Here is a 57,671-nt window from a genome sequence, read left to right as displayed (position 1 = left end):
CTTTATAGTTTTTATAGTGCCGGTTACCCAGGGAACCAGTCAATATCAGGCGCGTACGCTCAGACAAAATGGGAATAATGGCCCCGGCCCGCAGATCAGTACCGGTCACGCTATCGCGATTGCGGAACTGTTGAGTGGGTGATGCTTCAGTTTGATCCGGCTGATCTGCTTTTGAAGTTTGCTCGTAAAAGCGAAAAGGGTTGCTGTCACTGGTCAGCGAAGTTTCCAGTTGCAGGACCAACTCAACAGTATCAGCGGCTCTGGCTGTACCCCCCAGGAGAGATAACAAGCCAAGCACTAACCAGCCACCAGGTTTGGTAGGAAAATGAGCTAGGGGAAACGTGCTGTGCCGTCTCCTGATATTCATTTTGCTGGTCTTTTGCATGCCATTTCTTACTGTTGTTGCAAACCTTGATCAGTTAAACGGAAAACGCGGTCACAGCGACCGGCCAATTCTGCATCATGAGTGACAATAACAAATGCTGTACCAAGCGTGCGCGACAATTCCAGCATCAGGGCAAATACCTGTTGCGCAGTACTGCCATCCAGATTACCGGTAGGTTCATCTGCCAATACGCAAGCAGGCTGGGTCACCAGGGCACGCGCCAAAGCTACTCGCTGCCGCTCCCCCCCAGATAATTCGCCAGGCACATGCTTGAGTCTATGCCCCAAACCCACTTTTTCCAATATGGCTTGCGCAATTTTTTGAGCTTCAGTCCGTGCCATGCGACGAATGATGAGGGGCATGGCGACATTATCCAGTGCTGAAAATTCAGGCAAAAGATGGTGAAACTGGTACACAAAACCCAGGGCATGGTTACGCAAAGTACCGCGCGCGGTCTCATTCAAGCTGGCAAAATCCTTGCCCTGCAGGGTCACCGTTCCTTTACTCGGTGTATCCAGGCCACCCAGCAAATGCAGCAAAGTAGACTTGCCGCAACCAGAAGCACCGATGATAGCCACCCTCTCGCCACGGAATATGCTGAGGTTGATTTCTTTCAGAACATTGACCGAGTCCTGTCCCTGAGAAAATGTCTTAGCCAAATTACTGCAGGATAAAACCGCAGCTTTATTCTCTTCTTTGTTCAATACTTGATCATTCATAACGCAATGCCTCCGCAGGTTTCACGCGTGAAGCACGCCAACTAGGGTAAATGGTGGCCGCCATGGCCAGGACCAAAGCAACACCGCCTATGGTCAGCACATCAAACAATTGCACATCGGATGGCAATTTGCTGATGACATATACTTCTTTGGATAGTAGCTGAATACCCAGTAAATTTTCTATAAAAGGCACGAGCACATCAATATTGAGGGAAATTAATAGCCCCAGGCCTACGCCCAAGAGCGTCCCCAGGCAACCAACTATCGTTCCCTGTATGACGAATATTTTCATGATGGACGAGGGTGCTGCCCCCAGAGTACGCAAAATGGCAATATCCGCCTGCTTGTCAGTCACGGTCATGACCAACGTGGAAACCAGATTGAAGGCCGCCACTGCGATAATCAGTGTCAGGATGATGAACATCATGGTTTTTTCTGCTTTTACAGCAGCAAAATACACTTTATTTTGTTGCGACCAGTCGCGGATTAGCAGGTCACCCGACAAGGTGCGCGACAACTCTTGCGCAATTTGAGGTGCCTTGAGCATTTCCTTGATACGCAAACGCAGACCGGACGGAGAATTCAGGCGGAAAAATTTTTGCGCATCTTCTATATGCATGAAAGCCATGCCTGAGTCATATTCATAATGACCAGCTTCAAATATGCCGACTACGGTAAACGCTTTCAGTCTTGGTACCATCCCGGCTGGCGTCATTTGCCCTTCAGGCGCGGCCAGCGTAATTTTTTCCCCTACCCGCACACGCAAACTGTTTGCCAGTGCTGAACCAAGGATGATATTAAATTCGCCTGCGCGCAAGTCTGCCCATTTACCATCCTTGATCTTGCTGGCCACATCCGACACCTTGGGCTCTTCTTCTGGCAAGATACCGCGCAGGATAACGCCGCGCATGACATCTTCGCGTATGATCATGGCCTGTCCATCTACATAAGGGGCAGTGCCCTTGACGGCTGGATTTTTTTGCACTTCCAGTGCTGTAGCGCGCCAGTCAGGCAAAGCACCACTGGCATCGAACACTTCCACATGGGCCAGCACGGACAACATGCGGTCCCGCACTTCTTTCTGGAAACCGTTCATGACTGAAATAACAACAATCATGGCTGCTACACCCAAGCCTATGCCCGCCATGGAGATCAGCGAGATAAAGGAAATAAAACCATTACGGCCACTACGCCGACCCGCCCGCGTATAACGCAGGCCAACCAGCCATTCAAAAGAGAGATTTTTCACTGCATTTACACTTCAAGTAATAAGGCAGCCAGCAGTTTGCCATACGTTTGCCATACAATACAGCACTATGAGCCATTTAGAATTGATAATCCCGTTTGGGATTCCCCCAGCAAGCCTAGCCAAAGACCTGTTAAAAGAAATGCGTACCCCTGGTTTGGCCAGGCTGATCGCTTGCGCAGGCAAAGCCAGCCTGCAAACCATAGACGATTTCTCGCGTGCACTAAGCTATGAATACTGGCTTGCGGACCAGTTCCCCCCTGCAGACAATGCGAATAGCCCGGAAATTGCCTGGAACCGCATGCAAAGCCTGGGTTTGACACCTGAAGCTGGTCATTGGTTCATCTTGCAACCCGTACATATTCACATTGCCCGCGACCATCTGGTGCTGACCGATCAGCGACGCCTGGACATTAGCCTGGCCGAATCCCGTGCCTTGTTTGAGTTGGCAAAGGCAAGCTGCGAAGAAATGGGTTTTCAGCTCTTATTTGGTGATGCGCAGACCTGGTTTCTACGTGCTGATGCATGGGCTGGCTTGCAAACAGCAACCGTAGACGCCGCCAGCGGCCACAATATTGACATCTGGATGCCCAAAGGCGAATTTGAACGCCCCTGGCGCAAACTGCAAAATGAAATTCAAATGCAGTGGTTCACTCACGATCTCAATACACAGCGTGAAATGCGCGGCGCCAAAGTCATTAACTCTGTCTGGATATCTGGCGGGGCGCAAGCTGTCAACCCCAAGCTTAAGCAATATACTACACAGACTTACCAGCAACACCATATGCATTCAAATGCCGGGGCCAAGCTCCAGACCGTCTTATTGGACAAGCTATGCGAGCCAGCGATCAGCAATGACTGGGCATTATGGCTGGACGGTATGCAAGAGCTGGAAACAAACTGGTTCTCGCCTTTGGTGGCCGGCTTGAAAGGCAAACAGCCGGACAGCCTTAAGCTGATATTCAGTAATGCGCACAGCTTGGCCAGCTTTGATCTGACACCCTGGTCGCTGCGAAAATTCTGGGTCAAACCCTCATTACATCATTTATTTACGATTTCATGACACGCATTACTGTACGTCCCTGCCCTTTCCGTGAATCTGAAATGCTGCGTCAGAATGGCCTGCATCCCGTCCTGGCACGTCTGTATGCATCGCGAGGAGCAACGGACGAAAAAGAACTCAGCACTGAACTCAATGCCATGTTACCGCCAGCTGGGCTGTTACATATAGGGCAGGCAGCACAATTCCTGGCTGATGCCATAGCGCAGAAGAAGAAACTGGTCATCGTTGCCGATTATGACTGTGATGGCGCTACGGCCTGCGCAGTAGGTTTGCGCGGCTTGCGCATGCTGGGTGCGAATGTCGACTACATCGTCCCGAATCGTTTTGAATATGGCTATGGCCTGACGCCAGAAATCGTCGCGCTGACGCAAAAAGAGAAGTCGCCGGACGTCATCGTCACTGTCGACAATGGTATCGCCAGTGTCGATGGTGTGGCAGCGGCCAATGCTCAGGGTATAGCCGTCGTCGTCACCGATCACCATTTACCGGGCGATCATTTGCCAGACGCAGCCGTCATCGTCAACCCCAACCAGCCTGAATGCGGCTTTCCCAGCAAGAATCTGGCTGGCGTTGGTGTCATGTTTTATGTATTACTGGCGTTGCGGGCAGAATTGCGTCAGCGTGGCGTATTTGATCAGCAAAACCAGCCCAAGCTGGATACTTTACTGGATTTAGTCGCACTAGGCACAGTCGCCGACGTCGTGAAACTGGATGCCAATAACCGTATTCTGGTGGCACAAGGCTTGAAGCGCATGCGTGCTGGCCGTATGTGTGCCGGGATCGCAGCTTTATTTCGCATCGCTGGCCGCGAACCAGGCAATGCCAGTCCCTTTGACCTGGGCTTTGCCTTGGGCCCCAGGTTGAATGCTGCTGGCCGCCTGGCAGATATGGCGCTAGGCATAGAGTGCCTGACGACGGATGACGAAGGCCGTGCCTGGCAAATTGCCCAGGAATTGAACAGCATCAATGCTGACCGCAAAGATATAGAGCGCGAAATGCAGGATGTTGCACTGCTCCATCTTGATGATTTCCAGCCACAGGACAGCAATACCATCACCGTATTCGATGAAAGCTGGCATCAGGGTGTCATCGGTATCGTTGCATCCCGCCTCAAGGATAAATTCTACCGGCCAACAATTACCTTTGCCCCTGGCGGCGAAGGCTTGATCAAAGGGTCGGGGCGCTCCATCCCCGGGTTTCATCTGCGGGATGCGCTGGATCTGGTGTCCAAACATGCTCCCAGCCTGATACAAAAATTTGGCGGGCATGCGATGGCAGCCGGCCTGACTTTACGCACAGAAGATTTTTCTGCATTTCAGCAGGCTTTTGAAGCGGTAGGTAAAAACTGGTTGCAGGCACACCAGCTTGAACGCGTCGTGGAAACCGATGGCCCCCTGGAAGATGCGTATTACACGACAGATTTCATACGACTACTTGATACCCAGGTCTGGGGACAGGGCTTCCCTCCCCCCATATTTTGCGATGACTTCAAACTGATCTCGCAAAGAATATTAAAAGAGCGCCACCTAAAACTCGTGCTGGAAAAAAATAAGCTACGCTATGATGCGATATGGTTTGGTCATACCGATACTTTACCCGAGCATGTGCATGTCGCTTTCAGGCTCGATGCCAATGAGTACAATGGCGTGACCAGAGTGCAGCTCCTGGTGGAGCATATAGAATAAATTATTCGAACCAGCACTCTCGAACTATACCAATAAAAAATTCTTCACGTGGCAGGCCAGCAAACACATATTACGCTCGAACAGGTTTGCTGCCTCCACTACATTTTCTATTGGTATTTCCAAATATGATGACCAACTAGCACGAGAACATGTCTGTTCTCAGTTTCGACATCAGGATAATTCTGACTGAGCAGTCTCAATTCATCACCGCCGCCCTGGCTTAGAAATGTATGGATTTCGATTATTGCTTATGCGCAGATCGCATATGGCATTTGGATATCATTGCCTATTTTTTCTTCCATAACTCTGCACCGCAATAGTCATGCATGGGAATTCATCATATTTGCAACACAGGGCAAATCTTCTATGCAGGAGGATTTACCCAATAGCAGTATTTATGTTTGTCAGTTCTATTTTCAAAATTTTCTTCGGGCTTGTAACAAAATAATACAAAACCTATCGAATTACTGCACAATATAAAAGTCTATGCAAGTCGGCCATGACACAATCGACTTGTTGCTTTTTTACTGGCACTTATTCACTGTGGAGAGTCTGGATGAAAAAAGGTAATTGGCTGTTGAAGACTGGCGCTTTGGCTGTATTGGGCACCTTTGTTAGTTTGCATACTGGCAGTGCGATGGCGGCAAAGACTTTGGTATTTTGCTCGGAAGGTAGCCCGGAAGGTTTCAATCCGCAGTTTTTTACGACTGGCACCACCGCTGATGCTGGTTCGGTACCGATGTATAACCGCCTGGTGGAAATGGAAACCGGCACCACCAATATCACCCCCGCCCTGGCAGAATCCTGGGATATTTCTGCAGATGGCCTGACCTATACCTTCAAGTTGCGCAAGGGTGTCAAGTTTCATAGCAATGCCAAATTCAAACCCAGCCGCGACCTGAATGCTGACGATATCCTGTTCAGCTACTATCGCATGGCAGATGAAAACCATCCCTTCAATAAAAATACGCCAGGCCAGACATATGCCTATTTCCAGGATCTGGGCATAGCCAAGATCGTTGACAAGCTGGAGAAAGTCGATGATTTGACTGTGCGCTTCAAACTAAAGCGCCAGGAAGCCCCCTTTCTTGCAACGCTGACGATGGACTTCATGTCTGTTCATTCTGCTGAGTATGCGCAGAAAATGAAGGCAGCAGGGACACCAGAGCTAATCGACAAGGAAATCATAGGCACAGGCGCTTTCCAGTTTGTATCCTACCAAAAAGACGCCATCATCCGCTACAAGGCGCACGATGGCTATTGGGATGGTCGCCCAAAAATCGACAATCTGATCTATGCGATTACCCCGGACGCATCTGTGCGCTACGCCAAGCTCAAGGCAGGTGAATGCCATGTCATGTCCCTGCCCAAACCGGCAGATGTAGAATTGATGAAGAGCGATGCCAATATCAAACTATTGTCTCAACAGGGTTTGAATATTGGTTATGTCGGTTTCAATGTAGAGAAAAAACCTTTTGATAACAAGCTGGTACGTCAGGCTTTGAATCTTGCTGTTGATCGCGCATCGATACTCAAATCCGTGTATGCGGGCACAGGGCAAATCGCCAAGAATGTCATACCACCCACCATGTGGTCGTATAACGACAAGATCAAGGAATATCCTTACGATGTCGCCCAGGCCAAAGAATTACTGGCCAAGGCAGGCTATGCCAATGGGTTTGAAATGGAACTTTGGTATTTGCCAGTGTCGCGCCCTTACAATCCTGATGGCAAGCGCATGGCTGAACTGATACAGGCCGACTGGGCAAAAATCGGTGTCAAGACCAAGCTGACGACCTATGAATGGACAGAGTATAAGAAACGCAGTAAAACGGGGGAGCATCATTCCATGATGTTTGGCTGGTCTGGTGATAATGGCGATCCAGATAATTTCTTTGAACCAATTTTGGGCTGTGAAGCTGTCAAAGGTGGCGGCAATATCCCAAGGTGGTGCAACAAGGATTATGAAGAGTTGATACAAAAAGCCAAATCGACACCCAAACAAGCCGAAAGAACCAAACTTTACGAAAAAGCCCAGGAAATAGTTCGCGAAGAAGCCCCCTTACTGCTGCTGGCACACTCTTTGCGTTACACACCTGTACGTAAGAATGTGATTGGTTTCAAAATGGACTCCACTGCACATCATTACTTTAAAAAAGTAGATTTGGATAAATAAGCAATATACAAATGTGGCGCCAATTTTGCTCTATGCAAATTGGTGCCATGATTTTATTTGCCTCGCTGCTTCCAATAAACTGAAAAGTCAATTGCACCGCTTTCCAAAGGTTTTTAGATGCTGGGTTTTATTTTTCGACGCCTGGGGGTAGTCATCCCTACCTTCCTCGGTATTACGCTACTCGTCTTCTCATTAATACATCTGATACCTGGCAATGTCGTAGAAGCCATGACGGGCGAGCGTGGCATGGACGCCGAGCGCTATGCCAGTCTCATGCATTTGTATGGACTGGATCAGCCTCTATATCAACAGTATTTTTCTTATCTGGGCAAAGTCCTCCAGGGCGACCTGGGGCGTTCCATCATCACGCAAGAACTTGTCAGCAAAGAATTTTTCACCTTATTCCCGGCGACACTGGAATTATCACTATGCGCGATTATTTTCGCCGTTGCGCTTGGCTTGCCAGCAGGCATCTTGGCGGCCTTGAAGCGCAATACTTTTCTTGACTACTCCGTTATGGGTGCATCCCTGACTGGCTATTCCATGCCCATCTTTTGGTGGGCACTCTTGCTTATCCTGATGTTTTCGGTGACCCTGGGCTGGACACCTGTATCTGGCCGCATTGATATCGTGTTTGATTTGCCGCCCGTGACAGGATTGATGCTGGTTGACAGCTTGCTATCAGGTGAAGAAGGTGCTTTCAAATCCGCAGTCATGCATCTGATCCTGCCTGCGATAGCCTTAGGCACGATACCCTTGGCTGTAATTGCCCGCATGACCCGCTCTGCCATGCTGGAAGTGCTCAAAGAAGATTATGTTCGTACTGCACGCGCCAAAGGCATGTCATGGATGCGGGTAGTCTGGGTGCATGCCTTGCGCAACGCGCTGATACCTGTCATCACCGTGATTGGTATGCAAGTAGGTACGCTACTGGCTGGAGCCATCCTGACTGAAACCATCTTTTCCTGGCCGGGTATAGGTAAGTGGCTCATCGAAGCGATACAAAGGCGTGATTACCCGACCGTTCAAGGTGGGATATTACTGATCGCCACCATCGTCATTACCGTCAACCTGATTGTTGATGTGCTGTATGGCGTGATTAATCCGCGCATACGCCATTGATGCCATGCTCAATACTCGTCATCATACAAAAGACTTCATCGCAGAATTATGAGTAATACTAATTTACCGGCTGCAGCAGGCATTGTCACCAACTTGTCACCACCTCATCCCTTGATTGAGTTCTGGCACTACTTCAAGCAAAACCGCGGTGCCGTCATCGGCCTGGTGCTGGTTAGCATACTGAGTTTGTGTGCCCTGTTTGCTGAATGGATAGCGCCACACTCAGCCATAGAACAATTCCGAGAATCCACGTTGACACCTCCCGCATGGACGGCAACTGGCAGCAGCAAATTTATACTCGGCACCGATCCGGTTGGTCGCGACATTTTATCCCGTCTCATTCATGGCTCACGTTTGTCATTGTTCATAGGCCTGGTCTCCGTCACCCTGTCCATGGGTGTGGGTGTGACCCTGGGTTTGATTGCCGGTTTTTCCCGCAGCTGGGCCGGCCGTTTTGCGCGCATGCTGGAAACCATTATCGTGCGCTTTATGGATATCCTGCAAGCCTTACCCAGCCTGCTGCTGGCAATCGCCGTCGTGGCCATACTCGGCCCCGGCCTGATGAATGCCATGTATGCCATTGCCATTGTCCTCATGCCTTCATATGCCAGGTTAACGCGTGCAGCAGTCAGCGGTGAGCTGAACAAAGACTACGTGAATGCTTCACGCATAGCTGGCGCTGGCAATTTACGCCTGATGTTCAATTGTGTTTTGCCCAACTGCGCTGCCCCCATCATCGTCCAGGCTACTCTGGGGTTTTCCACAGCAATACTGGATGCTGCTGCCTTAGGCTTTTTGGGCCTGGGTGCGCAACCACCGACCCCTGAATGGGGCTCAATGCTCGCTAGCGCAATGGAATTCATACAAAGCGCCTGGTGGGTCGTTACCTTCCCCGGACTGGCCATCCTGATTTCCGTATTGGCCTTTAACCTCATGGGTGATGGCTTGCGCGATGCACTCGACCCCAAGTTAAAACGCTAAACAACACTTCCACATGAAACCATTATTGGATATTAAAAATTTAAGCGTTGAATTTGGCTCGGAAGCTCAGCCATTCAAGGCAGTTGACGGTCTTGATCTGCTCATAGAACAAGGTGAGGTGGTCGGCATCGTCGGCGAATCAGGTTCTGGCAAAAGTGTGACTTCGCTAGCCTTGATGGGCCTCATCGACTTCCCTGGGCGTGTGCGAGCAGATCAGATGGAATTCGATGGCCGTGACTTGCTGAAGATGAAGGATAAGGAAAGACGGCAATTGCTGGGCAAGGATATTGCCATGATCTTCCAGGATCCCATGACCAGTTTGAATCCCTGCTATACCGTGGCTTTTCAGTTGATGGAAACCCTGCGCCTTCATCAGGGTGGCAAGGAAAAAGACTTGCGCGCCAAGGCCCTGGCTTTATTGAAGCAAGTGGATATCCCGGACCCGGAAAGACGCATGAATGCCTACCCGCACCAGCTTTCAGGCGGCATGAGTCAGCGTGTCATGGTTGCTATCGCTATCGCCTGCAACCCACGTCTGCTGATTGCGGATGAACCTACTACGGCACTGGATGTGACTGTGCAAGCGCAAATGCTGGAACTATTGCTGCAATTGCAGCGCGAACGTGGCATGGCCCTGATGTTGATTACCCATGACCTGGCCGTAGTTGCCCAGACTGCCAAACGTGTAGTGGTGATGTATGCTGGCCAAGTACTGGAAACTGGCACCGTGCCAGAAATATTTGACACCCCCAGGCATCCTTATACCCAGGCTTTACTGGCAGCTTTGCCAGAACATAATATTGGCAAAGCGCGCCTGCAAACCATACCTGGCGTTGTACCTGGCCTGTATGACAGGCCAACAGGCTGCCTGCTCTCACCACGCTGCAGCTATGCGACCGAACGCTGTCAGACTGAAAGGCCACAATTGCAGGGACAACCCAATGCCCAGGTGCGCTGCCATTTCCCACTGGATGCACAAGGCGTGCCGGGTAATGAATGGCAAGCATCACAAATTAATCGGGCGGCATGATGCAAAATACCATTACTACTCCTGTCTTACTGGAAGCAAAAAACCTGGCCAAGCATTACGCTGTATCACAAGGCTTTTTCAAACCCAAAGCGCTGGCCAAAGCGCTGGACGGTGTCTCATTCCAGCTGACTGCAGGTAAAACCCTGGCCGTGGTTGGTGAGTCCGGCTGCGGTAAATCCACTCTCGCCCGCCAGATCACGATGATAGAAACGCCTAGCAGCGGCGAACTCTGGATGGGTGGTAAAAACATCGCACACGCAGATAAAATTACACTTAAACAAGTGCGGCCTTTGGTGCAAATGGTATTCCAGAATCCCTATGCCAGTCTGAATCCGCGTAAAAAAGTGGGGGCCATGCTGGAAGAACCACTGATCATCAACACTCGTCTGCTATCTGCAGAACGAGAAGAAAAAGCGCGTGCCATGATGGCAAAAGTAGGCTTGCGGCCTGAGCATTATGGACGTTACCCCCATATGTTTTCAGGCGGACAAAGGCAACGGATCGCCATCGCCCGCGCACTCATGTTAGACCCCGAAGTAATCGTCGCCGATGAACCAGTCTCTGCACTGGATGTATCAATACAAGCACAAGTCTTGAATTTATTAATGGATTTGCAACAACAGAACGGTGTTGCCTATCTGTTCATCTCGCATAATTTATCGGTGGTTGAGCATATAGCCGACGATGTTCTGGTCATGTATCTCGGAAAGACCGTAGAACATGCTGATAAACAAAGTATTTTCCAGCGTCCTCTGCATCCTTACACCAGGGCATTACTGGCATCAACCCCACGCATCAATCCGGCGCAGCGCCAGCAGAAAATGATGTTGGACGGTGAATTGCCCTCACCATTGGCACCACCGCCTGGCTGCGCCTTCAATAATCGCTGTCCACACACCATTGAAAGATGCCGTCAAGAAATACCAATATTGAGACCGTTTGATAACAGGCTCGTCGCCTGCCATAGAGTGGAAGAAATTAACTAAAACTTTTACTAAATCTGGCGAACTTCGTTAAACTCTCGCAGTCTTATTCAGACTCAGGGAGAGCTGCAAGTATCATATTTGTTTTTGCAGCAATATCCAGGGCAAGCTTGAGGCTTGCCTTATTTTTAACCCAACCTTCACTCTCAGGAGACCCCCCAAGTGAAAGCACAAGTACTTAGCGCCATAGCGCTGATGATTGCCGGTACAGTTGGCAGTCAACTCGCGACAGCCGCAGAACCAGCGAAACCAGTATCTGCAACATCCGTTTTGTTGTCCGGTATAGAGTCCAAACATAATGATGGCGCAGTCCGCGCCCAGGACGATTTTTTTCGCCATGTGAATGGTAGCTGGTTAAAAAATACAGAAATTCCTTCTGACAGATCGTCAGCCGGTGCCTTCATGGATTTGCGCGAAGCAGTTGTTCCGCGCCTGCATGGCATCATTGAAGGCTTGGCCAAAGCGAAAAACAAGCCTGGTACAGATGCGCAAAAAATTGCAGATATGTATGCCAGCTATATGGATACAGCCCATATAGACTCACTGGGTTTAAAACCTTTGCAAAATGAATTTGCCAAAGTGGATAGCTTATCTGACAAAAAACAAATCCCGGGCTTGATAGCATGGTTGAACCGCGCCAGCATAGGCGCACCTTATGAGTTCCAGATCCACCAGGATAATAAGGATTCCACCAAATACGTTCTGGATCTTGGCCAATCCGGCCTCGGCTTGCCTGATCGTGATTATTATCTCAATAGCGATGACGCAAAATTAAAAGAATTCCGTACTAAATACCATGCGCACATAGAAAAAATGCTGAGCTTGGCGGGCGATAAGGATGCAGCTAAACATGCTGCAGACATCCTGGCCCTGGAAACAGAACTCGCCAAAGTGCAATGGACCAAGGTTGAGTTGCGTGATCCGGTCAAGGCCTATAACAAAATTGAAGTCAGCAAACTGGATGCGTTGACGCCAGGCTATGACTGGAACGCTTATCTGAGCGATCTGGGTGTCAAGGGCAAGATTGATTATGTCATCGTCAGCCAGCCTAGCTACCTGACAGGTTTGAACAAAATCCTGCAAGAAACCTCGTTGGACAATCTGAAGACTTATTTCAAATGGCATATCCTGCGCTCTGCTGCTGGTCAATTGCCGACCCAGTTCAGCGACGAGAGTTTTGCCTTTAACTCCACCACTTTACGTGGCATCCCTGTCCAGGAACCACGCTGGAAACGCGGCGTACGCCTGGCTGACTCTGCACTTGGTGAAAGTCTGGGCAAAATGTATGTAGCCAAGCATTTCCCGGCTGAGAGCAAGGCCAAAATGGAAAAACTGGTAGGTAATTTGCTGCTGGCCTACAAGCAAAGCATAGATACCCTGGACTGGATGAGCCCGGAAACCAAGAAAGAAGCCCAGGCCAAACTGTCAACCTTCATGCCCAAGATTGGCTACCCTAACAAATGGCGCGATTATTCTGGCCTGACGATTACCAAAGGTGATGCCATTGCCAATTTGCGCAATTCCCGCATCTTTGCAGCACAGTTTGAACTCGACAAATTGGGCAAGCCAGTAGACCGCGATGAATGGGGCATGACACCGCAAACCGTCAACGCTTACTACAATCCAGAGTTGAATGAGATAGTTTTCCCGGCAGCGATTTTGCAGCCACCATTCTTCAATGCCAAAGCTGATGATGCAGTCAACTATGGTGGCATTGGTGCGGTGATCGGCCATGAAATCAGCCATGGCTTTGATGACCAGGGTGCACAATATGATGGCCTGGGTAATTTACGCGACTGGTGGACCAAAGAAGATCATGCTAAATTCGCCGCTAAAACTGCTGTCCTGGTCAAACAATATAGTGCATTCAGCCCTATTCCTGGCTACAACGTCAATGGCGAATTGACACTGGGTGAAAACATTGCCGATAACTCAGGCCTGGCAATTGCGTACAAAGCGTATAAATTGTCCCTGGGTGGCAAGCCTGCGCCTGTAATTGGCGGCTTGACAGGTGACCAGCGTTTCTTCATGGGCTTTGCCCAGGTATGGCGCGGCAAAATGCGTGAAGCTTCTACCATAGTCCAATTGAAGACAGATCCACATTCGCCTGCAGAAATCCGTGCCAATGGCACTCTGCGCAATATGGCTGGCTTCTATGACGCTTACAAACTCAAAGAAGGTGACAAGATGTATTTGACACCGACAGAACGTGTAAGCATCTGGTAATTCTACTACTGCCCTATTTGGGCAGTGCAAGTAAAAAGGCAGCACTGAAAACAGTGCTGCCTTTTTTATTGGCAAATACAGGGGGCTACCAACAAACCATTAAGCTGGATTTTTTATTTTCTTAAAAAATGCCTGCACATCTGCCAGTTCCCGCGTGCGAGAAAAACTCGGCAAACTTTGCCAGATACGCTTGCCATAAGGTTTCGAGATCAGCCTGGGATCGCAAATCATCAAGACCCCTTTGTCACCTTCATCGCGAATCAGGCGACCAGCCCCCTGTTTGAGGTTGATAATCGCTTCGGGCAATTGATGATGGACAAAGCCATTCAAGCCTTTTTTCTCCATCGCCGCTATACGGGCAGACAATACCGGGTCATCAGGTGGCGCGAAGGGCAGCTTATCGATAATCACTAGAGACAGCGCATCGCCACGCACATCCACGCCCTCCCAAAAACTTTGACTACCGATGAGGACGCCGTTACCAGCAGCGCGGAACCTGTCAAGCAACTCGGTCCTGCCCGCATCCCCGTGAATAAACAAAGGGAAATCCAGGCCGCGCTTCTGGAATTCATCGCGCAAACGCTCGGCACTATGTTTGACAGCTTTCAAGGTCGTGCACAGCAGGAAAGTCTTGCCTCCCGCCGCCTCAATGACGGGCAAGGCAGCATCAATTACCGCGTCCATGTATTCATATGAATTTGGCTGCGGCATGCCATTGGGCACGTATAAGTAGCCTTGCTCCTGGTAATTGAAGGGGCTGGGCCAGGTGCGCGCTGGCTGATCCCATAGACCCATTTGCGACACATAATGGCTGAAATCATTCTTCACCGCCATGGTAGCGGAGGTAAATATCCAGGTACGCGGGACGCCTTCACGCTGTTTGTTGAAGATGGGAGCGATCGACAAAGGGGTGCGGTGCAATTGCAGGGAGGTGGAAAAGGCCTCTACCCACAGGACATAGTCACCGGACTTGCCATCATCGGCAGCATTCCATTTTTCATATTGCTCAGCCAGCAATATCGACCGTGCCCGGCATTGTTCCAGGGTTTCTGCACGCTCTGCCTGCTTTTCCAGCACAGTGATCATGTCATCCATGCTGGATTTCAAAGTTTCCAGCGCTTCAAAGAAAGGGCTGGAGGGCGCAATCTGATCTATGGAATAACGGACGATGTCTTGCGGAAAAGCCAGGCGTAAATCACGTGCAGCACGCTCGACGGGTGCCACCAGCTTGGACCACTCTGCTCCATCACGTGCATGCGACAAGCCTTCTGCCTGCACATCACGACAAAGCTCCAATACTTGCGAGGTTGAAACGGTATCACCAAAAAATAAGGTGGCAGTCTCGGGCAATTGATGTGCTTCATCAAAGATGACTGTATTCGCCGAGGGCAACAGTTCGGCAATGCCAGTATCTTTCAAGGCCACATCCGCAAAAAACAAATGGTGATTGACCACCACCACATCTGCCTGCTGTGCTTCCTTGCGCGCCTTCATGACAAAGCAATCCTGATAGTACTGGCATTCCGACCCCATGCAAGTATCTTTGGTTGACGTCACCAGACTCCAGACCGAGGCGTTTTCTGGTACACGTGCCAGTTCTGCCTTGTCACCCGTCATTGTGGTTTTAATGAAACGCCCTATATCACGTAAATAACCTACATCCTCACGGGAACTGAGGCGACCATTTTGTATGGTTCTTTCCAGGTGATAGTGACACAGGTAATTAGCCCTCCCCTTCAGCAGGGCAATTGATACAGGGGCTTTCAATACCTTGCGGATAGTGGGTATATCGCGCAAAAACAATTGATCTTGCAGATTTTTGGTGCCGGTAGAGACGATGACCTTGCCCCCCCACAGCAAGGCAGGAGTAAGATAGGCGTAGGTCTTGCCTGTACCCGTACCTGCTTCAGCCAACAAGGTTTTTTGTCCGGCGATGGCATCAGCAATGGCTTTTGCCATTTCTGTCTGCGCCTGACGTGGGCGATAACCTTTTATCGACGCACTTAAAGGTCCGGTCAGGCCAAAAATATGTTCTACTTCTGCATCATGAATGCCAGTTGCATTCGGCGTGGCGAGTGGTTCAGTCAAAATGAGGCAATCAGAAACTAACTATAAAGCTAAGGAAAAGTGGATAATCATGCAGGGACATCAGGTGTCAGTTGCATTTTTAATAAAGTAACATGATCTTTTAACTGTAATTTTCGCTTTTTGAGGCGACGCAGTTGTAGTTCATCGTGGCAAGGATCCTTAATCAAGGTCTCGATTACCACATCCAGGTCTCTATGTTCAACCTCAAGTTCAATAATCCGTTGTTGTATTTGTTCCGGGTGGCTCATAGTCTTCTGGTTGCAGTAAAATAAAGTTTAATTAAGGAAAGACCATTTTTGGGTTTATCCCGTTAGTTTAATCTACCAAGACGTATGAGCCAATATAAGATCGAAGCTGGAACCGGACAACATATCGGCGACAGGCAGGAACAACAAGACCGCACAGCACTTTTTGCGGCACCACATGCGCCAGGCTATGTCATGGCCATCGTGGCAGATGGCATGGGTGGTAAAAGTGGCGGCGCACTTGCCGCAGAGCAAGTTGTGCGCACAGCAAAACAATTATTTGATGAATTTTATCCCGGAAATGATGTTCGCAATCTTTTAGAAAATATCGTCAACGAAGCACACACCGTCATTAAATTGTCTGGTGTCTCCTCAGAAAAAGAGCCTCACAGTACTTTTGTGGCCTTAGTCATTACCCCAAAGCAAGAAGCTATCTGGGCACACGTGGGCGATTCACGCCTATATCGGTTTGATGGCCCCAATTATGCAGAAAAAACCAAAGACCACTCCTATGTAGAAAAATTAGTGGATGAAGGCAAGATCTCGGCAGAAGAAGCAAAAACCCACAGGCTCTCGAATATTCTGGTCAATGTACTTGGTTCCAGCACAACTGCACCCTATATTACCTTTGGAGAACATAACGCGCTTAAAGCACATGACAGTTTTCTGTTATGTTCTGATGGCCTCTGGCATTATTTTGAAGATGCCGAATTATCTGCCGCAGTTGCTGCCAACAGCCCGCGACAGGCTTCAGAATTTTTAATCAGAAAAGCCAGGGACAGGGCTAGTGGTCGCGGTGACAATTGCACTTTCGCGATAGTCAAACTGGTTGAACCACCTGCGCAAGCCAAAACCTATACGGTGCAAAAAATGCGCCGGGCAGTATAAGTAATATTGGCTGACGCCTGACCTTTACCGCCAACGTCAGCCAAGCTGCTTATTTTCCGCGATTTGCCATCAATTCCTGATTTGCTTTGCGATCGGCGTTGACCTTTTGCATGGTCGGTCTGTCTCCAATGTGCTTCACATACTCACGTGTCGGTAAATCTGCCAAAAAATCCCTGCCATAAATGATCTTGGTTGCCATCGACACCAGTGGGAAATGTACAACGGCAGCGCAATCCGCCAAGGTAAATTGGGTGCCGCCTACAAAGGGCTCAAACTTGGCCAAAGTCGCAAAGGCCGCAATATTACGACTTAGGAGTTTTTCTGCTTTGGCCTTTACTTCATCCGTCACCTTGCCTCCAAAAAAAGCTTCCGCATACAACTCGCGCGCGGGCAATTCCATATGCAATTCAATGAAGGTAATCAATTCCCGCAATTTGGCCGCTGCAAATGGGTCTGATGGCATCAGGGGCTTATCAGGGAAGCGCTGCTCGAGATACTCGACGATGACTTGGGACTCACAAAGTGAACCATGTTCAGTCTCTATATAAGGTATCTTGCCCAAAGGAGAATGGACTAGCGATTCAGCAGACTTTCCAGTCCAGATCAATTGCTCTTCAAAGGGTATGGCTTTTTCCAAAAGAGCCAATTTCACTTTATTGTAGTAATTACTGATAGCAAAACCGTAAAGCTTGATCATATGTCCCCGTTTTATTTTTTTAAATCCTGGTTTCGAATTATTCCGCTTGCGACAGCAAGCGCACTCATCAATGTCTTATTTCCCTCTGGGAAAATCTATAGTCTCGAAATTAATCAAATTCGAATCTGTCGCAACTTCTTTTGATGAAACTTCATCGTCATCCAATGGCAAGTCCGGCACATTGGTCCAGGCACGCTTTCTGTCAGTTCCACTAAAAGCATGCGATTTTTCCAGCTCGTTTGCCACTGAAATCAATAACAATATGTCGCGATACACTGGTAACTCGAAACCCATGCGCTTACCATCCCTGTCATCAACCAGCAGACTTTCGAGGAAAGGCAAAATATCGTTGGTACTCCACATACGGCATATGCGATTCATCAAATGCTCGAAGTCTTCCAGTTGCCTGCTAGGCAATGTCGCCGGGTCAACTTCAAACTCAGGAATATTGGCATTGAAAAATACGATAAACCTGTCTCGCAATGCATCGTATTTTTCCTTGTTCGCTGTGACACGGTACAAGTCGAGCAAATACAACCAGGGTACTGGCGATTCAGGTTGCTCTGCATTGGCCTGAGGTTCAAGAATTTCTATCGCTCTCTGCGGATCGTTCACGGAAATCCAGAATTCCGCTTCTTGCGTTACATCCGATATTTCCTCTACATTGACTGACTGACCTTTGGTAGAGAAGAAATTAAAGGTGCTGCTATTACTATCTTCCAGCGTAGGCACGTAGGCTTTGTTAAATGCAGAAGGTGCATCCAACTTACCAAGATTGGTATCTGTTGCAATTTTTTTGGACGTGGCGACCACCGGACGACTCACGCCAGCACGCTCATCCTCATCATCGTGAACCTGGTACAAGGCGCTGGTCGTTGTTGGTCCATACGAAGCTTGTATACTATTGACGATTTCTTCTATATTCTTTTTGGATTCCGGCTCTGACACAGGTTCTTTTTGCTGCCACCAGGTCGAATGCATTTTTTTACGCATACGACTGACATAGTACAAAAGCAAACCAATAATGACTAATCCGGCAAAAATGAAGACGCTCAGGCCCATGACCCAATTGCGCGAAAAACTGCCTTCTTTAGCTTCTTCCAGGGCTGCCTTGTCAAGCTGACTTTGTCGCTTGAGTTGCTGTGCCTCTTGCTGCAGGCTAAGAATTTTCTGCTGCTCGCTCTGTAGTTTTTCCTGCGAGATTTGATTTGGTTTTTCATCACGCAACATGGCCGCAAGCTGCGCCTGCGCAGCGCGCAATTCTTCTATATTGGATTGCGGGCCTCTGACAGACAATTGATCACTGAGACGTAAGCCTTGCGGCAAAATCGGCAAATCATCGGAAAGCCTTAGTGTGTCTTTTGGTACCGTGGCCAGCTTATCTGAATTGGCTTTAAGGTCTGGTGGCCTGGACGGCTTTTTTTTTGATATTGCTGTTTCAGCAGGAGTGGCAACAATTTCCGATGCTGCTGGATTGAGCTTCTCTTTCCGGCGACTGCTTTTTTGCACAACAGGCCCTGCAGACGCAATTTGCTGCTCCACTACCAGATTTGGCCTATTGCCTGCACCATTTTTTGCAGCACTGGCGAGCGTCGCTGACAGTGCCGGGTTAGAAAACGGTGGATCAAGCAAAATCAGAAATTCACGATGAAGCTGAATTTCACACCCCATGTCTACCATGATCTTCACTGCTGGTTCCAGGATGTCTTTCCTGGTTACCAGAGTGAGGTAGCGTGCACTTCCTTTTTGTACGAGATTGACATTGATTTGTGCGAGCGGATTGCCATCCGGGCTTTCTACCTTGGCCTTGAAACAAGATTGCTCTATCTCCGTCGCATCATTACCGGTCAATTCCAGTTGCGCACGCAGTTGCTGTCCCAGACCGGATTGAACAGTCAAATTACTAAAGCCCAGAGCATGAACCTTCCCTGTTGCGCCGGATGCAAGTGCACCAAGGCAAAGCAGATATAGCGTAGATCGGCGGAATGGAACCAATATGATAATGACCTCAGAAAGAAAATGCGTTACTTCAGAAAATCAATTGCTATTCCTGAATGTATATTAACTGCAATCTTACTGGCTTTATAACAATCCTTGAAGACGTTACCAAATGTAAAACGCAAACAAAGGTTAGAATGTTTGTCGATTTCAACATATTTATCAATTGTAACAACAATTGCAAATCACCGTTTCATTCGGCACAAATAAATTATGCGTTACTTTTCCCTTCAATTTGAAGGAAAACTACCGAAAAAAATCTATTCTGCTTTTTAACATTACTATTTAGTTCAATTTGCTAAAAAGACACAGGCAGCAACATTCTCATCGCCCAGACTCACCTGCAGATGCAGTTATTTCTTGCTGACCTCAACAATTTTTCTTGCTATTCCCCTCAAGATATTCACTTCTTCTACTTCTAGTTGCGTACGAGATAACATACGTTTTAAGCGAGGCATCAGTTTTTTGGGATTGTCTGGATTCAAGAATTCAATCGCAACCAGGGCTTCTTCCAGATGTTTGTACATGCCATCTATTTCATCTACTGCCGCCAATTGCCCCTGGAAACCGATATTTCCGGCAATCGACAAGCCCGCGTCCTCGGCCATGCGGCATTCATAAGAAAGTAATTGTATTGCCTGAGCCAGATTCAATGAAGAATAAGCAGGATTGGCAGGAATATTGATCAAAGCATGGCAGTTCATGACGATCTCATTCGGCAGGCCGAAACGCTCATTGCCGAAAATCAGTCCTATGTTGGCATGCTGACTTTGCGCCATTGCTTCAGAAAATACTCTGGGACTGAGAATGGGCGGAGAAAATTCACGCAACCTGGCGCTGACGGCAGCGACATATTCACAACCCTGCAAAGCCTCATCAATATGATCCACGATACGGGCGTTGTCGAGCACGTCTTGCGCGCCACTGGCAAGGGCGATTGCGTCCGGGTGCTGTAAAGCGTCAGCAAAGCGCGGTTTCACCAGGATTAGCTCACTAAAACCCATGGTTTTAATCGCTCTGGCGGCCGAACCTATATTGCCAGGATGGCTGGTCTCCACCAGGATAAAGCGCATGCGCTGAAAAAGAGATGTGTCGGTTTTGGGCAAGTTCATTTAAAATAGCGGTATCACGCGTTAATTTTTGTTCGGTTGTGCGTCTTGCTAGTGCAGATATTTGCCAGACGAATGACAGATGAATGTCAATTACGCACGCTCTTTATCATTTTTGTCTAGCATAGCAAGGACATCCTTTTTTGGGGATAGTCGTTTGCATGCTGTCATTTTATCGGAAACCTTATGCACCCAATGCTGAATACGGCAGTAAAAGCCGCTCGTCGTGGCGCGACTATTATTAATCGCGCATCTTTTGACCTTGACCGTGTCCAAGTCACAGAAAAACAATTCAATGATTTCGTGACCGAAGTCGATCACGCTGCTGAAGCTGCCATCATAGAAGTATTGACTTCTGCCTACCCCGACCATGCCATCCTGGCTGAAGAATCGGGTGCATCCGCTAATTTGCATGATGAAAATGATAATGTCTGGATCATTGATCCTCTGGATGGTACCACCAACTTCATCCACGGCTTCCCACAGTATTGTGTTTCCATCGCCCTGCAACAGCGTGGCGTGATCACACAAGCTGTTATCTATGACCCTACCCGCAATGAAATGTTCACTGCCAGCAAAGGTGGCGGTGCTTTCCTCAATGATAAGCGCATACGCGTTACCCGTTGCGACAAACTGGCTGACGCACTGATAGGTACGGGCTTTCCTTCGCGCGACCTGTCCGGCCTGGATGAATACCTGGCCATGTTCAAGGTCATGACCAGCAAGTGCCAGGGCCTGAGAAGACCAGGCTCTGCTGCATTGGACCTGGCCTATGTTGCAACTGGCCGCCTGGATGGCTTCTTTGAAAAAGGTCTGGCCCCCTGGGATATCGCTGCTGGTTCACTCGTCATTACCGAAGCTGGCGGCATCGTCGGCAACTTCTCTGGTGACTCGGATTATCTGCATAAAGGCGATGTTCTGGCTGGCACTCCAAAAGTATTCGCCCAGATGGTCAATGCATTGCAACCGTTTTCCGCTAAAAAGTAAATTCTCACGCTTCTGTCATTTGACGGGAGCGCCTCTCTCTTCGGGCTGGTGCAAATCAGTCCGATCATAAAGAAACACAGTAAAACCACATGGCATCATTCAACGAACTCGGCTTATCCGAGAACATTGTCCGCGCAGTCAGCGAACAAGGCTATACCTCTCCAACCCCGATACAGCAGCAAGCAATTCCTGCTGTCATCAAAGGCGGCGACTTGCTGGCTGGCGCACAAACTGGCACCGGCAAAACCGCTGGCTTTACCCTGCCTATCTTGCAGCGCCTGTCCACCTCAGCCAACGCACCAAAAGACAAAACCAGCAGGCGCCCCATCCGCGCCCTGGTGCTGACGCCTACGCGCGAACTGGCAGCCCAGGTAGAAGAAAGCGTCAATACTTACGGCAAATATGTACCGCTGAATTCTGGCGTGATTTTTGGTGGCGTGGGCATCAACCCGCAAATCAAATTATTGAAGCAAGGTGTAGATATTCTGGTAGCGACGCCTGGCCGTCTGCTGGACCATCATCAGCAAGGCACGATAGACCTGCGCCATATTGAAATTCTGGTTCTGGATGAAGCTGACCGCATGCTGGACATGGGCTTTATCCATGACATCAAAAAAGTGCTGGCGATCTTGCCTGCCAAACGTCAGAATTTGCTGTTCTCGGCTACTTTCTCTGATGAGATCAAGGCTTTGGCTGACCGCTTGCTGGACAATCCGGCGATGATAGAAGTGGCACGCCGCAACTCTACGGTAGAAGTCATTGCACAAAAAGTGCATCCGGTGGACCGCGACAAAAAGCACCCTTTGCTGGCGCATCTGATCAAGACGCATCAATGGTCACAAGTTCTGGTATTTACCCGCACCAAACACGGCGCCAACAAGCTGGTGGAGCAATTAGGTAAAGATGGCATAGCCGCCATGGCTATCCACGGCAACAAGAGCCAGTCTGCCCGTACTAAAGCACTGGCTGAATTCAAGGATGCCAGTCTGACTGTACTGGTTGCAACCGACATCGCAGCCCGCGGTATTGATATTGACCAGTTACCCCACGTTGTCAATTATGATTTGCCGAATGTGCCAGAAGATTATGTGCATCGCATAGGTCGTACGGGCCGCGCTGGTGCCACTGGCGAAGCCGTGTCCCTGGTGTGCGTCGATGAATTCAAATTGCTGGCAGACATAGAAAAACTCATCAAGCGCCAGATACCGCAAGAAATCATAGACGGCTTCATTCCCGATCCACATGCCAAGGCAGAGCCCATACAATTGCGCAGCTTTGACCATCGCGGTGGCGGTGGTGGCAGAGGCCAGCCATCGGGTCGTGGACAACCAGCACGCACCCCCGGCAAAGCGGCTGCACCACAAGGCGGCAAACCCCGCCCAGCAGGCGGCCCGAGGCCAGCGGTAAAGCAATCTGCTCCGCGCAGGTCCGGTAGTCGTGGTAATGGCTAATACCCAGCACAGCTATGCATGAAAATATAAAGGGCCGTCAGGCCCTTTATATTTTCTACAAACACGCATATTTATTTCATCCCTTAGCCACAGCAAACCCTGCCTGTAACAAGTCCGCTCGAGAGTAAAATATGCTGAGACAATCTATTTATACTCAGATTTTTCAAGCTTAGTGATCGCATTCACCTGTATCAGCAATGGCAGAGACGAAGTTTCCATGCCGTGTACCCGCGCTAGATGATCCAGTTGTGACCTTAGCTCTTTGTCCTGTACGGTAATACGACGACCTGATTGTTCGCAGACCAGGCATATCTCTTCGGCAGCCTTGCTGGCATGTGTCAATCGATACTTTGCCTTGCCATCAACATCAAAAGAGCGCTGCAGGAAATGAATGGAAGTCAGGTCTGCCAACACTCTATAGATGGTGGTGATGCTACCCAGCCTGCCCTGCCTGAGCAGTTCTCTCAGAATATCCTCAGGGTAATGATAACCTTCTCCAATTTGAATAAGCGCCGCTAACATACCTATGCGGCCTACCGTCGGACGTAGCCCTGCACGCTGCAATTGCTCTGCCAGCCGCGGAGTCTCATCGGAATTCATCGAATTAAGTCTAGTTTTCTTTTCCATTTTTATATTCTAAGCAAGCCTGGCTATCTACATAGCTGGCTATGGTGAGTGAACTAGTGCTGGAGCCTGCGAATGTTTAGCGAAGCTCAAGGCATGAATGATAATAGTTCTCATTACTATTTACAAGAAAATATTTCCACTATGCTATTAAAAATATAAATTATTGAAATATGCGCGCAGTCCCATTTGGGCCAACGATGATCTGGAATGGATGTGCAGAGCAAACAGTAAACGCAAAAAGCCCGGTAACCATAGACCAAGGCAATCGTCTATGATATGGTGCGCACCAAATTTGAGCTGACTGGATATCAAGGCCAGATCATCAACAAGCATAATCAAGAAAATAAAACGAATAAAATCAAAGCCTTATGACAGCAAAAGAAACTCAGCACACTCCCATGATGACCCAGTATCTGCGAATAAAAGCAGACTATCCAGAAACCCTGGTGTTTTATCGCATGGGCGATTTTTATGAACTGTTTTTTGGCGATGCTGAAAAAGTCTCGCGTCTGTTAGGCATCACCCTGACCCAGCGCGGCAGTTCTGGTGGTGAACCCATCAAGATGGCAGGCGTGCCGTTTCATTCACTAGAACCCTATCTGGCCAAGCTGGTCAAGATAGGTGAATCAGCAGCCATCTGCGAACAGATAGGCGACCCGGCCACCAGCAAAGGCCCGGTAGAACGTAAAGTCATGCGCGTGATCACGCCAGGCACGCTGACTGACACTGACTTGCTGCCAGAAAAATCTGACCGACCATTGCTGTCACTGTGCATGCTGCAGCAAAGAAAAACTGTCAGCATAGGTCTGGCATGGTTGTCACTGGCTAGTGGCGCGCTAAAGCTGATGGAAGTATCCACGGATGAGAAATCCCTGCCGCAACGCCTGCAACAAGAGCTGGAGCGCATCAGCCCGGCTGAAGTACTGCTGTCTGCTGGCACGCTTTTGCTGGATGAGCATTATGCTCAACTCCCTGGTAAATTCTCTGAGTTGCCCGACTGGCATTTTGATGTCAAGCAAGGGCAAAAAGCTTTGCAGGATCAACTGGGCACAGCTTCATTGACAGGCTTTGGGGTAGAGAACCTGAGTGCTGCGCTAGGCGCAGCTGGCGCTTTGCTGCGCTATGCCGAAAGCACGCAAGGCCGCGGTCTCAAGCACGTCAATACCCTCAATGTCGAGAGCGAACATGAGTTCATAGGCCTGGACACTGCTACACGTCGAAATCTGGAATTGACCGAGACCTTGCGCGGGCAAGAATCCCCCACCCTGTTTTCTTTGCTTGATCATTGTCGCACCGCCATGGGTTCACGCCTGCTGCGTCACTGGCTGCACCATGCGCGCCGCGATCAGGCGGTTGCCAGGGCGCGCCATGATGCTATCAAGGCGCTGATACAGGCTGATTCCACCGATGGCCTGGCGACCACTTTAAAGGCCATCCCTGACATAGAACGCATCACTACACGTATCGCACTGCAATCGGCGCGCCCGCGTGATTTGTCTGCGCTGCGTGATGGCATGCAAAACCTGCCTGGCCTGCGCAATTATGTCAGCCTGTGTATCGCTGATAATCAAACCAGCCTGCTAACCAAGGTCTTGTCTGATCTGGATACACCTACTGAATGCCTGGATTTACTGGAACGTGGCCTGATGTTGCAACCAGCGACCATGGTACGTGACGGCGGCGTGATTGCGACTGGTTTTGATGCCGAATTAGATGAGTTGCGTGCCTTGTCAGAAAACGCCGGGCAGTTCCTGATCGATCTGGAAGTATCTGAACGTGAACGCACTGGCATTGCCAATCTGCGGGTTGAATATAACCGTGTGCATGGTTTTTATATTGAAGTCACGAACGGGCAAAGCGATAAAGTGCCGGACAATTATCGCCGTCGCCAGACCCTGAAAAATGCTGAGCGCTATATCACGCCAGAATTGAAAGCTTTTGAAGACAAGGCCTTGTCAGCCCAGGAACGCGCCCTGGTACGCGAAAAAATGCTGTATGAGCGCCTGCTGCAAGACTTGCTACCACAAGTGCCATTGCTGCAAAGAGTAGCAAATGCGATTGCCCAGCTTGATACCCTGGTCAGCCTGGCCGAGCATGCCACCAAGAATAGCTGGTGCGCGCCGCAATTGGTGGATGAACCTACCCTGCATATCGTCCAGGGTCGCCACCCTGTAGTCGAAAACCAGATAGAACGCTTTATCGCCAATGATTGCGATTTTTCTGCCGAGCGTAAGTTATTGCTGATCACCGGCCCTAACATGGGTGGTAAATCGACCTTCATGCGCCAGGTTGCCCTGATCACCCTGCTGGCTTATGTGGGAAGTTATGTACCTGCCACCGAAGTGACAATAGGCCCGATAGACCGCATCTTCACGCGCATAGGTGCGGCAGATGACCTGGCAGGTGGGCGTTCTACCTTCATGGTCGAAATGACAGAATCTGCCGCTATCTTGAATGGGGCTACTGAACACTCGCTGGTATTGATGGATGAAGTGGGCCGCGGCACATCGACCTTTGATGGCCTGGCCCTGGCCTGGGCAATTGCCAAGCACCTGATACAGGTATCCAAGAGCTACACCCTGTTTGCCACGCATTATTTTGAACTGACACAGTTGCCGGATGTCCATCCATCGGCAGAAAACGTGCACTTGTCAGCAGTGGAACATAAGGAAAACATTGTCTTCCTGCATGCGGTACAGGCTGGCCCGGCTTCACAGAGTTATGGTTTGCAGGTGGCACAACTGGCGGGTATACCGCAGGCCGTTATCCGCTCCGCCCGCAAGCACCTGGCCGATCTGGAAGCGCAGTCGCTGCAATCGACGCCGCAGTTTGATTTATTCTCTTCCCCGGCTGGTGCGCCTGAAGTAGAGGTTGTAGAGTCAGCCCCCTTCAATGCTGAGCTGATGGATACGCTTGACACCATGGATCCTGACAGCATGACGCCAAGAGAGGCACTGGCTGCCTTGTATGAATTAAAGAACCTGGCAAAGCAGGTCTGATACAAACAAGTCCCTTCAAATGAAAAATGCCGCTGAAAATATTCAGCGGCATTTTTTTTAATTTAGTGCAAAGGATGGCTGCGATATTCGTCGCCCATGCCTTCATCGTCCTCATCATCTTCGTCATGCTGGTGGCCATGCGCACCGTGCACATGACCATGAGCGATTTCTTCATCAGACGCTGCGCGTACATCTTCTACCGTCAGGCTAAAGCGCAAGGCTATACCTGCCAGAGGGTGATTACCGTCAAGCACGACTTTATCGTCGGCGATGTCTGTGACGGTAAAAATATGGGCATTGTCTTCATCCGCATCTTCATCGGATTCTTCTGGCATGCCTTCAAATTGCATGCCGACCTCCAACGGTGAAGGGAAACGCTCACGTGGCTCCACTTTCACCAGCTCGGCATTGTAATCACCGAAGGCATCTTCTGGATTGAGGTGGATGACGGTACTAAACCCCTTTTCCTTGCCTTCCAGTGTTTCTTCTATTTTAGGAAACACATTGTCGTACCCGCCATGCAGGTAAACCATAGGCTCCTGACCTTCTTCTATCAGATTGTCTTGTGCGTCTTTCAAGGTATAGACTGCAGTAACAACTGAATTTTTGCCTATCTTCATAGCAATTCCTTAAAAATTTATTTGCCCTGAGATTATACCCGTCTAGTCGAGTCCTTTAGCTCGGCCTATAATGCGGGCATGAAAAAAAATACTACTCCCCTGCCCCTGCTGGGCGGCATTACAGCAGACGAATTTCTCAGCGAATACTGGCACAAGAAGCCTTTATTGATACGCCAGGCCATCACTGACTTCCAGCCACTTATCCCCAAAGCTGATCTGTTTGACATGGCTGCCCGTGAAGATGTCGAATCCAGGCTCATCAGCTTCTTCAATAAGCACTGGGAAATGAAGGCAGGGCCGCAAGCCAGCCTGCCAGTCAAAGAAAAGAAAGATTGGACCTTGCTGGTGCAAGGCGTTAATTTGCATGATGACAAGGCCGACGCCCTGCTGAGGCAATTCCGCTTTATACCTGACAGTCGCCTCGATGATCTGATGATCAGCTTTGCAGCCGATGGTGGCGGTGTTGGCCCCCATTTTGATTCCTATGATGTATTCCTGCTGCAGGCACATGGCCAGCGCAAGTGGCGTATAGGTGCGCAAAAAGACTTGACGCTGATTGATGGCATGCCACTCAAGATTTTGAGCAACTTCAAGGCTGAGCAAGAATTCGTCCTGGAACCCGGTGATATGCTCTACTTGCCCCCAAAATATGCCCATGATGGCGTCGCCATAGGCGAATGCATGACCTATTCCATTGGTTTCCGTGCACCGTCGTATCAAGAACTGGGGGAATCCTTCCTGCATTTCATGTCGGACTCAATAGACTTGCCAGGAAGATATGCAGATCCTGATTTAAAACTCAGTACGAAACCAGCAGAGATAGGCGACGACATGCTGGATCAGGTTGCAGCAGAGATTGCCAAGATTCAGTTCACGGATGATGATGTACTCATCTTTTTGGGCGAGCACCTGACTGAACCCAAGCCCAGCGTCTTTTTCAATGGACCAGAAAAACCGCTGACGCCCAAACGCTTCCATCAAACAGCCCTAAAGAATGGCTTAAAACTGTCACGTAAATCCGTAATGTTGTATAAAGGAAAACATGTATTCATCAACGGCGAATCATTCGCAGTTGGCAAAGAAGACAAGATTTGCCTGAATAAATTGGCAAATCAAAGAGAACTGGGCGGTGAGGATCTGGGAAAAATTTCCGCAGATGCGTTAGAAACTTTTTGCCTTTGGTATGAAGACGGCTGGCTGGAAATACGCTGAACGATGCTGCAATGCGTCATCATTCTGGAATATGAAAGGAAATTTTCTTTCAGCGAACAGGTCATTTTCAATAAAAAGCCGGAAATACCTATTAAATATAGCGTCTTACCTCTAAATAATGACTGATTTGAGTGCAAAAATGCATCTATGCCTATTCCAATAATGGAAAAATCATTATAATCCCGGGTTAGGAAACTTTCGTAGGGGCCGAATGTCGTTTTGGCGAGAAGCTCGCGAATTAACCTATAGAGCGATAATTACCGGTAATTATTCATCGCAAAGTTTTGATCTTCTTTTTTGATCTATTTATTGAAAGTACAAACATGAAAAAATCACTCTTGCTCGTTTCCCTGTTGGCATTGACTCTGGCTGCTTGCGGCGAGAAAAAAGCTCCAGAAGCATCCGCATCTGCAGCAGCATCCGTAGCAGCTCCAGCTCCAGCATCTGCTCCAGCAGTAGAAGCTCCAGCAGCAGCTCCTGCACCAGCAGCAGCATCTGACGCAGCAGCAGCATCTGGCGCAGCTCCTGCAGCATCTGCAGCAGCTTCCGCTCCAGCAGCAGCTTCCGCATCTGCTTCCAAGTAATTTTTAATTACTTAAGAAAAACCGACCTTGAGGTCGGTTTTTTTTCGCCCATTGCATTCGGTTACATCGAGCTCCAAGCAGATCAGTGGAGTATAGACAAAAACACCACCAATGCAAAGAGTGAAAAGATGATTGGGTGACAAGATGTAAAAAAGCCACGAATCATCGTGGCTTTGCGAATAAATAATAGTGCTACTAAGAGTACTACTTATTTTTTCAGTGTCAGCTCGCTAGGCAAACTATGCAAATACGCAGCAATGTTTTGTATATCCTTATTTGACAAAGCTTTGGCTTGAGTTGCCATGGTTGGGTTGGAGCGCCCATTTGCTGCATCGCCACCGCGCTGGTAAGCACGCAAAGCCTGCGCAAGATAATCAGCATGCTGACCCGCCAGTTTAGGATAACTTGGATCGATAGGCTTGGAGTAGCTTTCGCCATGACAAGACGCGCAATTGAATTTTTTTGCAGCTTCTTTGCCTGCTTCAATATCGCCGCCAGCGTAGGCAGCAAAAGACAGGGTAGACAACAAAGTTGCCATCAACAGGGTTTTCTTCATGATCCTATCCTATTCTTATTTTTGTTGAGAGTAATATGCTGCCAGATCTGCAATGTCTTGCTCAGTCAGGCTACCGGCTATACCACGCATGGATGGATGCTTGCGATCACCTTTTTGATAGGCTTTCAGTGCATTTTCTATATATTTTGCTGACTGCCCGCCTATCATAGGCACTTGGTACACTTCAGGAAAAGTCGCCTTGTAGCCAGGGATACCATGGCAACCGATACACATGGCTATTTTCTTATCTGCGGCATCTTTAGGATTGCCAACCGGATCTGCTGCCGTAGCAGCTTGAGCGAGACTCGCCATAGCGAGTAGTGCAAACAATTTTTTCATATTAGCGATTATTAATTAGCAGGCAGATCAATAAATACAGTGTTTTGATATAACTCAGCATTTTAGCTGATTACAATCAAATTTGCGTAAAAAACCTGGGGTTAGCCTCTGCGAACAAGACAAAAAAGCTGCACTTTCGCAATTGTAAAAGAAAAATTTATCAGTCATCTTCACTAGCTGCGTAGAAAAAAGAACAGCCGTTCACAAGAGGGCAAATTCTCGCTTATACTCCTTACATCCTCAAGCAACCTACCATGTCGAGTTTATATCCATGACACAAGCTCCAAGCACCTTACGTTTTGATGGCGCTGACAATTATGTCGCCACCGATGATTTGAAACTGGCAGTTAACGCCGCCCTGAGTTTGCAACGCCCCTTATTGATCAAAGGTGAGCCAGGCACAGGAAAAACCATGCTGGCAGAAGAAGTCGCCGCTGCCCTGAACATGCCTTTGATGCAATGGCATATCAAGTCCACGACCAAGGCACAGCAAGGCTTGTATGAATATGATGCAGTATCGCGCCTGCGCGACTCCCAGCTAGGAGATGAGCGGGTTAAAGACATTCATAACTACATCATCAAAGGTGTATTGTGGCAAGCCTTTACCGCAGATGAACCAGTGGTTTTACTCATCGATGAAATCGATAAGGCCGACATAGAATTCCCTAATGATTTGCTGCGAGAACTTGATCGCATGGAATTCTATGTCTATGAAACCCGTGAAATGGTACGCGCCATACACAGGCCCCTGGTGATCATCACTTCAAACAATGAAAAAGAGTTACCTGATGCTTTCCTGCGTCGCTGTTTTTTTCATTACATCAAATTCCCTGACAAGGAAACGATGCAAAAGATCGTGGATGTGCATTTTCCCAAGCTAAAGTCCGATCTATTGGCACAGGCTTTGCAAACCTTTTATGAAATCCGCGACGTCGCCGGCCTCAAGAAAAAACCTTCCACCTCAGAATTCATAGACTGGCTGAAACTCTTGCTGGCAGAAGACATACCTGTTGAAGCCATGCGCAGCAAGGATAATAAGGCTATCGTCCCTCCCCTGCATGGTGCCTTGCTAAAGAACGAGCAAGACGTGCATTTGTTTGAACGCCTGGTGCACATGTCGCGCACCAACCGCTAACAAAACACGATAACAAAAATGGCGCTGCAAATTTGCAGCGCCATTTTTGTTTATGACAAGATGATGTTGAGCCAGCTTACTGGGCTTACTGGGCTTGTTTCAGTTGCTCCAGGATAGCTGGATTTTCCAGCGTAGAAACGTCCTGGGTGATTTCTTCACCTTTTGCCAATACGCGCAACAAACGGCGCATGATTTTACCTGAGCGCGTTTTCGGCAAATTGTCACCGAAACGGATTTCTTTTGGCTTGGCAATGGGTCCAATTTCTTTGGCAACCCAGTTACGCAATTCAGTCGCGATTTTTTTGGCATCATCACCAGTCGGGCGCGCGCCTTTCAGCACAACAAAAGCACAAATTGCCTCACCCGTGGTCTCGTCCGGCTTGCCAACTACAGCAGCCTCCGCCACCAACGGGTTGGCAACCAAAGCTGATTCAATTTCCATGGTACCCATACGATGACCAGACACGTTCAATACGTCATCGATACGACCAGTAATCGTGAAATAGCCGGTGTCCTTGTTGCGGATTGCACCGTCACCTGCCAAATAGACTCTACCGCCAAACTCATCCGGGAAATAACTCTTCTTGAAACGCTCAGGATCACCCCAGATAGTGCGTATCATGGAAGGCCATGGGCGCTTCACTACCAGAATACCGCCCTGACCATTTGGCAAATCATGTCCAGTCTCATCTACTATGGCCGCCATAATACCTGGCAGAGGGAGAGTGCAAGAGCCCGGTACCAGTGGTGTCGCTCCTGGCAAAGGCGTCATCATATGACCGCCAGTTTCTGTCTGCCAGAAAGTATCTACCACTGGGCAATTGCCACGGCCGATATTATTGTAGTACCACATCCAGGCTTCAGGATTGATAGGCTCACCCACAGAACCCAGCAGGCGCAATGAGGATAAATCAAATTTATTGGGATGAATATTGGCATCACCATCTGCCGCCTTGATGAGCGAACGTATCGCTGTTGGCGCAGTATAGAAAATAGTAGCCTTGTGTTTTTCTATCATGCTCCAGAAACGTCCCGCATTCGGGAAAGTTGGCACACCTTCAAAGACAATCTCTGTTGCACCAACTGCTAATGGACCGTAAGTAATATAAGTGTGGCCAGTCACCCAGCCTATGTCAGCGGTACACCAGAACACGTCTGCCGGTTTAATATCAAACGTCCATTTCATCGTCAAAATGGCCCACAACAAATAACCACCCGAGGAATGCTGCACGCCTTTTGGTTTGCCGGTAGAGCCAGACGTATACAGGATAAATAAAGGATGTTCAGCACTAACCCACTCAGGCTCACACTCTGCCGACTGTGTCGCAACCAGCTCATGCAGCCAGATATCACGACCGACTGTGAGATTGATATTGCCGCCAGTGCGTTTATAGATAATGACACTTTTTACTTTGTCACAATCCCCCAGGGCCAGGGCTTCATCCACGATATTTTTCAAAGGCAGATGCTTGCCACCACGGACCTGCTCGTCTGCAGTGATGACGGCTACCGCGCCCACATCAACAATACGTTCCTGCAAAGATTTTGCCGAGAAACCACCGAACACCACAGAATGTGTTGCGCCTATACGTGCGCAAGCCTGCATGGCCACTACACCCTCAACCGACATGGGCATGTAAATAACTACGCGATCCCCTTTGCTGATGCCGAGAGATTTCAGACCATTGGCAAACTGACAGACTTTTGCATGCAATTCCTGATAAGTCACTTTGGTGACTTCACCACCGTCTGCCTCAAATATCACGGCGACTTTATCACCATTGCCTTTTTGCAGATTTACATCCAGACAGTTGTAAGAGACATTTAGCAAACCATCTTCAAACCATTTATATAGAGGAGCAGTAGACTCATCCAGCGCCGTGCTGAAATCTTTATGCCAATGCAGGTTTTCACGGGCCAGGCGCGCCCAAAAACCTTCATAGTCCTGCTCTGCCTCATTGCACAAGGCTTGGTAGGCCTCCATGCTGGGGATGGCAGCATTGGCAGCAAATGCGGCAGGAGGATAAAAAATGCGGGATTCTGTTTTGGCTTCTGTTTGCGCAGTATTGTGGTCAGACATGTTATCTCCAGCTTGTTATCGTTTGATTGAAATCGTCGCTTCTGTCGTACATGGACAAAGTACCTGGCCTTCACCATGTCTCTTACAGTCCCATCAAAAACCAGCATCATGCCTGTCTCTGACAGTCAAACTCAGGGCAAACCTTAAACTTGGAGACTTACTCAAGCCTTACGGTTGCACTTTGATAAAATGATACCACAAAGATACCATTGCATCACCACTACATACCTAGGTATCTGTCTCACCTACACGAGCAGGCCTCGCCCATGTAAAATATGGGCTTGCGTTAAAAACCACCCTTTCATCAACGATTGCCGACATGACCAAACCCGTTTCTTCAGCCAAACTATCACCCCTTGCCAGCCTGATCTTCTTTAGCCGCTGGCTGCAATTACCACTTTATCTCGGTTTAATACTTGCGCAATGCGTTTATGTATTTCACTTCTGGGTGGAGCTGACAGATTTGATAGGTGCGGCAATGGGCAACGAAGCAGCCCTGAAGCACATCATTGATGCAGTTTCTACAGGTGCCGTCAGACCAACAAAACTGACGGAAACCACCATCATGCTGGTTGTGCTGGGCCTGATAGACGTCGTCATGATTTCCAACCTGCTCATCATGGTCATCATTGGCGGTTACGAAACTTTTGTGTCACGCCTCGGGCTTGATGGCCACCCTGACCAGCCTGAATGGCTCTCGCATGTCAATGCATCAGTCCTCAAGGTCAAGCTGGCTATGGCGATCATCGGCATTTCATCGATACATTTGCTCAAGACCTTCATCAACGCAGGTAACTATGATGCAGGTACCATCATTGCACAGACTTGCATACATATCGTCTTTTTAGCGTCCGCCTTGGCGATTGCCTATTGCGATCAAATCATGACCAAGACTGCACAATCTGCCAACGACCATTAATTTGAACAGACCATTTATCTTTTTACCATTTAGTTTTATTACCTAGCCAAGAGCCAAATCATGACAGTCATCAAGCAAGACGATCTGATCGAGTCAGTAGCCGCCGCACTGCAATACATCAGTTACTATCATCCAGCCGACTATATCGCCCATCTGGCACGCGCTTATGAAACCGAGCAAAGCCCGGCAGCAAAAGATGCGATTGCACAAATCCTGACCAACTCGCGCATGTGCGCCGAAGGCCGCCGTCCGATTTGCCAGGACACAGGTATCGTCAATGTATTCCTGAAGATAGGCATGGGCGTGCGCTTTGAAGGCTTTAGCGGCTCGATCATTGATGCAGTCAATGAAGGTGTGCGTCGCGGCTATAACGACCCCGACAATAAACTGCGCGCTTCTATCGTTGCCGACCCTCACTTCGAGCGTAAAAACACCAAGGACAACACTCCTGCTGTAGTGCACATGGAGCTGGTGCCTGGCGATACAGTCGATGTCAAAGTGGCGGCCAAGGGCGGCGGTTCCGAGAATAAAACCAAGTTCGTCATGTTGAACCCTTCTGACTCTTTGATAGACTGGGTCATGAAAACCGTACCGACCATGGGCGCTGGCTGGTGCCCACCAGGCATGCTGGGCATAGGTATAGGCGGTACTGCAGAAAAAGCCATGCTGATGGCGAAAGAATCCCTGATGGATGACATCGACATGTATGAACTCAAGCAACGCGGTCCGCAAAACAAGACTGAAGAATTGCGCATAGAACTGTGCGACAAGATCAATGCACTGGGGATAGGCGCACAAGGTCTGGGTGGCTTGACGACAGTACTCGACGTCAAGATCAATATGTACCCTACCCATGCGGCATCCAAGCCTGTTGCCATGATCCCTAATTGCGCGGCGACCCGTCATGCGCATTTTGTGCTCGATGGTTCTGGCCCCAGCTATATAGAACCACCAAAACTGTCTGACTGGCCAGATGTAAGCTGGGCACCCGACACAGAAAAATCCAAGCGCATCGATCTGAACACCCTGACCAAGGAAGAAGTCGCGTCCTGGAAGCCGGGCCAGACCTTGCTCTTAAATGGCAAAATGCTGACTGGCCGTGATGCAGCCCACAAACGCATTCAGGACATGCTGGCCAAGGGCGAGTCATTGCCGGTCGATTTCACCAACCGCGTGATTTACTACGTAGGCCCGGTTGATCCTGTGCGTGATGAAGCAGTTGGCCCGGCTGGCCCGACTACCGCTACCCGCATGGATAAATTTACCGACATGATGCTAGAAAAAACCGGCCTGATCTCGATGATAGGCAAGGCAGAACGCGGCCCAGTCGCCATAGAATCCATACGCAAACACCAGTCTGCATACTTGATGGCTGTAGGCGGCGCAGCTTACCTGGTTTCCAAGGCCATCAAATCAGCTACGGTCGTTGGTTTTGCTGATCTCGGTATGGAAGCGATTTATGAGTTTGATGTCGTCGATATGCCAGTCACGGTGGCGGTTGATTCCAGTGGTACATCGGTACACAATACCGGCCCCAAAGAATGGCAGGCGAAGATAGGTATTATTCCTGTCAGCGCATCCTGATCGCATCCTGACTATTGCTGAATTTTACTGACAGAAACAGGAATTAATACCCCAATGGCATCAAAGGAATTTGCACGCTCCGCTCCAATTGGAGTATTTGATTCTGGTCTTGGTGGTCTGTCAGTATTGCAGCATATACGCCAAACTCTGCCACATGAAGCATTGCTGTATGTGGCAGATTCAGGTTTTGCACCTTATGGTGACAAAACCAGTGCAGAAATTCTGGAACGCAGTATCGCCGTCGCAGATTTTTTGTTGAGCAAAAAAATCAAGGTCCTGGTAGTTGCCTGCAATACAGCTACTGCTGCGGCAATCAAACATCTGCGACTGCATTATCCAGACCTCATCATTGTTGGTATGGAACCGGGTTTGAAACCGGCAAGCCTGCTCAGCAAAACAAAAAAAGTCGGCGTACTGGCTACCCTCTCTACATTACAAAGCGAAAAGTATCAGCGCTTAAGCACAAAGTTAAGTACGGAGACCGGAGTGGAATTTATTCCACAAGCCTGCGTAGGCCTGGTCGATCAAATAGAAAAAGCCGAAGCAAATGCAGAGCAGACCAGGCTCTTACTGGAAAAATATCTGAACCCTTTGCTAGCCGCAAAAATAGATACATTGGTACTAGGCTGCACCCATTATCCTTTTGTAGCCAAGCTCATACAGGAACTCATATCTGCGCATATTCCGGAAGGTGAACCCATCAAACTCATTGATACAGGAAAAGCCGTTGCATCCCAAATACAACGTTTGCTCATTGAGCGCGATCTGAAAACCAGCAACAGCGATATTCCCCGCATTAATGCTTACACCAACGGCAATCCAGAAAAGCTGAAACACGCCTGCATCCAGTGGATTAACATCCCAGAAGAAAAATTAAGTGTCTCTACCTTCAACACCTGATTTGAGCATCAGCCTTACCCGTTTATGATGGCTCTGGCAAAACCCGCTTTATAGACGCAGGCAAATCCAGATAAATCAAAGCACAAACAATTTAATTAGGACTCCTTTACATATTCATTTTCTTGCGCCATAATACTTGCATGAAAAAGCCAGCCAAGCATCCATGGGAAGAAACTCCAGCAACCAGTGAACGCATACTCGATGCTATCGCCAGAATTGCAGGCGTCTTGCGCTCTGGCACCTGGCAATTCGCTACTTCTGAAGGTTTGAATCCCACCCAAGTCGATATCATAGATATGCTGGCGGCACGCAAGGATGCTGTCAGGCTGTCATGGATAGCCGAGCAATTGGGCGTCAGCACCGCCAGTGCCAGTGATTCTGTCAGTTCATTGACTGCCAAGGGGCTGGTAGAAAAGACCCGTGCATCAGACGATGGCCGGGCCATCGCTTTGAGACTTACTGCTGACGGCCATACCCTGGTCAAAAAAATATCTGGTGCAACCGGGTTTGCCAGCGAGGCTATCGCGCAATTGTCACCTGCAGCACAAGAGCAAACTTTTACCAGTCTGTTGAACCTGATAGGCAAATTGCAGCAAGCCGAGCATTTCCCTGATATACGCGCCTGCGTCACATGTGCCCACTTCATGCCAGACAGGCACGACGATTTGTTGGCGCCCCACCACTGCGCCCTGGTAGATGCCCCTTTACGCAAAGAGCAATTACGCCTCGATTGTCCTGAACATCAACAAACAGCAAGTAACATCATTCGCAGCAACTGGAAAAAGATAGAAATGAAATAAGAATGAATAAGTGAGAATCGAACAGCTGAAATGAGTGAGCTAAGGCAGATTGCCTATTTTTTTACCCTATATAATTAGGATTCCTATTTATATAATTTGATGCTGTGGTTCTTGCATCGGATATGAGCAGTACACGCATCAGAAATTCGCCTGGCAATGCGTGGCAAAAAACAGAACCGTCATATGACATTTGAAAGATAAACATGAAACACAGATACAAAAAACTCTGCCTCAGTCTTGGTTTTGGTCTCAGCCTGACCATGGCCAGCACAACGCACTGGGCAGCAGCGCATGATCACGCACATCATGGTGGCATACAAACTGAAGCCAGCAGCAAGATCAAACCTGACTTTGATATTTTCCATACCAAGATTACCACTGAAGCTAATGTGGCAATTTTTCATATTGCTGTCTCTGGCAAGGCTGGCAAGACCAGGCCTGCCAAATCAGGCAAGCTGGCGGGCAGCTCTGTTTTCTCTTATGTCTGGCCAACTACGCTGGACCCATCCGTAGTGGGTTTCGAGCCCAAAAGCGGCATCCTGGCTTTTGTCGTTACCTCTCATCCTGACTTTGACGACACCCCGCTGTTTGATGAAAATGGCGATGGCAACCCCAATAATGATGGCGATGTCTGGCACTCGCACTGGGTAGTCTTGCAGCCCGACCAGGCTTGTGGCAAAGATGCGTTGAAGGTAGTTGATATTCCCGAGGGTAGCAAACCCCGCCTGCCCAAAACCTGGCCAGGCTTGCCAATACTTATAGACAGCCCGGGCTGGAGCCCCATATTCAAAGGCAAGACGCTGGAAGTGCGCGTGCCGTTTGATGATATTGCCAGCATTCAATCTGCCGGTTTCGATGGCGTCACTGCGGCCCTGCGTGTCAATGCCAGTGTCCATGCGCCACTGCTCTGCGTCACCAATGTTTTCAAAGTCGCCTCAGGCAATTTAAGCCTGCCAGGCAAAATCAATCAGTAAGTCAACTCCGAAAGGAATCACCATGTCCCATGTTCAACTCATCAATCTCAAAGAAACTTCTGGTACCCGTCATGCCATTTTGAATGACATCAATACTGCTTTTGGTGCCACACCAAATATGTTTCGCGCTGTTGCCAACTCCACCGCCGCCCTCGATAGCATGTGGTCTGCATTTGCGGCCCTGGGTAAGGGTGTCATCCCGGTAAAACTGGGAGAACAAATTGCAGTGGCAATCGCAAACCAAAATCAGTGTGAATACTGCCTCGCGGCACATACAGTTCTTGGACAAAAAGCGGGTGCCAGCAGTGCAGAAATGACGGCAGCCCAGGCTGGCAATTCGCATGATGCGAAAACTGATGCCGTATTGAAATTTGTCTTGAAAGTAGTCAGCCAGCGTGCGCAAATCAGCAAAGATGACGTGGAAACATTGCGATCACATGGCTATGACGATGAACATGTCGTAGAAATCATGGCACATATTGCCCTCAACCTGTACACCAACTATATCAATGTCGCGCTGGATGTCCCGGTGGACTTTCCCAAAATCAAACTGAATACCATCAGTAAAAATTAATCTGGCTTTTTCTGGGTGCGGCTGGCGCCGCACTCAATTCAAATGAAAATGAGGAAATGACAATGTCTTTAATCAATAGCATCGCACCAGAGCTCATCACTACAGACTGGCTTAATACTGATACAGCCATCGACTTGCATTCTTTATGCGGCAAAGTCGTATTTCTGCATAGCTTTCAAATGCTATGCCCTTCCTGTGTTACGCATGGCTTACCACAGGCAAGCGCGGTAAGAAATGCATTTTCGCAGCAAGAACTTGCGGTGATAGGATTACACACTGTATTTGAACATCATCAGGTGATGGGCAAAGCAGCCTTACAGGCCTTTATTCATGAATACCGCTTAAGTTTCCCCATAGCTATCGACATGCCAGACCCACACAGTGGAATACCTTTGAGCATGCAGAAATATGGCTTACGTGGCACACCCAGTATCTTGCTGATAGACAAAAAAGGTCGTATCAGATTTCATCACTTTGGCCACATTGATGACCTTAAACTGGGTTATATACTAGGTCAACTGATAGCAGAAACACATGCTACAGAAAAGCCTGTTACTTCAGATATAAAACAAACTGAAGAGGCCAATGGATGCAATGAGTTTTCATGTAACAGGCCTTAGAACCTCAGCCTTAAATCAGGCCCATCAATTCAAATTAAAATTGCGGCATCCTGGATTTTCCAGATTATGGCTGGGATGACCCGGCGATGTGCCTGGGGTGTCTATCATCCAAGGCGCTGCTTGCGCTCGCATAAGCTCATTGGAACATGCTGCATGAATTGCTATCGGTGACTACTATAGGGATGTAAATAAAAATCCCCTATTTTGCAAAAACAGGGGATCTATATAAATTAAGCCAGAACAGCAGCAATCGCACTAGCAGTTGCTTCTACATTTCCGGTATTCAAACCCGCAACGCACATACGGCCAGAACGCACCAGATAGACGCCGAACTCTTCCTTCAAACGATCACATTGTTCAGCAGTCAGACCTGTGTAGCTGAACATGCCGCGCTGTGTCAGGAAATAACTGAAATCACGGCCTGGCAATTTTGCACTCAGCACATCATGCAATTTACGGCGCATCAATTGGATACGGTCACGCATGGCGACCACTTCTGCTTCCCACATAGGGCGCAACTCAGGATCACTCAATACACGGGCTACCAACTGGCCGCCATGCAAAGGTGGATTGGAGTAGTTGCGACGGATAGTTGCCTTCATCTGACCCAGTACATTCACTGCCTGTGCAGCATCTGGGCAAACCACGCTCAGGGCACCGCAACGTTCGCCATACAGGCTCATGCTCTTGGAGAAGGAGTTGGCAACGAAGAAGCTCAAACCCTGGTCAGCCAGCAGGCGCACAGCATAGGCATCTTCTACGATACCATCGCCATAACCCTGGTAAGCCAGGTCGAGGAAGGCGATCAGTTCACGCTCTTTCAATACTGGCACCAGTTGTTGCCATTGCTCTTGCGTCAGGTCTACGCCAGTAGGATTGTGGCAGCAGGCGTGCAACAGGACGATGCTCTTCTTTTCTGCAGCTTTCAATGCTTCTATCATGGCGTCAAATCGCAAGCCACCAGTTGCCGCATCATAGTAAGGATAGGTTTTGACAGTCAGGCCACAACCTTCAAACACAGCCTTGTGGTTATCCCAGGTAGGATCGCTGAGCAGCATGGTCGATGTTGGGAAATAACGTTTGATAAAATCGCCGCCTACCTTCAGACCACCGCTGGAGCCGACAGACTGTATAGTCACGACACGGCCAGCCTTGACGGCTGCGCTGTCTGCACCAAACAAGAGTTCCTGCACCGCGGTGCGGAAATTTGCTGCACCTTCCATAGGCAAATAAGGACGTGCACCTGCATCTGCCACGACCTTGTGTTCTGCTGCACGTACGGATGGCAGCATGGGAATCTTGCCAGCATCGTCAAAATAAATACCAATAGACAAATTGATCTTGTTGGTGCGCGGGTCTTTACCAAAGGCCTCGTTCAAAGACAAGATAGGATCGCCAGGATAGGCTTCGACGTGCTGAAACATGATAGAACTCCAGATGGTTGGACATAGAATCAAAGCTGCAAGGCCAAGGCAATCAATAATATTAATGCAACATTAAATGCGCCCAGCTTATGCGTCAGACCTCTATTGTGACACATGCCATCGGCAATTTAGGATACAGGCAGGCAAAATCGCAGGAACAAACTGTATGCTTGTCCTACGAAAGATGTAAAAAATGCAGCTATTTTTTGATCAATAGCTGCATTTTTTTTTGATTCAAAGCTTATTCCAGATAAATATCAATGCCCGTGCGCATGCGCCTCTCCTTCCACAGGCATCTCCCCACCATTTTTACCCTCAAAAAAGAAAGCCTTACGCGCTTTTTTGGTTTTACCTACTTCATTCAAGGTACCAGCTTCATACAGACGCCCATTCAGCATGACGTGGCTGAGTTTGTCTGATTGCTCAATGTTTTTGAGTACGTCACCATCAATAATCATCAAATCAGCCAGCTTACCGACTTCCAGAGAACCTATGTCTTTATCCATGCCCAGATAGCGTGCGCCGTTAATGGTACCACTGCGTATCGCTTCCATGGGCGTCATGCCGCCTTTGACCAGCATCCACAATTCCCAGTGCGCTGCCAGACCTTCACGCTGACCATGTGCACCCAGGTTAACGGGAACACCAGCGCGTTGCAAGGCTGTTGCCGCTTGCGCTACCTTGATCACATTGAAGTCCTCTTCCGGCGCGGTTTCACGCCTGACACTGCGTGGCTCCAATACCGAACGCGGCACATATTTACTCAACAACGGATGTTTCCAGACATCGGTGCGGGCATACCAATAGTGTTCGCCATCGAGGCCGCCGTAGGCAACACCCAGGGTCGGCGTATAACCAACTTGGGTCTGCGACCACAGTTGCTTGACATCGTCATAAACTTTCTCAACTGGCAAGGCATGCTCCACACCAGTATGGCCATCGACCACCATGCTCATATTGGTCTGGAACAGAGAACCACCTTCAGGCACCACCATCATTTGCGTCTGGCGTGCCGCTTCCAGAATTTGCTGTCGTTGTTCGCGCCTTGGCTGGTTGTAGCTCTTGACCGATATAGCACCTGCTGCCTTGAGTCGTTTCAGATGCGTCAAGGCGTCATCGAGATTATTCACGATGGCGGCGAAATTACCTTTGGCACCGTAGAGTATGGTGCCGGTAGAGTAAATGCGTGGTCCCAGCACTTGCCCTGTTCTTTGCAATTCGCTTTGTGTGAATATCTCACCAGTATCGTTCGATGGATCGTGGATAGTCGTCACACCAAAAGCCAGAGATGCATAATTAACCCAGCTTTGTTGCGGGATGATGCCGCTCTCACCCATGGCGCCATGCCAGTGCACATCAACCAGGCCCGGCAAGATGGTTTTGCCTTTGGCGTCGATCTGGGTTGCGCCTGCAGGTATGGCCACATCCGCAGATTTGCCGACACTGACAATGCGGTTATCCTTGACGACGATACGGCCATCTTCTATGACTTCTTCGCCTTTCATAGTGACGATTCTGGCGCCAGATATGACTGTATAGCCATTCGGTTTATCAGCCACCTGACGGAAGCCTATCTTTTGGCCCTGCTCTACCGGCTTAGGTAATTCAGCAGGTGCGCCCGGCACGAAAGCAAAAGTCTCTTTCAAATCACGGCTAAATAATTCATCACCGAGTGAGAAATTGATGCGTTTGCTGTCGCCAGACCAGTGCAGGTATTGACCGGCATTCACATCCAGTTGCTTGACTGGCAGGGCATCCATTTTCTGCCCTATGGTGACTGCCTTGCCAGCCAGGGGCAATGGCGTCACATAAGCATGGTAGCGCTCACCAAAAGCCAGCCATTCGCCATCTGGCGAAATCGCAAATTCACCAGCAAATTCACTTTTTGCGACTGGCTGCTCAGGCTGTCCATCCAGAGGTAGGCGTACCAGTGAAGTAGTCCAGTCAACTTCGCCTGTGTACTGGGTACGTGTGACATACACCGCCTGCCCATCCTTGCCAAATTGCGGCGAACCACCCTCTTCCGTCAACAGACGCGGCTCGGATTTGCCGTCTGCATTCGCCAGGAACACACCCGTTTCCATGCCATACCAGGGCGTAGTCAGGTAACCGCCCTTGGCTTTGACATAGGCGACCTGCTTACCATCAGGTGAAAAACGCGCCTGTAAATATTTGCCCGGTGCTTTGGTGACGATGATCTCCTTGCCGCTGGCAAGTTCCACTGTTCTGACTGCACCCAGTTTTTCATCATTCCAGCTACTAAACACCACGGATTTACCATCGCGTGAAAAGCTGGGGAAGAATTCAAAATGCGTGTTTTGCGTGGTCAGGCGATGAGGCGTGCCGTTTGGCAGGTCTTTGACATAGATATGTCCTAGCGCCGAGTAGACAACTTTATCCCCGTGCGGCGCGACATTCACCCAGCGCAACTGATGGACATCAAACTGATCAGGCGCAACCTCTTGCGGGAAGCGCAAGGCACTGCGCACCTCCCTGGTGTCTTGTACATGAAAAGGAATATCCACTGCCTTGTGGCTAAATGGGTCGAGACGCCATAGCTTACCCTTGGCCCAGACAACGATCTCTTTGCTGCCCGGCATCCAGGCAAAGGCTGGATACACGCCTTGTATGGCCCAGGCTTCCTGCATGTCGCGCTCCAGCTCTGACCAGGCTGCTGTTTCTTCACCTGTTTGCAAATTTTTCAGGAACAAGGCAGACTGATTGCGGATGCGGCGCACGAAGGCCAGGTATTTGCCATCTGGCGAAGGTACTGGACGTACTGCGCCACCAGGGCCACTGACAAGTGCCTTGACCTTGCCATCTTGCAGGTCACGGCGGAAAATCTGGTAAATCTGTCCGTTGGAATTTTTGTTGTATTCAAAGGACGTACCCGGCGTTGTGTCTTGCGAATAATAAACATAGCGGCCATCTGGCGAGAATGCCGGCTCACCCAGGTCTTTTTGCCAGTTGGGCTTTTCATTCAATTGCACACCTGTGCCACCACTCTGATGATACAGCCAGATTTCACCTGAACCCAATGAACGGGTGCCGGTATAGTGCTTGCGGGCGGCGATATACTGACCATTCGGATGCCAGACGGGATTATTCAAAAGCCGGAAATCTTCTTTGCTGACAGCATGAGCATTGCTGCCATCGGTATTCATGACCCAGACATTGTCACCGCCGCCGGCGTCAGACATATAGGCAATCTGCTTGCCATCCGGCGAAAAACGCGCCTGCATTTCCCAGGCGATGGAGTGTGTCAGAGCCTTTGCTTCGCCACCAGCTATGGGTAGCGTATATAAGTCGCCGAGCAAATCAAATACCAGTTGCTGGCCATCGGGGCTGACATCCACGCTCATCCAGGTGCCAGTACGGGTGTCAATATTGACTGTCTTGCTTTCGCCGGGTGGATGATTGACATCCCACTTCTTTTTCTCAGCATCCGGTTTGGTGACTGGCTCAGCAGCCAGCGCTGGCAAGCACAGCATGACAGCCCAGGCCAAAGGCAATAGTTTTGACACACGCATACACTCTCCCTTGATAATTTTTATTTAATTCACAACACTTCAACAATACTCATGATTTTGCTATGACTTCGAGCGAGCGATAATATATCAAGAGGATATCAAGAAGCTCAAATGAGATACGTAAGGTCAGTAAAAGTTCCTGTTTGCATCAAGTCATGAACATATTTGCGGAGATTGCAACACCGTATCGCTCTTAAACCGCCAAGCAGGCTGGCATAAGGTATGATTTGAGCAATTCTATTTCGCCTGCGACCATGAATCTATTTGCCACCGATGAAGAAGTAAGCCAGCTTAACAACAGGCTGACGTCGGCACAGGGCCTGGATAAATTCATGAGTCAATTGGCACTGGCATGGCACTTAAGGCAAAGGGATAGCCAGTATGCGTCCGCACTGGCGACAGCGGCCCTGGCGGATTTGGCAGATCTGGATGCGCCAGAAACCCTGAGAAGACAATTTCATGCACAACTTTGCCTGATCCGTGCAGAAATTGCGGCTTTGTTTTGCGATCTTAATAATGCCGAACGCCTGTTGGCTGAAGCGATTACAGTATTCAGTGATCTCAACGACAGTATCGGTCTGGGTGATGCCAGCCTGACCAGCGCAGCCCTGGCTTTGGAGCAAGGCGACGCTGCTCGTGAAGCCCGTGCCTGTGCTACTGCAATTAGCTGGTATACCAGGGCAAACGACAGCTTGAGACTGGCGATAGCTGAATCCTGGGCCATCTATGAACTGGCTTTTTATGATCCCCTGGCCGCCTCAGTCAGGCACTCGGTCTTTGACAAACAATACCAGCATCGCGAGCACCCCGCCGTGGCAGCACATATGGCAGCGGCATCTGGCGTTATCCAGGGCAGACGGGAACCCGCACGTGCCTCTGTACATTACCTGCAAGCCAGTGAACTGGCCCGCCAGGCAGGCATGATCAGACTGGCTATCGTTTCCGCGGGTAATTCTGGCGAATCCATGCAAACTGTTGGCGATCTGGAGGGTGCAGCAGGCGTTTTCGACTGGGCCGCAGAACGCGCTCACGAAACTGAATGGCCCGCATTAATCGGCAATGCCATGGCCCACCTGGGTAGTTTGTTGCGACAACTTGGGCAATATGAACGCAGTCAAAAAACGCTGGAAGAAGCATTGAGCGGTTTTTCCAGAACACCAGCAGGCATTAACAAGGCCATAGTAAATGCTGAACTGGCAGAATGTTTGCTCATGCAAGGCGAAACCGGAAAGGCAATCTCGGCCTTCGATGAAGCAATCACCTTGTTTCGCGCTGCACATTCCATGGATGACCTGCCACAAACCCTGATCCGTTATGCCCGGGCTCTTTCGATTGATGGACAGGCAAATGCTGCGCTGGCAGCGATTGCCGAGGCAAGGACACTGATACATCAACATCAGTTTACCGCTCTCGGTGTTACGCTGAATCAAACGCTGGCAGAAATACATGCACGCCATGTGATTACCATGCCAGAAAAAATGGATGCACCCAATGCCATCATTCACTATCTGGAAGAGTCTTTGCAGACCGGCGAACTGACCGAGGGCTGGCAGGCGAGTACCGAATTATTGATGGCCTTAAGTGATGCATGGTCAGATGTGGGTGACACGGGCAAGGCTCTGCTGTATGCAAGACATGCCATTACAGCAGAACAGCGCGAAAGTAAAAAACAGGCCAATAATCGTACCGCCATGGCACAGGTCAGGCATGAGACAGAGTTGATACGTGCAGAAGTCGAGCAACACAGATTGATTGCGGCATCAGAAGCACGCCGGGCAGCGACTTTGCAAGAAGCTGGTGCCACGCTGGAACGGCTGGGCAGGATAGGTCAGCAAATCACATCTAATCTTGAGCCTGAAGCAGTGTTTGAAGCCATACATTTTCACCTCAAAGATTTGCTGGATGCGACTACCTTCATTATCTATTTGTTGTCCCCCGATGGGCAAAAGCTGACGCAGGCCTTTGGCATAGAAGAAAATCTGCCTCATCCCTACCATGAAGTAGCACTCAATGACGAGCGCGCTTCCAGCGCACGTTGCGTACGTGAAAGACGAGAAATCAAGCTTGAATTGCGTCCTGACAATGATTTTCCAGTGGTGCCCAATACCCTGGAAACCTTGAGCCTGTTATTTGCGCCACTCAGCATAGGTGAACGCATATTGGGCGTAATGAGCATACAGACTCCACGCGAACATGCTTATGGTGAAAGGGAATGTCTGATTTTCCGCTCATTATGCTCGTATGGAGCGATCGCACTGGACAATGCCCACGCTTATCGCGAATTGAGGCTGACCCAGCAACAGCTGGAATCTGCCAGCATGACAGAACGGCAGGCACGCAAAAAAGCCGAAGATGCAACAAGATTGAAAAGTGAATTTCTGGCGAATATGAGCCATGAAATCCGCACACCCATGAATGCTGTCATAGGCCTGGCTCACCTGGCCCTGCAAACCAGGTTGACGCCCAAGCAGTATGACTATGTCAGCAAAATTCATCATGCTGGTGAATCGCTGCTAGGCATCATCAATGACATACTGGATTTTTCCAAGATAGAAGCCGGTATGCTGGATGTGGAGAATATTTCATTTTCCATCAAGGATGTGCTCAATAGCGTATCCACGCTGACCAGCCAGAAAGCCATAGAAAAACAAATTGCCTATATTGTAAAAATTGCGGAGGAAGTTCCCGCACGTTTGCGTGGTGACCCGCTGAGACTGGGCCAGATATTGACCAATCTGGTCAATAATGCCGTCAAATTTACCCCCAGTGGAGGTGAAATAGAACTCAGCGTCAAAAGGTTGCCCATGCCATCCGAGACCACTGATCTGACATTTTCAGTACGGGATACTGGCATAGGCATGTCTGCCCAACAGCAGCAAAGCCTGTTCCTGCCGTTTACCCAGGCCGACGGCTCAACCACCCGTAAGTATGGTGGCACAGGTCTGGGTTTATCAATTTCGCGTCGTTTGGTGGAATTGATGGGAGGGCAAATTGCCGTCTATAGTCAGGAAAATCAGGGCTCTACATTTTCATTCACCTTGCCACTGGAAATAGATTTCAGTCTGCATGGCGAATCAGACAGCCATGCAGAGTCACGCAACACCTACAGTGCCAATATCGCTGCACAAAACCATGCTGGTCGCCGTGTTTTGCTGGCTGAAGATAATCCTGTCAATCAGCAAATTGCCTTAGAGTTGTTGAGCATGATAGGCATTACCGCTGATGTTGCCGATAATGGTGAAGAGGCCGTACGCCTCATCATGGCAAATGAGCCTGGCTTTTACGCCATGATCTTCATGGATTTACAAATGCCCATCATGGATGGCCATGAAGCCGCAGCAAAAATCAGGCAGGACGCGCGCATGGATGACACACCCATCATCGCTCTGACTGCGCATGCCGTTGGTGATATTCGTGAGCGCTGCATGCGCGAAGGCATGCAGGATTACCTGACCAAACCCATACAGCCAGATGCCTTGTTCAGCATAGTCTCGCACTGGATGGATACCGAGCATGAATTACCCGTACCCGGTAGCCTGATCACCAGTACGGTGTTTGATGACGAGGACGCAGGATTCCCGCAATTCAATGAACTAGATACCAGCCTGGGTTTGCACTATATGGGCGGGCGCCATGAGTTTTATATCAATATGTTGCACAGATTTGAGCAAAGTCAGGCAGATACCCTGCATGAATTAAACCGGCTCATACAAATCAGCGAATATGGCAATGCAGAGCGCCTCAGCCACACCCTCAAGGGCCTGGCTGGCAGTATAGGAGCTACGAAACTGCAAAAAATAGCGGCAGAACTGGAATACAAACTCAGCAAAGAAGAAAGCCGGGAATTCATTCTCGAAAGCCTGGAACCACTTGCGCAGTCACTCAATGCCGTGCTGGATGAGTTAAAAACGGTGCTGCCAGGGATTTTACCCCAGCAAGCAGAAATCATCGTCGATGAAGCCGAGGCAAAAAACCTTGTGACTGAGCTGCGCAGCTTGCTCGCGGCGTCAGATGCAGATGCGCAGAGTCTGTTTGAAGAAAATGAAACCGCAATTGCCAGCCAATTCAACTCTGACACCATGATACAGCTCAGGCATTTCATGCATCAGTTTGAATTTGAAGCTGCCGCAAAACTGATAGAGCAACAATGACGATCTCAAATTACCTGCTTTTCTTTTAAGCTGATAATCCTTTCTTCGCTTAGCCCCCAGTCAAGCAAAATCTCTGCGCTATGCTGGCCTGGCGTTGCTGGTGGTCTGCTGATTTCTGCTGCGGTTCGACTGAATCGCGGTGCAGGTGCTGGCTGTAATATGCCTTCAACATCGGTGAAATTGCCCCTGGCTTTATTGTGCGGATGCCCAGGTGCTTCTGCCATGTCCAGTACCGGTGCAAAGCAAATGTCTGTTCCTTCCATCAGCTCACACCATTGCTGGCGAGTCCTGGTCTTGAACAATGCAGTGCATTTCTCTTTCAGTTCTGGCCATTTCCGACTATCCATTTGCACATTGAATGCGGGATCAGTGATACCGGCACGTTCCAGTAACAGGGTATAAAACTGTGGTTCTATTGCTCCTATGGAGATGAATTTACCGTCAGAGCAAGCATAGGTGTCATAAAAATGCGCGCCACCATCGAGCATATTCGCACCGCGCTGGTCTGACCATGCACCAAAGGCACGGAAGCCATAAATCATCGCCCCCAACAAAGCCGAACCATCGACCATAGCGGCATCCACTATCTGGCCCTTGCCAGAACTACGTGCTTCCAGGGCAGCGCAGACTACGCCAAAAGCCAGCATCATGGCACCGCCGCCAAAATCACCCACGAGATTCAGGGGTGGTGCTGGTGGCGCATCAGCCCTGCCCATGGCATGCAGCATGCCGCTGAGTGCGATGTAATTCAGGTCATGCCCTGCCGCCTGTGCCAGCGGGCCGTCCTGGCCCCAGCCAGTAATTCGTCCATATATCAGGCGTGGATTACGTTGCTGGCAAACTTCCGGCCCCAGGCCCAGTCTTTCCATGACCCCAGGTCGAAAACCTTCCAGCAGGATATCGGCATTTTCAATCAAATCCAGCAATACGGCTTTGGCTTCTGGCTGCTTCAAGTCCAGTGCCAGCGAGCGTCGCCCTCTCGCCATGACATCATATTTGGTGCCCAGCATGGGAAAAGGATTATTAACACCAGGTGCCAGCTTACGGTCTATGCGTATCACTTCCGCCCCCATATCGGCCAGCATCATGGCTGCGAAGGGACAAGGCCCTAAACCTACCATTTCTATGACACGTATACCCTGTAAAGGTCCAGCCATGTTCTTCCCCGTTTCCATTCCAGTTTACAGATTGCGTGAAATGATTTCTTTCATGATTTCATTCGCGCCGCCATAGATACGCTGCACTCGCGCATCGACATACATTTGCGCTATCGGGTATTCCAGCATATAGCCATAACCGCCGAATAACTGCAGGCATTGGTCGATGACCTTGCACTGTAAATCAGATATCCAGTATTTGGCCATCGATGCCAGTTCGGTATCCATGCGGCCTTCCATCATATCGACTATACAGCGGTCGATGAAGGTACGGGCTATCGTTGCCTCGGTCTTGATTTCTGCGAGTACAAAGCGGGTATTCTGCATTTCTATCAGCGCCTGGCCAAAGGCCTTGCGTTCACGGGTATGGGTAATCGTCAAATCCAGTGCGCGCTCTATGGCAGCCACGCCGGATACTCCCAGTATCGTGCGTTCATAAGGCAGCTCAGTCATCAACTGGGTAAAACCCTTGCCTTCAACACCACCGAGTACCCTGTCCAGCGGCACCCGCACATCATCAAAGAACAGCTCGCAAGTATCCTGGCCTTTTTGTCCTATCTTTTCCAGTATGCGTCCTACCCGGTAACCTGGGCAGTCTTTGGTTTCCACCATGATTAAGGAAACACCTTTGGCACCAGCTTCAGGGTCGGTCTTGGTCACAACAACGACCAGATCGGCCATATAACCATTTGATATGAAGGTTTTGGAACCATTGATGACATAGCTGTCACCATCGCGCCTGGCAGTGGTACGTATCCCTTTCAGGTCAGACCCGGCACCCGGTTCAGACATGGCGATGGCAGCGATCATTTCGCCTGAGGCCAGCTTAGGGAGATACTTGAGCTTTTGCTCTTCCGTACCCTGGTTCAAAATATAATGGGCAACGATGGCATGCACATGGATACCAAAGGCCATGTCACCGGCATAAGTCAGCTCTTCAAAAACAATGGATTGATGCGCAAAACTGCCACCTGAACCACCATATTGCTCTGGTATGTCGGCCAGCAAGATACCCATGGCACCGCCCTTGTCCCAGACATCGCGGTCGACATGCTGTTGCTTTTTCCAGTGTTCCTGATGAGGTGTGACTTCGGCTGTGACAAAACGACGTACCGCATCCCTGAAACTTTCCAGCTCAGGCGTCATCCAGCTTGGCTTGATTTGCATCTTGTGTCCCCTTTATTATCGGTTCAGGCTTTTGTGCCTGATTTATCTATCGCTTAATTGATAGCAGTCATGTTTAAGGTTACCATCAAGACAGTCGATAAGAGTCCAACTCTCCACTTTTTAGAAGATTCCCCCCATTAGCAATGCCTAAAGAAATTTCTACAGACGCAATAAATACAGCATCGCTAAGTACTGGCGTGACAAAAAAACGCGGTCGTCCTGCACTGGATGAATCGGAAAGCATACGCCAGGATTTGATCAGGAAATCAGCACAATTGTTCAGGAAAAAAGGCTATGACAATACCACCGTGCGCGATATCGCTGCGGCAGTAGGAATACAGTCCGGTAGCTGGTTTTATCACTTCAAGACCAAACAGGACATCCTGGTCGCCGTGATGGAACAAGGCATGCAAAAATCACTGGAAGAAATAGAGAAACTGGCCTTGGAAGATTTATCGCCGCGTGTAGCCTTTCAACACCTGGTCAAAGTACACTTGAATACCTTGCTGGCTCCCGAGCATGATTTTATTGCTGTGCTACTGTATGAGTGGCGTGCGCTGGACAAACCAGCTCGTGCACGTATCATTTCGCTGAAGGACAGATATGAAGCAGCGTGGGAAAAAATCATCATCGCCCTGCATGCTACAGGAGACTGGGCCATGCCCACGCATCTGGATAAATTATTGATGTTTGGTACGCTGAACTGGACCGCGCAATGGTATAGACGCGGCTCAGGTATCAGTATTGATGAACTTGCAGAACAAGCCATGCAATTTATTTTACGTACCAAACCTGGATGAAACTCAATGAAACTCAGACAGTTTTGCGACGTGAGAACAGCGCGACCAAACCTACCACCAGCAATATAGGGAAAAGCAAGGGCAGTAAAGCCAGCGCCAGTGAACCCAGTACCACAGCAAAAACCACACATAATAAAACTGCGACACCTGCCAATACCACACCTGTCAGACTAAGGGCAAAAAAGACTGCCAACACGGCAATTCCGCAACCCAGCAATGTACCGAAGAAGCCACCTACACCGTCGACATGCTCGCCATCAATTTGTATGTCCATGCCATGAGTAGAGAATATGGCTATCGTGGCAAAAACCAGAATGGATAAGAGAACGATGGCGATGCGCTTATTTGATGTGATATTTGATGTCATGATGGGCTCCCTGGGCAACTTTGTAAATTGGATGATTTCTTGTGTTCTGTGCTTCGATGTAAGCATCTTATAAAAGAAGCCCCGGCGCTTCCATGTGTATGCGACAGAATGCACAAATCACGGTTCGAACAGTAGATAGCAGGGAGAAACGGGAATAGTCTGTGAAAAAATAGGGAAAAAGCAAAAAAGCAGCCATTAGCTGCTTTTTTGCTTACTATAGAGCGGCGATAAGCTCAGCTACCGGTATAACTAGTCTTCATCGTGGTGAAGAATTCTACTGCAGCACTACCCTGTTCGCGGGCACCATAGCTTGATGCCTTGCTGCCACCAAATGGTACATGGTAATCCACCCCTGCGGTAGGCAGGTTGACCATGACCATGCCAGCTCGCGCATGACGCTTGAAGTGCGTTGCATATTTCAAAGATGTGGTGCAAATACCGGCAGTCAGGCCAAATTCGGTATCATTCGCCAGTTGCAGCGCATGTTCATAGTTTTTAGCTGGAATCACTGACGCTACTGGTCCAAAAATCTCTTCCCTGGCATGTTGCATGGCAGGATCGCAGTCAACAAACAAGGCAGGATTGAGGAAATAGCCATCCGTCTCACGTGACAGGCGCTCCCCGCCAAAAGCCAGTTTGGCACCTTCATCTTTGGCTATTTGTATATAACGTAAATCCTGGTCCAGTTGAGACTGATCTACTACCGGACCTATATCTATACCAGCTTGCAAGGCATGGCCCACTTTCAAGCTCTTCAGCTTGTCCACCATTGCTGCCACAAAGGCCGGGTAAATCTGCTCTTCAACAATGAGGCGTGAGGACGCCGTGCAACGCTGGCCGGTAGAAAAATAAGAGCCTTGAATTGCCGCGTTGACTGCAACATCCAGATCCGCATCTGCCAATATAACGAGTGGATTTTTACCGCCCATTTCCAATTGCACTTTGGCACGACGGGCAGCACAAGCGGCAAGCACCCTGCTGCCAGTACCGACGGAACCAGTGAAACTGATGGCATCAACCCGGCTATCCTTGCTCAAGGCTTCACCGACAATACGACCGGGACCAGACAAGAGATTGAAGACGCCAGCAGGCAAACCCGAACGGCTGATGATCTCAGCCATGGCCCAGGAACAGCCTGGCACCAATTCTGCCGGTTTCAAGATTACTGTATTGCCGTAAGCCAGCGCCGGTGCGACTTTCCAGGCTGGGATAGCAATAGGAAAATTCCAGGGAGCGATAATACCGACGACGCCTATCGGTTCGCGGGTGACGTCAACATCCACGCCAGGGCGTACCGAAGCCAGTTTGTCGCCACGTATGCGCAAGGATTCCTGTGCAAAGAATTTGAAAATGGCAGCAGCACGACCTACTTCACCAATAGCTTCTGGCAAGGTTTTGCCTTCTTCACGGGCTAACAGTTTGCCGAGTTCGGCTTTGCGCTCATTGATTTCCGTGCCTATCTTGTCAAGCGCATCTGCACGCTGCTGTACACCGGAATTGCGCCAGCCTTCTGCTGCATCGCGTGCAGCAGTGATCGCCAATTCCACTTGCTCATGACCTGCGCTGGCATATTCATCAATCACATCACCAAGATCAGAGGGGTTGCGAGTAGTGGTAATGCTTGCACCTTCCTGCCAGCCACCATTGATATACAGTTGCTTCATCTTTATGTTTCCTTATTTGTCGTTGTTATTGCTTGTTATTGCTTATTGTTCGCCATTGATCGTTATTGCTCGCCACACTCAAGCTGGCCAGGGTTGATGTTTTTGTTGGAAAAACCGGCTGCCGCAAACCAGGCGTATCCCAGCCAAAAATAAACTGGCAGGCTGCACCGCAAATACGCCCCTGACATGCGCCCATTCCTGCCCGTGTCATCAGTTTCGCAGTACGCCAGTCGCTATACTCAGACAATTGTTTCGCACTCACGTCTTCACAGCGGCAAACCAGGGTGTCAGACCTGCATAACTTGCGTAAGCTGCTATCCAGCGCAAAACTCTGCTGTAGCAAATCAGCGAATTGTCTGGCATGACTGAGTCGATCTACATCATCTGGCGAGACTGACAACCCACTCGCCGTCAAACCGGCAATGTGCCCTTCTGCCAGTGCCTTGTCAACACCACCTATGCCACAAGCCTCACCTGCGGCCCACACATCCCCGCGCGTTGTCATTTGATTGGCATCCACAACAATTCTGCCATCGGCAATGTCGCAAGTCAGCAAGCTGGCCATTTCCAAATTGGGTAGCAAGCCAAATCCGCATGCCAGCAAATCACAGGTCAATTCAATTTGCTTGCCATTATGTTGCAAGCTGATACCGCGCAAACCTTGTTCGCCGTGCGCCTTTACTACCCGTGCGTCATGGCGATAATGCACGCGTTTCAGTTGCCAAAACAGTTTCAGCGACTGCATCAGTTTGCCGCGATGTCCCTTGAACAGGGCCACGAAGAACCCGAACAAGTCTCTGGTACTTTTTGTTTCGACTATGCTGACGACTTGACCACCTGCGCGAACTACAGATTCGGCGACTGCCAATAGCAAGGGGCCACTGCCTGCAACAACCACCCTTTTTCCAGCCACAGGCATGCCAGCCTTGATCATGGCCTGCAAACCACCGGCACCCGTGACACCTGGCAAAGTCCAGCCAGGGAAAGGCAATAACAATTCGCGGGCACCGCTACAGACGATCAGCTTGTTCCACTTAATTTTTTGCGCACCATCTGCAGTCTCAAGCAAAAATTCATTGCTGCCAGTGACAGCAACGATACGCACGCCATAGACGATACGCACGTTCAGGCAATTTGCCAGCTCGCTCCACAAGTCATGCGCCCTTTTGTCGCGCCACTGCCTCGGCCCGCCACGCCAGATCTGACCACCTGGTGCCTGGTTTTCATCGATGACGGTGATGACGGATGATTGCCCTGCTGCAGCCACAGCGGCAGCCAATCCAGCCGGGCCAGCACCGATAATCAGGATTTCGGTGGAAAACGGTAACATCGCTGACACCATACTCAAGTTCCCATACCTGCAGTTTCGGTATTAATCACCATGCCCGAGCGGCAATATGCCTGGCAAGCCAGTTGATGCGACTGCCCATTGATACGTACCCGGCACTCCTGGCAAACACCCATGCCACAGACGGCAAAACGGGCTTGCCCGGAAACTGACTGACGCGTTTGCATGCTGTCAAAACGCATTAAGGCTGCCGCAACACTCATTTCCGTAGTCGCCTCAAATGAGGAGCCGTTAATCCATATCTTTGCGATCGTGGTTTGCTGTTCACGCATATTTCAAGCTCCGCACAGGGAAAAAACGTTCTGGCAAATAGGGCTGATAATCGATAGTTCCATCGCGATTGGCAATCTGGTCCGCCAGCATGTGTGCCGTTGCCATCGCCGTTGTCACCCCCAAGCCTTCATGTCCTGCCGCCAGCCAGACACCGGCCAATGCAGGATGTGGCCCTATGATGGGCCTGCCATCGGGTGAAGCCGGGCGCATGCCTGCCCAGGCACGGATGATTTGCATATCAGCCAGGCAAGGCAATAATGTCATGGCTGACTGCAAAACTGCCCCCAGGGCCTTGGCATCCAGGCTGGTGTCGATTTGCTGATCCTGGCGGCAAGAACCGATCAGCCACTGACCGCTCATTCTCGGCTGCACATTCGCCGCCACCGCCAGCGCATCGGCAGTCATTGCAGCCTGACCATAATTCATACTGACAATTTGATGGGAAAGACGACCCGGATAACGATCCGTGATCGCCAGATGACCTTTGCGACCAAACACGGCAATCTCAGGCAACAGCCTGGCCACATCTAGGCCGGCAGCAACAATGATGATGTCGGCCTGCAGCTTGCTACCATCTGCAAAGCTCAATTGGTTTGCTGCCAGCTCATTGACACGCTTGCCCAGGATAAGCTTGCCGCCCCGCTTGACTAAAAGCTGGGCCATGAAATGCGCCAGCTTGGGAGGATACACCACGCTGTCGCCAAATACTCTTACACCACCAGCCAGACCAGGGCGCAATGCAGGTTCCAGTTTTTGCACCTGCTCGCCGCTTAAGGCCTCGGCCCGCCATCGCCGCGCATTCAAGGCCTGCGCCCGATGATGGGCTTCTCTTAGCTGGTCTTCATTCTCTGCTATCCATAGCGTGCCACATTGACTTACTTCAGCCACATTGGGAAATTCTGTAAAAAACTCTTTCCACAAGCGCAAAGACAACAGACACAAGTCCAGCTCTTGCTCAGATTCATCAAGCGCAACCAGATGCCCCATGCCGGCTGCCGTCACACCACATCCAGGAGAGGTGGCATCAATCAAACTGACTTGATAGCCCTCCTCCTGCATTTTCAAGGCACAGGTGGTGCCGACGATGCCGGCACCAATGACACACACTGTCGTCTTCATAGGCATGTTTCCTGTGCCATCTCACACTGATACGATATAAATAATTAATTGAATTTTGGCAAAACAGGGCGTTGGGCCAGTGAGGCACTGACAACTTGCTCTACCCGGCTGCGCAAGGCACCATCCAGCGGCAGGCGCGGTGCCCGCACGCGGTCATTGGAATCGATGACCAGCGCTTCTACTAATTTAATGTTTTGCACCAGATAAGAAGAAACATCCAGATCCAGCAAAGGACGGAACCAGCGATAAATATCCAGCGCCTCGTTATAGCGGCCTGCCTTGATGAGGCGATAGATCGCCACCGTTTCATGCGGGAAAGCTACGACCAAACCTGCTACCCAGCCAGTTGCGCCTGCAGTCAATGCTTCAAAAGCCAGATTATCAACACCAGTGAACAAGTCATAGCGATTGCCCAGGCGGTTGATGATTTCTGTGGTGCGGCGAATATCATCAGAAGATTCTTTCACGGCAACAAAACGCTTGTCGTCAGCCAGTTCTTCCAACATGTCCGTCGTTACATCTACACGATAAGCCAGGCGGTTGGAGTAGATCATGATCGGTAAATCGCCTGCATTGGCAATGCTGCGCAAAGTCGCCACCGTCTCACGATGGTTGGTATGATAAATCGTGCTGGGCACGACCATCAAACCATCGGCACCGGCTTTCGCCGCTTTTTCTGCCAAAGCGCAAGCATCACGCGTTGCTGCCTCAGCCACAGTCAGGATGGCTGGCTGCTTGCCGGTCACTTCTTTAGTCAATTTCAAGACATCAATGCGCTCCGCATGCGATAGCAAAGGGCCTTCACCCAAAGAACCGCAAGCGATCAGACCATCGCAACCGGCATCCATCAAATAACGGAAACAACGTTCCATTTCCTTGAAGTCCAGCGTATCGTCTTGGTTGAATTTTGTCGTTACTGCGGGAATAACACCTTGCCACATGGTATTTGCCTTGCTTTCTCCGGCGAGACCGGTCAGTTTTTGAACATCAATTAAATGAGAAACTTGTCACCAAAAGCACCAGGAGCAAGCCATCCTATAGGGTTGGATAGTTTCCCCTGCTTTTCGCT

The 57,671-nt window shown here is 49.6% G+C and carries 47 protein-coding genes (1 of these 47 running past the window's edge); 23 read left to right on the top strand and 24 right to left on the bottom strand.

Annotated features, from left to right (window positions below; all coding sequences use genetic code 11):
• The 3 genes in view from ACO0LF_RS04395 to ACO0LF_RS04385 are tightly spaced (at most 8 nt apart) and all read right to left on the bottom strand, a layout consistent with a single transcriptional unit that may run on beyond the window.
• A protein-coding gene (locus tag ACO0LF_RS04395; protein WP_423012255.1) for a hypothetical protein crosses the window boundary here: on the bottom strand, window positions 1-385 show its 5' end (the start). Its footprint begins 1,004 nt before the window's first position; only the first 385 of its 1,389 coding nucleotides appear in the window; it begins with the start codon at window positions 383-385; its stop codon lies off the left edge, out of view.
• An 8-nt stretch (window positions 386-393) separates the two neighbouring features.
• On the bottom strand, window positions 394-1,104 hold the full coding sequence (lolD, locus tag ACO0LF_RS04390) for a lipoprotein-releasing ABC transporter ATP-binding protein LolD (RefSeq protein ID WP_423012253.1): 711 nt from the start codon (window positions 1,102-1,104) through the stop codon (window positions 394-396).
• A complete protein-coding gene (locus tag ACO0LF_RS04385; protein ID WP_423012251.1) occupies window positions 1,097-2,353 on the bottom strand; it encodes a lipoprotein-releasing ABC transporter permease subunit in 1,257 nt (418 codons plus the stop codon). The genes lolD and ACO0LF_RS04385 overlap by 8 nt, the downstream gene beginning before the upstream one ends.
• Before the next feature lie 139 nt (window positions 2,354-2,492).
• Here ACO0LF_RS04385 and ACO0LF_RS04380 point away from each other — a divergent pair, with 139 nt between their 5' ends.
• The 8 genes from ACO0LF_RS04380 (at window position 2,493) to ACO0LF_RS04345 (ending at window position 13,616) form a co-directional block, all read left to right on the top strand.
• Window positions 2,493-3,413 (top strand): hypothetical protein, encoded by a 921-nt coding sequence (locus tag ACO0LF_RS04380; protein ID WP_423012249.1) that lies wholly within the window; start codon window positions 2,493-2,495, stop codon window positions 3,411-3,413.
• Window positions 3,410-5,098, top strand: a complete 1,689-nt coding sequence (recJ, locus tag ACO0LF_RS04375; RefSeq protein ID WP_423012247.1) for a single-stranded-DNA-specific exonuclease RecJ — start codon at window positions 3,410-3,412, stop codon at window positions 5,096-5,098. The genes ACO0LF_RS04380 and recJ overlap by 4 nt, the downstream gene beginning before the upstream one ends.
• 556 nt (window positions 5,099-5,654) lie before the next feature.
• A complete protein-coding gene (locus tag ACO0LF_RS04370) occupies window positions 5,655-7,274 on the top strand; it encodes an ABC transporter substrate-binding protein (RefSeq protein ID WP_423012245.1) in 1,620 nt (539 codons plus the stop codon).
• 117 nt (window positions 7,275-7,391) lie between these two features.
• A complete protein-coding gene (locus ACO0LF_RS04365) occupies window positions 7,392-8,396 on the top strand; it encodes an ABC transporter permease subunit (RefSeq protein ID WP_423012243.1) in 1,005 nt (334 codons plus the stop codon).
• Between the two features lie 48 nt (window positions 8,397-8,444).
• Window positions 8,445-9,377, top strand: coding sequence for an ABC transporter permease subunit (locus ACO0LF_RS04360; protein ID WP_423012241.1), 933 nt, complete (start codon window positions 8,445-8,447; stop codon window positions 9,375-9,377).
• 13 nt (window positions 9,378-9,390) lie between these two features.
• Window positions 9,391-10,407 carry a dipeptide ABC transporter ATP-binding protein gene (gene dppD / locus ACO0LF_RS04355; RefSeq protein WP_423012239.1) on the top strand — a complete coding sequence of 339 codons (1,017 nt, stop codon included), beginning with the start codon at window positions 9,391-9,393 and terminating at the stop codon, window positions 10,405-10,407.
• Window positions 10,407-11,393, top strand: coding sequence for a peptide ABC transporter ATP-binding protein (locus tag ACO0LF_RS04350; RefSeq protein WP_423012459.1), 987 nt, complete (start codon window positions 10,407-10,409; stop codon window positions 11,391-11,393). Before dppD ends, ACO0LF_RS04350 begins: the two co-directional genes overlap by 1 nt.
• Window positions 11,394-11,552: 159 nt before the next feature.
• Window positions 11,553-13,616 (top strand): M13 family metallopeptidase, encoded by a 2,064-nt coding sequence (locus ACO0LF_RS04345; protein ID WP_423012237.1) that lies wholly within the window; start codon window positions 11,553-11,555, stop codon window positions 13,614-13,616.
• Window positions 13,617-13,715: 99 nt separating this feature from the next.
• On the opposite strand, the gene ACO0LF_RS04340 is transcribed toward ACO0LF_RS04345, so the two are convergent.
• Together ACO0LF_RS04340 and ACO0LF_RS04335 are read right to left on the bottom strand one after the other, a co-directional pair.
• Window positions 13,716-15,707 (bottom strand): ATP-dependent DNA helicase, encoded by a 1,992-nt coding sequence (locus tag ACO0LF_RS04340; protein WP_423012457.1) that lies wholly within the window; start codon window positions 15,705-15,707, stop codon window positions 13,716-13,718.
• A gap of 44 nt (window positions 15,708-15,751) precedes the next feature.
• Window positions 15,752-15,952 carry a YdcH family protein gene (locus ACO0LF_RS04335; protein ID WP_423012235.1) on the bottom strand — a complete coding sequence of 67 codons (201 nt, stop codon included), beginning with the start codon at window positions 15,950-15,952 and terminating at the stop codon, window positions 15,752-15,754.
• 84 nt (window positions 15,953-16,036) lie between these two features.
• On the opposite strand from ACO0LF_RS04335, the gene ACO0LF_RS04330 reads away from it, so the two are divergent.
• Entirely contained in the window at window positions 16,037-16,837 is an 801-nt protein-coding gene (locus ACO0LF_RS04330) for a PP2C family protein-serine/threonine phosphatase (RefSeq protein ID WP_423012233.1), read from the top strand.
• Between the two features lie 49 nt (window positions 16,838-16,886).
• On the opposite strand, the gene ACO0LF_RS04325 is transcribed toward ACO0LF_RS04330, so the two are convergent.
• The 3 genes from ACO0LF_RS04325 to ACO0LF_RS04315 form a co-directional block, all read right to left on the bottom strand.
• On the bottom strand, window positions 16,887-17,534 hold the full coding sequence (locus ACO0LF_RS04325; RefSeq protein ID WP_423012231.1) for a glutathione S-transferase: 648 nt from the start codon (window positions 17,532-17,534) through the stop codon (window positions 16,887-16,889).
• 75 nt (window positions 17,535-17,609) lie between these two features.
• Window positions 17,610-19,433, bottom strand: a complete 1,824-nt coding sequence (locus tag ACO0LF_RS04320) for a hypothetical protein (RefSeq protein ID WP_423012229.1) — start codon at window positions 19,431-19,433, stop codon at window positions 17,610-17,612.
• Between the two features lie 452 nt (window positions 19,434-19,885).
• Complete coding sequence (locus ACO0LF_RS04315) at window positions 19,886-20,644, bottom strand: RNA methyltransferase (RefSeq protein WP_423012227.1); 759 nt, start codon at window positions 20,642-20,644, stop codon at window positions 19,886-19,888.
• Between the two features lie 192 nt (window positions 20,645-20,836).
• On the opposite strand from ACO0LF_RS04315, the gene ACO0LF_RS04310 reads away from it, so the two are divergent.
• Both ACO0LF_RS04310 and ACO0LF_RS04305 read left to right on the top strand, forming a co-directional pair.
• Complete coding sequence (locus ACO0LF_RS04310; RefSeq protein WP_423001789.1) at window positions 20,837-21,628, top strand: inositol monophosphatase family protein; 792 nt, start codon at window positions 20,837-20,839, stop codon at window positions 21,626-21,628.
• 89 nt (window positions 21,629-21,717) lie between these two features.
• Complete coding sequence (locus ACO0LF_RS04305) at window positions 21,718-23,079, top strand: DEAD/DEAH box helicase (protein ID WP_423012225.1); 1,362 nt, start codon at window positions 21,718-21,720, stop codon at window positions 23,077-23,079.
• Window positions 23,080-23,223: 144 nt separating this feature from the next.
• Here the strand turns inward: ACO0LF_RS04305 and ACO0LF_RS04300 are convergent, their stop codons facing one another.
• On the bottom strand, window positions 23,224-23,706 hold the full coding sequence (locus tag ACO0LF_RS04300; protein ID WP_423012223.1) for a Fur family transcriptional regulator: 483 nt from the start codon (window positions 23,704-23,706) through the stop codon (window positions 23,224-23,226).
• Window positions 23,707-24,074: 368 nt separating this feature from the next.
• On the opposite strand from ACO0LF_RS04300, the gene mutS reads away from it, so the two are divergent.
• Window positions 24,075-26,705: a DNA mismatch repair protein MutS gene (gene mutS / locus ACO0LF_RS04295; RefSeq protein ID WP_423012221.1), complete on the top strand. Its 2,631-nt coding sequence runs from the start codon at window positions 24,075-24,077 to the stop codon at window positions 26,703-26,705.
• Between the two features lie 62 nt (window positions 26,706-26,767).
• Here the strand turns inward: mutS and ACO0LF_RS04290 are convergent, their stop codons facing one another.
• A complete protein-coding gene (locus ACO0LF_RS04290; protein ID WP_423012219.1) occupies window positions 26,768-27,325 on the bottom strand; it encodes an FKBP-type peptidyl-prolyl cis-trans isomerase in 558 nt (185 codons plus the stop codon).
• Between the two features lie 78 nt (window positions 27,326-27,403).
• On the opposite strand from ACO0LF_RS04290, the gene ACO0LF_RS04285 reads away from it, so the two are divergent.
• Window positions 27,404-28,537 carry a JmjC domain-containing protein gene (locus ACO0LF_RS04285; protein WP_423012217.1) on the top strand — a complete coding sequence of 378 codons (1,134 nt, stop codon included), beginning with the start codon at window positions 27,404-27,406 and terminating at the stop codon, window positions 28,535-28,537.
• A gap of 306 nt (window positions 28,538-28,843) precedes the next feature.
• Here ACO0LF_RS04285 and ACO0LF_RS04280 read toward each other — a convergent pair whose 3' ends face one another.
• The 3 genes from ACO0LF_RS04280 to ACO0LF_RS04270 all read right to left on the bottom strand — a co-directional run bounded on the left by ACO0LF_RS04280 (window position 28,844) and on the right by ACO0LF_RS04270 (window position 30,016).
• Window positions 28,844-29,107, bottom strand: a complete 264-nt coding sequence (locus ACO0LF_RS04280) for a hypothetical protein (RefSeq protein ID WP_423012215.1) — start codon at window positions 29,105-29,107, stop codon at window positions 28,844-28,846.
• A 222-nt stretch (window positions 29,108-29,329) separates the two neighbouring features.
• A complete protein-coding gene (locus ACO0LF_RS04275; RefSeq protein ID WP_423012213.1) occupies window positions 29,330-29,677 on the bottom strand; it encodes a c-type cytochrome in 348 nt (115 codons plus the stop codon).
• 15 nt (window positions 29,678-29,692) lie between these two features.
• Entirely contained in the window at window positions 29,693-30,016 is a 324-nt protein-coding gene (locus ACO0LF_RS04270) for a c-type cytochrome (protein ID WP_423012211.1), read from the bottom strand.
• 271 nt (window positions 30,017-30,287) lie between these two features.
• Here ACO0LF_RS04270 and ACO0LF_RS04265 point away from each other — a divergent pair, with 271 nt between their 5' ends.
• Complete coding sequence (locus tag ACO0LF_RS04265) at window positions 30,288-31,151, top strand: AAA family ATPase (protein ID WP_423012209.1); 864 nt, start codon at window positions 30,288-30,290, stop codon at window positions 31,149-31,151.
• Between the two features lie 85 nt (window positions 31,152-31,236).
• Here the strand turns inward: ACO0LF_RS04265 and acs are convergent, their stop codons facing one another.
• On the bottom strand, window positions 31,237-33,231 hold the full coding sequence (gene acs / locus ACO0LF_RS04260) for an acetate--CoA ligase (RefSeq protein WP_423012207.1): 1,995 nt from the start codon (window positions 33,229-33,231) through the stop codon (window positions 31,237-31,239).
• 319 nt (window positions 33,232-33,550) lie between these two features.
• Between acs and ACO0LF_RS04255 the strand changes: the two genes are divergently transcribed.
• The 7 genes from ACO0LF_RS04255 (at window position 33,551) to ACO0LF_RS04225 (ending at window position 39,602) form a co-directional block, all read left to right on the top strand.
• On the top strand, window positions 33,551-34,150 hold the full coding sequence (locus ACO0LF_RS04255; protein WP_423012205.1) for a YqhA family protein: 600 nt from the start codon (window positions 33,551-33,553) through the stop codon (window positions 34,148-34,150).
• 60 nt (window positions 34,151-34,210) lie between these two features.
• Complete coding sequence (locus tag ACO0LF_RS04250; protein ID WP_423012203.1) at window positions 34,211-35,734, top strand: fumarate hydratase; 1,524 nt, start codon at window positions 34,211-34,213, stop codon at window positions 35,732-35,734.
• A gap of 54 nt (window positions 35,735-35,788) precedes the next feature.
• Window positions 35,789-36,634 (top strand): glutamate racemase, encoded by an 846-nt coding sequence (gene murI / locus ACO0LF_RS04245; protein WP_423012201.1) that lies wholly within the window; start codon window positions 35,789-35,791, stop codon window positions 36,632-36,634.
• 140 nt (window positions 36,635-36,774) lie between these two features.
• The gene (locus ACO0LF_RS04240) at window positions 36,775-37,434 is read left to right on the top strand and encodes a MarR family winged helix-turn-helix transcriptional regulator (protein WP_423012199.1); all 660 of its coding nucleotides are present in this window, start codon (window positions 36,775-36,777) and stop codon (window positions 37,432-37,434) included.
• Between the two features lie 203 nt (window positions 37,435-37,637).
• The gene (locus tag ACO0LF_RS04235; protein WP_423012197.1) at window positions 37,638-38,408 is read left to right on the top strand and encodes a hypothetical protein; all 771 of its coding nucleotides are present in this window, start codon (window positions 37,638-37,640) and stop codon (window positions 38,406-38,408) included.
• 22 nt (window positions 38,409-38,430) lie between these two features.
• Window positions 38,431-38,982 carry a carboxymuconolactone decarboxylase family protein gene (locus ACO0LF_RS04230; protein WP_423012195.1) on the top strand — a complete coding sequence of 184 codons (552 nt, stop codon included), beginning with the start codon at window positions 38,431-38,433 and terminating at the stop codon, window positions 38,980-38,982.
• Between the two features lie 62 nt (window positions 38,983-39,044).
• Window positions 39,045-39,602: a redoxin domain-containing protein gene (locus ACO0LF_RS04225; RefSeq protein ID WP_423012193.1), complete on the top strand. Its 558-nt coding sequence runs from the start codon at window positions 39,045-39,047 to the stop codon at window positions 39,600-39,602.
• Between the two features lie 230 nt (window positions 39,603-39,832).
• On the opposite strand, the gene ACO0LF_RS04220 is transcribed toward ACO0LF_RS04225, so the two are convergent.
• Window positions 39,833-41,026 carry an aromatic amino acid transaminase gene (locus ACO0LF_RS04220; protein WP_423012191.1) on the bottom strand — a complete coding sequence of 398 codons (1,194 nt, stop codon included), beginning with the start codon at window positions 41,024-41,026 and terminating at the stop codon, window positions 39,833-39,835.
• 257 nt (window positions 41,027-41,283) lie between these two features.
• On the bottom strand, window positions 41,284-44,556 hold the full coding sequence (locus ACO0LF_RS04215; RefSeq protein WP_423012189.1) for an amidohydrolase family protein: 3,273 nt from the start codon (window positions 44,554-44,556) through the stop codon (window positions 41,284-41,286).
• Window positions 44,557-44,783: 227 nt separating this feature from the next.
• On the opposite strand from ACO0LF_RS04215, the gene ACO0LF_RS04210 reads away from it, so the two are divergent.
• Window positions 44,784-48,707 carry an ATP-binding protein gene (locus ACO0LF_RS04210; RefSeq protein ID WP_423012187.1) on the top strand — a complete coding sequence of 1,308 codons (3,924 nt, stop codon included), beginning with the start codon at window positions 44,784-44,786 and terminating at the stop codon, window positions 48,705-48,707.
• Between the two features lie 5 nt (window positions 48,708-48,712).
• Here ACO0LF_RS04210 and ACO0LF_RS04205 read toward each other — a convergent pair whose 3' ends face one another.
• Together ACO0LF_RS04205 and ACO0LF_RS04200 are read right to left on the bottom strand one after the other, a co-directional pair.
• Window positions 48,713-49,864: a CaiB/BaiF CoA transferase family protein gene (locus ACO0LF_RS04205; protein ID WP_423012185.1), complete on the bottom strand. Its 1,152-nt coding sequence runs from the start codon at window positions 49,862-49,864 to the stop codon at window positions 48,713-48,715.
• A 24-nt stretch (window positions 49,865-49,888) separates the two neighbouring features.
• The gene (locus tag ACO0LF_RS04200) at window positions 49,889-51,031 is read right to left on the bottom strand and encodes an acyl-CoA dehydrogenase family protein (protein WP_423012183.1); all 1,143 of its coding nucleotides are present in this window, start codon (window positions 51,029-51,031) and stop codon (window positions 49,889-49,891) included.
• 197 nt (window positions 51,032-51,228) lie between these two features.
• Between ACO0LF_RS04200 and ACO0LF_RS04195 the strand changes: the two genes are divergently transcribed.
• Entirely contained in the window at window positions 51,229-51,831 is a 603-nt protein-coding gene (locus tag ACO0LF_RS04195; protein WP_423012181.1) for a TetR/AcrR family transcriptional regulator, read from the top strand.
• 13 nt (window positions 51,832-51,844) lie between these two features.
• On the opposite strand, the gene ACO0LF_RS04190 is transcribed toward ACO0LF_RS04195, so the two are convergent.
• The 6 genes from ACO0LF_RS04190 to ACO0LF_RS04165 form a co-directional block, all read right to left on the bottom strand.
• Window positions 51,845-52,198: a hypothetical protein gene (locus ACO0LF_RS04190; RefSeq protein WP_423012179.1), complete on the bottom strand. Its 354-nt coding sequence runs from the start codon at window positions 52,196-52,198 to the stop codon at window positions 51,845-51,847.
• Between the two features lie 233 nt (window positions 52,199-52,431).
• On the bottom strand, window positions 52,432-53,862 hold the full coding sequence (locus ACO0LF_RS04185; RefSeq protein ID WP_423012177.1) for an aldehyde dehydrogenase family protein: 1,431 nt from the start codon (window positions 53,860-53,862) through the stop codon (window positions 52,432-52,434).
• 25 nt (window positions 53,863-53,887) lie between these two features.
• Window positions 53,888-55,192 (bottom strand): FAD-dependent oxidoreductase, encoded by a 1,305-nt coding sequence (locus tag ACO0LF_RS04180; RefSeq protein ID WP_423012175.1) that lies wholly within the window; start codon window positions 55,190-55,192, stop codon window positions 53,888-53,890.
• A 14-nt stretch (window positions 55,193-55,206) separates the two neighbouring features.
• Window positions 55,207-55,482, bottom strand: coding sequence for a 2Fe-2S iron-sulfur cluster-binding protein (locus ACO0LF_RS04175; protein WP_423012173.1), 276 nt, complete (start codon window positions 55,480-55,482; stop codon window positions 55,207-55,209).
• Window positions 55,475-56,602, bottom strand: a complete 1,128-nt coding sequence (locus ACO0LF_RS04170; RefSeq protein WP_423012171.1) for an NAD(P)/FAD-dependent oxidoreductase — start codon at window positions 56,600-56,602, stop codon at window positions 55,475-55,477. The genes ACO0LF_RS04175 and ACO0LF_RS04170 overlap by 8 nt, the downstream gene beginning before the upstream one ends.
• Window positions 56,603-56,646: 44 nt before the next feature.
• Window positions 56,647-57,543 (bottom strand): dihydrodipicolinate synthase family protein, encoded by an 897-nt coding sequence (locus ACO0LF_RS04165; protein ID WP_423001276.1) that lies wholly within the window; start codon window positions 57,541-57,543, stop codon window positions 56,647-56,649.
• Window positions 57,544-57,671 lie beyond the last annotated feature (128 nt).

Source organism: Undibacterium sp. Di27W (genome assembly GCF_049340345.1).
Taxonomy (GTDB): domain Bacteria; phylum Pseudomonadota; class Gammaproteobacteria; order Burkholderiales; family Burkholderiaceae_D; genus Undibacterium.
Note: the sequence above shows the minus strand (reverse complement) of the source record. Positions and strands in the feature narration are given on the sequence as shown.

Coding starts and splice junctions, on each gene's coding strand:
- lolD (WP_423012253.1), bottom strand. CDS start 1,104: ATGAATGATCAAGTATTGAACAAAGAAGAGAATAAAGCTGCGGTTTTA.
- ACO0LF_RS04380 (WP_423012249.1), top strand. CDS start 2,493: ATGCGTACCCCTGGTTTGGCCAGGCTGATCGCTTGCGCAGGCAAAGCC.
- recJ (WP_423012247.1), top strand. CDS start 3,410: ATGACACGCATTACTGTACGTCCCTGCCCTTTCCGTGAATCTGAAATG.
- ACO0LF_RS04370 (WP_423012245.1), top strand. CDS start 5,655: ATGAAAAAAGGTAATTGGCTGTTGAAGACTGGCGCTTTGGCTGTATTG.
- ACO0LF_RS04365 (WP_423012243.1), top strand. CDS start 7,392: ATGCTGGGTTTTATTTTTCGACGCCTGGGGGTAGTCATCCCTACCTTC.
- ACO0LF_RS04360 (WP_423012241.1), top strand. CDS start 8,445: ATGAGTAATACTAATTTACCGGCTGCAGCAGGCATTGTCACCAACTTG.
- dppD (WP_423012239.1), top strand. CDS start 9,391: ATGAAACCATTATTGGATATTAAAAATTTAAGCGTTGAATTTGGCTCG.
- ACO0LF_RS04350 (WP_423012459.1), top strand. CDS start 10,407: ATGCAAAATACCATTACTACTCCTGTCTTACTGGAAGCAAAAAACCTG.
- ACO0LF_RS04335 (WP_423012235.1), bottom strand. CDS start 15,952: ATGAGCCACCCGGAACAAATACAACAACGGATTATTGAACTTGAGGTT.
- ACO0LF_RS04330 (WP_423012233.1), top strand. CDS start 16,037: ATGAGCCAATATAAGATCGAAGCTGGAACCGGACAACATATCGGCGAC.
- ACO0LF_RS04325 (WP_423012231.1), bottom strand. CDS start 17,534: ATGATCAAGCTTTACGGTTTTGCTATCAGTAATTACTACAATAAAGTG.
- ACO0LF_RS04315 (WP_423012227.1), bottom strand. CDS start 20,644: ATGAACTTGCCCAAAACCGACACATCTCTTTTTCAGCGCATGCGCTTT.
- ACO0LF_RS04310 (WP_423001789.1), top strand. CDS start 20,837: ATGCTGAATACGGCAGTAAAAGCCGCTCGTCGTGGCGCGACTATTATT.
- ACO0LF_RS04305 (WP_423012225.1), top strand. CDS start 21,718: ATGGCATCATTCAACGAACTCGGCTTATCCGAGAACATTGTCCGCGCA.
- ACO0LF_RS04300 (WP_423012223.1), bottom strand. CDS start 23,706: ATGGAAAAGAAAACTAGACTTAATTCGATGAATTCCGATGAGACTCCG.
- mutS (WP_423012221.1), top strand. CDS start 24,075: ATGACAGCAAAAGAAACTCAGCACACTCCCATGATGACCCAGTATCTG.
- ACO0LF_RS04290 (WP_423012219.1), bottom strand. CDS start 27,325: ATGAAGATAGGCAAAAATTCAGTTGTTACTGCAGTCTATACCTTGAAA.
- ACO0LF_RS04285 (WP_423012217.1), top strand. CDS start 27,404: ATGAAAAAAAATACTACTCCCCTGCCCCTGCTGGGCGGCATTACAGCA.
- ACO0LF_RS04280 (WP_423012215.1), bottom strand. CDS start 29,107: ATGCGGAAGCTGCTGCTGGAGCGGAAGCTGCTGCAGATGCTGCAGGAG.
- ACO0LF_RS04275 (WP_423012213.1), bottom strand. CDS start 29,677: ATGAAGAAAACCCTGTTGATGGCAACTTTGTTGTCTACCCTGTCTTTT.
- ACO0LF_RS04270 (WP_423012211.1), bottom strand. CDS start 30,016: ATGAAAAAATTGTTTGCACTACTCGCTATGGCGAGTCTCGCTCAAGCT.
- ACO0LF_RS04265 (WP_423012209.1), top strand. CDS start 30,288: ATGACACAAGCTCCAAGCACCTTACGTTTTGATGGCGCTGACAATTAT.
- acs (WP_423012207.1), bottom strand. CDS start 33,231: ATGTCTGACCACAATACTGCGCAAACAGAAGCCAAAACAGAATCCCGC.
- ACO0LF_RS04255 (WP_423012205.1), top strand. CDS start 33,551: ATGACCAAACCCGTTTCTTCAGCCAAACTATCACCCCTTGCCAGCCTG.
- ACO0LF_RS04250 (WP_423012203.1), top strand. CDS start 34,211: ATGACAGTCATCAAGCAAGACGATCTGATCGAGTCAGTAGCCGCCGCA.
- murI (WP_423012201.1), top strand. CDS start 35,789: ATGGCATCAAAGGAATTTGCACGCTCCGCTCCAATTGGAGTATTTGAT.
- ACO0LF_RS04240 (WP_423012199.1), top strand. CDS start 36,775: ATGAAAAAGCCAGCCAAGCATCCATGGGAAGAAACTCCAGCAACCAGT.
- ACO0LF_RS04235 (WP_423012197.1), top strand. CDS start 37,638: ATGAAACACAGATACAAAAAACTCTGCCTCAGTCTTGGTTTTGGTCTC.
- ACO0LF_RS04230 (WP_423012195.1), top strand. CDS start 38,431: ATGTCCCATGTTCAACTCATCAATCTCAAAGAAACTTCTGGTACCCGT.
- ACO0LF_RS04225 (WP_423012193.1), top strand. CDS start 39,045: ATGTCTTTAATCAATAGCATCGCACCAGAGCTCATCACTACAGACTGG.
- ACO0LF_RS04220 (WP_423012191.1), bottom strand. CDS start 41,026: ATGTTTCAGCACGTCGAAGCCTATCCTGGCGATCCTATCTTGTCTTTG.
- ACO0LF_RS04215 (WP_423012189.1), bottom strand. CDS start 44,556: ATGCGTGTGTCAAAACTATTGCCTTTGGCCTGGGCTGTCATGCTGTGC.
- ACO0LF_RS04205 (WP_423012185.1), bottom strand. CDS start 49,864: ATGGCTGGACCTTTACAGGGTATACGTGTCATAGAAATGGTAGGTTTA.
- ACO0LF_RS04200 (WP_423012183.1), bottom strand. CDS start 51,031: ATGCAAATCAAGCCAAGCTGGATGACGCCTGAGCTGGAAAGTTTCAGG.
- ACO0LF_RS04190 (WP_423012179.1), bottom strand. CDS start 52,198: ATGACATCAAATATCACATCAAATAAGCGCATCGCCATCGTTCTCTTA.
- ACO0LF_RS04185 (WP_423012177.1), bottom strand. CDS start 53,862: ATGAAGCAACTGTATATCAATGGTGGCTGGCAGGAAGGTGCAAGCATT.
- ACO0LF_RS04180 (WP_423012175.1), bottom strand. CDS start 55,192: ATGTTACCGTTTTCCACCGAAATCCTGATTATCGGTGCTGGCCCGGCT.
- ACO0LF_RS04175 (WP_423012173.1), bottom strand. CDS start 55,482: ATGCGTGAACAGCAAACCACGATCGCAAAGATATGGATTAACGGCTCC.
- ACO0LF_RS04170 (WP_423012171.1), bottom strand. CDS start 56,602: ATGAAGACGACAGTGTGTGTCATTGGTGCCGGCATCGTCGGCACCACC.
- ACO0LF_RS04165 (WP_423001276.1), bottom strand. CDS start 57,543: ATGTGGCAAGGTGTTATTCCCGCAGTAACGACAAAATTCAACCAAGAC.